This window comes from Cupriavidus sp. UYPR2.512 (assembly GCF_000379565.1).
Taxonomy (GTDB): Bacteria; Pseudomonadota; Gammaproteobacteria; order Burkholderiales; family Burkholderiaceae; genus Cupriavidus.
Window position 1 is genome coordinate 168676 of sequence record NZ_KB902964.1, and the last position, 55112, is coordinate 223787.

Genomic DNA, 55112 nt, shown 5'->3' on the forward strand with positions numbered 1-55112 from the left:
GCCTATCCGCTGGGCACCGACAACATGGGACGCGACCTGCTCTCGCGCATCATGGCCGGCACGCGCATCTCGCTGGTGGTGGCGTTGTACGCCATCCTGATCTCGGGCGGCATCGGCACCGCCGCCGGCATGCTGGCCGGCTACTTCGGCGGGCGCCTGGACGCACTCATCATGCGGCTGGTCGATATCCAGATGTCGATCCCCGCGCTGGCGCTGGCGCTGGTGCTGGCCGCGGTGCTGGGCCCGGGCTTCAACACCGTGGTGCTGGTGATCGTGGTGACCTACTGGACCTGGTACGCACGCATCGTGCGCGGCGAGGTGATGTCGCTCAAGCAGCGCGACTACGTGGCGCTGGCGCGCGTGGCCGGCTGCGGCACGCTCACCATCTTCCGCCGCCACCTGCTGCCCAACCTGCTCAATACCCTGCTGGTGCTGGCCACGCTGCAGGTGGGCCAGGTGATCATCTTCGAGGCCTCGCTCAGCTTTCTCGGCCTGGGCATCCAGCAACCCGACGTGTCGTGGGGGCTGATGCTGGCCGATGCGCGCAACTACATCACCAACGCGTGGTGGGCTATCACCATGCCCGGGCTGGCCATCATGGCCACCTGCCTGGCGTCCAACCTGCTGGGCGACTGGCTGCGCGACCACTTCGACCCGAAAAGGAGGCAGCTATGACCGGCCCCGACCATAAGGTGGCGCATGTGGCGCAACGCCCGTCACCGGCGCCCGCCGCCGCCCACGGCACCCCCATGCTGTCGGTGCAGGGGCTGACCACGCACCTCGAACTGCGCCGCGGCACGGTGCGCGCCGTGGACGGGGTCGACCTGCACGTGCATGAGGGCGAGACCCTGGGCGTGGTGGGTGAATCCGGTTCCGGCAAGTCCATGACCATCCTGTCCGTCCTGCGGCTGCTGCCGCGCCAGGGCGGCGTGCACCTGGGCGGCAAGGTGCTGCTCGATGGCGTGGACCTGCTGCAGCTGCCCGAAAAGACCATGAGCACGCAGTACCGCGGCCGCAAGATCGCCATGATCTCGCAGGATCCGCTGACCTCGCTGAACCCGGTCTTCACCGTCGGCGACCAGGTCGGCGCGCCGCTGCGCTACCACGGCCGCGCCGACAGCCGCGCGGCGCGGCGGCGCCAGGTGGTGCAGGTGCTGGACAGCGTGCGCATCCCCTCGCCCGAGACGCGGCTGGACGACTATCCGCACCAGTTCAGCGGCGGCATGCGCCAGCGCGTGGTGACCGGCATGGCCATTGCCAGCGCACCGCGCCTGCTGGTGGCGGACGAGCCCACCTCGGCACTGGACGTGACCATCCAGGTGCAGATCATGGCGCTGTTCCGCAAGATCCAGGCGCAGACCGGTGTCGGCATCATCCTGATCACGCACGACCTGGGCGTGGCGGCCAGCATCTGCCACCGGGTGGCGGTGATGTACGCCGGACGCATTGTCGAGACCGGCGATGTGCGCACGCTGTACCAGCGCCCCGCCCATCCCTACACGCAGGCCCTGCTCCAGGCCATTCCCCACTTCGGCGAAAAACGCGAGCGGCTCTACGCCATCCAGGGCAGCCCGCCAAGCCTGATCGACCCGCCGCACGGCTGCCGCTTCGCGGCGCGCTGCCCGCACCGCAAGCCGCTGTGCGATGACGCCTATCCCCCCGAGATCGAACTTGAATCCGGCCACAAAGTCAGTTGCTGGCTGGCTTCGGTTGGCTGAGCCACGGCAACACAGGAGGCGCCATGCTGCTCGAAGTCGAAAACCTGAAGAAGCATTTCCCCGCGCGCGGCGGCGGCACGGTGCGCGCCGTCGACGGCGTCAGCTTTGCCGTGGATGCCGGCCAGACCTATGCGCTGGTGGGCGAGTCCGGCTGCGGCAAGACCACCATCGCCAGGCAGCTGCTGCTGCTTGAGCGCCCCAGCGCCGGCACCATCCGCTTCGACGGCCAGGACGTGCTGGCGCTGGAGCGCAAGGGCATTCTGGCCTACCGGCGCCAGGTGCAGGCGGTGTTCCAGGATCCGTCCTCGTCGCTCAATCCGCGCCTGAAAGTGGGCATGCTGCTGGCCGAGCCGCTGCTTGCGCACGGCCAGGGCGGCGACCGCGCCGCGCTGCGCCGGCGGCTGCTGGAGCTGCTGGAGATCGTCGGCCTGCCGCCCGGCGCGCTGGACCTGTATCCGCACGAGTTCAGCGGCGGCCAGCGCCAGCGCATTGCCGTGGCGCGCGCACTGGCGCTGCAGCCACGGCTGATCGTGCTGGACGAGCCCACCTCGGCACTGGATGTCTCGATCCGGGCGCAGATCGTCAACCTGCTGTCCGATATTCAGCGCAGCTTCGGCCTGGCCTACGTGGTGATCGCCCATGACCTGGCGCTGGTTGAGCACTTCAGCTCGGCCGTGGGCGTGATGTACCTGGGCAATATGGCCGAAAGCGGGCCCAGCGCCACCGTGTTCAGCGCCCCGCGCCACCCCTACACGCAGGCACTGCTGGGCTCGGCGCCGCGGCCCGACCCCGACCACCAGCCGGCCGAGGGGTTGATCCTGGGCGATATCGGCTCGGCGCTGAACCCGCCAGCGGGCTGCAAGTTCCATCCGCGCTGCCCGCGGGCGGTGCCGGCCTGCGCCACCGAGATCCCCCTCATGCTGCGGCTGGACCCGGCCGCCGGCTCAGCTGCGCCGGCGCACGTGGCCGCCTGCCACCTGCTTCACTAAGAACCCGTTTCAGAATGAAAAAGGGGCGCGCGTCAGCCGCCCTGCATCTTCGACGGATCGTCGCTGCGCGAGGTCGTGGTGACGGTGCCGTCGCTGTTGAAATGCACGTTGAAGAAGGCCTTGTCGGTAGAGGTTTCCATCCAGCGGTAGCCCCACACCTCTTCCTTCTTCAGCGCAAATGCCTCCACCTTGGTGGGCTTGCCCAGCAGGCGGCGGATGTCGTCCTTGCTCATGCCGGCGCGCACGCGTGCGAAGTTCTCGGCTGACAGCACCTGCTCGATCTTCGCGACCTTGCCATCGGCGCTGATGGTGACCATCCAGGTGGTGGTGCCCTCTGGGCCGCGCGGGTATTCAAGCCGGCGCCCGCCGTCCGCTTCTTCCCAGACGATCTCCGACTTGCCGGCCTGGCGCCGCAGGTCTTCCTCGGTGGACTGGCCGGGGACGATGCCCTTGAACAGCTCGCTGTCGGGCTTGATCGCGTTCCAGGTGTTGCGGGCGGTGTCGCCCGCCTTCTTCATGGCTTCATCGACCTTCTGCTGGTCGCAGCCGAACAGCGCAAGCAAAGAGGCAAAGAGTCCCATGGCGGCAAGGCGTCGCGGCGACGCGAAAGTGGAGGGGTGCCCGTCAGCGGCGCACGGGTTCGGCGACGGCTGCCGAGGCTGCCTGTGCCGCGCTGTCGGGACTGGTTGGCTGGCTCTCATCCTGCTGGCTCCTTCTGCTGTCGCCGCGACCCGAGGTCCCGCTGAACAGGTTCGCCCAGCTGTCGAAGCGGCGGTTGAACAACACCGACAAACCGTTGATGGACCCGCCCTTTGCAATCAGCGACCAGCGCCGTGAGAACTGCCAGGTCAGCTTCACCACGTTCGAGGCCGATGTCAGGCTCTGCTCATAGCCGACCGACATACGGTCGGTAATGGCCTTGCCCATGCTGACCACCTGCTGGTCATTGAGACCCGCGGTACTGGGCCCGATCGAGAATTCGTCGATGCCGAAATGCTGCACGATCCCCTTGCCGGCCTTGCCGCCGATCATGCCCAACGCCGCGCCGCCCAGCGCGGCGCCACCCAGCTGGCGCTGCTGGCCGGCACCGGCGCTTTCCGCGCCGTAGCCGAACATCAGCCACGAGAGCTTATCCTCTTCCGGCACATTGGGTTCCGACACCAGCCGCACGCGCGGCAGCCGCACCGTGCCGGTCACCTCCACGCCCGCCTCCACTTCCTGGTTGCGGCGCATCGCGCGGATATTCATGTTCGGGTTGTCGAGCGGGCCATTGAAGTTGATGATGCCACGCTCGATGTCCAGCTTGCGCCCGAAGGCTTCATAAGTGCCGTCGGTCACGCGCACCGTGCCGGTGGCCTTCATCGGTGCCAGGGGTTCGCTCTTGACAGCCATCTGGCCGGCCAGCAACAGGTCCGCGCCCGCGCCCCGGAAGCGGAAGTTGTTGCCCAGGTCCACAGTCAGGTCGATCACCGGGCTGAACTTGCTTGCCGGCTTGGACTCCGGCGCCGGCGTGGCGGCAGTCTTCACGGCGCGCTGGTCCTTGCGCCGGATAACCACCACATCATCGCCCAGCACCGGCGCGCCGGCCTTGGGCAGGTCGAACAGGCCGCGGTCGACGCGGATCTTGCCGCGGATCACGACCTGCTTGTTCTCGTTGGCGATGCTGGCGTCGCCCGAGACCACCAGCGTGCGCTCGGGGCTGGCGAACAGCTGCAGCTTGTCGGCGACGATCTTGCCGGTCAGGTTGGGATCGGCCTCGCCCAGCTTGACGTTGCCGGTGGCCGTGAGCTTGCCGTCGCCGCCGTGGAACTCCACGTGCTTGAGCTCGACCGTGTTCTGGTCCAGCACCACGCGCACGGTGCCGTCGGTCAGGCGCAGGCCCAGGTCGTACAGCGTGACGGCGAGGTGGTCGCCGTCGACGGTGCCGGTCAGCAGCGGCGCGCCGACCGTGCCGCCCAGGCGCATCGCCGCGGCCAGTTTGCCGTCGAAGGCGTACTGCGGGCCTGTCAGCGCTTCCAGCGATTTCAGGCGCGGCACGTCGACGGTCACCGTGCCGCCCAGGGTCGAGGCCGGACCCACGGTCTGCAGCCCCTGCTCCTGCACCAGTCCGGCGGAGGCGTCCACCACCACCTTGCCGATGCGGCCCGACACCATGCCGCCGCGCAGCGCGATGCGGTTGCCGCCGGCCTCGGCGCGCAGGCTGGTCTCGCCCAGGCCGAGCGTGGTGAAGCCCCGGCCGGCGTTGACCGAGAGGTCGCCGCTGCGCCGGCGCAGTTCGGCGAACCCGGTCGCGATCTCGGCCAGCGCCAGGTTCCAGCGGCCGTCGATGACCAGGTCGGAGCGCACCGGCGGCTTCTCGCCGGTGATGGTTTCCATCAGTTCCAGCACACGGCCCACCTGCAGGCCGTCCAGGCTGCCCGCGCTGCGGATGCGGCCGTGGTCCCAGTCCAGGCTGTCGATCGCCAGCGTGGCGCGGTCCAGCAGCAGGCGCGCGGCGCCCAGGCGCACGCGCTGGTCGGCCACCAGCAGCTGCGTCGGCGCGGCCAGGCGCAGATTGACGGTGCTGCGCGCTTCCAGGGTGCGGATGGTGCCGTTCCAGCCGTCCTTGCCCTTCCACGCGCCCTGCCCCGCCAGCGCCAGCTGCAATGACCGCTGGTTCAGGCTGCCGGCCGCCTTGACGTCGAAGGTATGGTTGGCCTGGGTGCCGCTGAGCGTGGCATCGAGCGTGCTCAGGCTTGCCTGCGGGCCGCGGTAGTTGCGCGCGGCCAGTTGCACCGAGAGCGGACCGTCCAGCCCGCCGCGCACCTCGGCGCGGCCGCTGGCGCTGGCCACCTTGTGCGGGCCCACTTCCAGCGCCTGCGCGTTGTAGTCGGCCACCACTTCGGGCTTCTTCAGCGTGCCGGTGATGGTGGCGTCGAGCTTGAGCTTGCCGGCCACGCCAAACTTGAGCCGCTCCAGCTGCGGCGCATCGACCGCCAGCTTGAGCGCATCGCCGCGCGCGCCGAAGCTGCCGCGCAGGTTGGCCTGGTTGCCGGCCATGCTCAGCGAGGCCTCGCTCGGCAAGAGCCGCTCGCCCGCCAGGCGCACCTTGCCGCCGCCTGTCATTGGCAGGCCCGCGTATTCGCTCTCATGCACGGCAAAATCCAGCGCCACGCCAAGCTCCGGCGCGATCTCGCCGGTCGCGGTGAAATCCGCATTGATGCGGCCGGCGGCAACCTTGGCCAGGCGCGACGGATCGAACGAGGCCAGCTTGCCCTTGAAGCTGAACGGCTGCTTGTCCTTCAGGCCGAGCTTGCCTTCCGCGGTCAGCAAACCCGGGCCCACCGCGGCACGCAGCGTGGCCAGCGTGACCGCCTCGGCATCGAAGCTGGCATCGGCGAACAGCTTGAGCGGCCCGCCCGACAGGTCCAGCGCCACGCTTTGCCGGCCCGGCTCCATCCGCACCACCACCGGGCCGGAGAGGCTGGCGCTGGTCAGCGAGCCATGCAGCGCGGCCGGGTCCAGCCTGCGCACGTCCAGGTCGAAACCGCCACGGCCGCCGCGCAGCGAACCGCCGCCGGAGATCTCGGCCTTGCCCGCCAGCGCCACGCGCAGCTCCGAGACGGCCTGTGCCATCTCGCTCAGCTCGACATGGACGCGCACCGACTGCACCGGCAGCCGCTGCTTGTCCAGCGGACCGGCTTCCAGGTTGCGGATCTCGATGTCGCCGGCGACAGCCAGCGGTGCGGGCGCAGGCGCCGCCGCAGGGGCGGATGCGGAGACACCCGATGCCGCCGGGGGAGCCGATGCCGCCACGGCACTGGCCGCCTGCGCGCCGGCACCCGCGGCCGCGCCGTCCACCGGCCGCAGCTCGGCATGCACGGTCAGGTTGGCCTGTGGCGCCGACGGGCTGAACAGGCGCGGGTTGATGCGATCGCCATCGACCAGCAGGTGCGTGAACGGCACCTTGCCGAACGGCGTCAGGTCGACGCCGGCGCGCAGGTGGATGCGGTCGCCGCTGGCCTGCAGCTCGGCACGCAGCGCGTCCAGGTTGCCCTTGGCGGTGGCATTGACGGCAAAGGACTCATCCTGCCAGCTGCTTTCCAGCAAGGCTTCGGCGCTGAGCGCGAACGGGGCGCGTGCGCCCACCTGGGCGTTGGCAGCCAGCTTGCCGTACGGTGTTTCCAGCTTGTCCACGCTGACGCGGTGGCGCTGGCCGTCGCTGTGCAGCGCGCCGGCCAGGTTGCTGAACACCATCGGCTCGGCCGTGGGCGCCGTGCCTTGCAGCAGCGACAGCCGCTCAAGCGTCAGGGAATCGACATCGATGGCCAGCGGCAGTTCGAGCGACGTGGGCCTCTGCATCGGCTCGGTGCTCGGCTCCGACGGGCCGAGCTTCACTTCAGCCTTGCCGATGCGCAGCCACTGCACGTGCAGGCGCCGCGCCTGCCAGTTGAGCGCCCAGTTGCCATCCACGCGGTCCACCGTCACGCGCGTCTGACCGCTGGCGAACACCACGTCGCGCAGGCGCAGGCCGTGTGCCACGGTGCCGCCTTCCAGCCGGCCGCTGAGCATGCCGGCCGACAGCCGCGTGGCCAGCGTCCACAGGTGGCGGGTGCCGGTCTCGGTGCGCAGCGCCGCCACGCCCGCCGCCACCAGCGCCACCATCAACAGCAGCAGCAGGCCGACCAGCCAGGCCAGCACGCGCCACAGCCGCCGCCGCTTGCGCGGCGCGGGCGGGGTCGGAGTCCGGGCCGAATCGCCGCCGGGTACCGAAGGCAGATCGTGGGCGCTCATGCCGGCATCCGGGTCAGGCGGGAAAGACATGGGTGCCGCATCAGAACGCCACTCCCAGCGAGATATGCGGCCGGAACTGCTGCTGGATGCCGTAGCCCAGGTCCAGCTGCAGCGGGCCCACCGGCGTACGCCAGCGCACGCCGACGCCCACGCCGTTGTAGATGGTCACGCCGTGCAGGTTGTCGGCGGCAGTGCCGAGATCCCAGAACACCGCCACGCCCCAGTCCGGCTTGAACCAGTACTGGTACTCCAGGCTGCCAGTGCCCAGGTACTTGGCCGGCAAGATGCTGGAGCCGCTGGGCGTGCCGATCGACTGGTAGCTGTAGCCGCGGATCGAATCGGTGCCGCCGGCGCGAAAGCGCAGCGTGGCCGGGATCTGGCTGGAGCTGTCGCCGGTCAGGTCGGCACCGAGTTCCAGCCGTGCCACCACCAGGTCGCGCTTGCCCACCGGTATGTACTGGCGGATACGGCCGTACAGCCGCAGGAAGGTGGCATCGCTGAGGAAGCCCTTGGCGGCCACCCCGACCTGGGTGCTGATGACATTGCCGCGGCGCGGGAACACCGGGTTGTCGACATCACGCCGCGTCCACGCAAAGGCCGGCACCAGCGCCTTGCTGATCTGGGCGGCCTGGCCCTCCGGCAGCAGCTTGTCGTAGTAGAAATCCAGCGACGTCGTCACGTCGTACTTCTCGCGCGAGCGCGAGCGCTTCAGGCCCGCGCGCAGGCTGGTGGTGTCGGTGTTCTCGATGTCGATGGTGCGCTCGTAGCTGCTGTACACGCTGTTGCGGTAGTTGCCCGGGGACGGCGGCATCGCGGTCTCGGCGAACAGATAGGAGCGCTTCTGCTCCAGCCGCGCCTGCGAGTCGAAGGTCCAGGCGCGGTTGAACAGGTTGTAGTACGAATAGCGCCCTTCGATCTGCGCGCCGGTGTCGGTGGTAAAGCCCCCGCCGCTGTTGAGCCGGTGCGCCGGATATTCGCGCACGCGCACCAGCACCGGCGAGCTCACCACGCCGTCAGCCGCCTTGTCGGCGTCCGGCGGCGGTTCCAGGTCGACCTGCACGTTGGAGAAGTACGGCTGGTTCTGGATCGCGCGCTGCAGTTCCAGCAGCCGCTCCACGCGGTACGGCTCGCCCTCGCTCAGCGGGTTGACGTTGTAGATGATCTGTTCCGGATAGCGGCGCGTGCCGGTCACCTTCAGCGGCCCCAGCAGGTAGGCCGGGCCGCTGGCGTAATGCGCGGACAGGTCCGCGCGCTGGTCGTCCGGCTCCACGCGCGCCTGCGACGCGGCCAGGCGCGCGCCGTAGTAGTTGTGGCTCTGCAGCGTGACCAGCGCGTCTTCCTTGGCCTTGTCCCAGTCGCCCTGCCGGAACGGCTCACCCACCGGCAGTCCCCACTTGGCCTGCATCTCTGCCACCTGCTCGGGCGAGCGCGTGGCCGCCGGGCCCGTCACCTGGACGTCGACATTGCGGATCAGCGTGCGCGCGCCGGGGTCGACCATCACGTGAACCACGCGCTTGTCGCCCTCGCCTTCCACGCGGGTGGTGGTGGTCGGGTCGAAGTAGCCCTCGGTGGAGGTGAGCGCCCGCACCTGCTCGCCGACGGTCTCGACCATATAGTCGAGCTGGTCCGGCGAGAGGTCGGCGCGGTCCTTGTAGCGTGACAGGTCGAGATGCTCTTCCAGCATTTCGCGGATCGGCTTGGGTGCCTCGATTTCGACCTTGTACGCGGCCCAGGCCGGGGCGGCCGCCAGCGCCAGCACCGCGCCCAGCGCGGCCAGTACGCGAACGGCCACGCGCGCGCGGCCAGCGGAGTTAGCGGTAATAGCGGTGTCTTGCGGCATCGCCGATTGTCCACACATACAAAGTCGGTATTTGACCACACCCGGCCTTGCGCCCGGAACTTTCCGGTGCCTTGCACCCGGCCTGGATGCATTCCGGGGGGCCGATACTGTAAAATCGTGACCCACTGCACCTATCTGGCGCCCGCGCGGGCGCATCACGGTTGAACATGGCCATCTACGAATCCGAAATCACCCAGTTCCTGAAGCAGCTCAAGCAAGAGCGCCCGACGCTGGAGGCCGAACAGCGCGACGGCCGTGCCCTGCTGTGGGACAAGTCGCCGATCGACCTGGAAGAGCGCGCCCGCGCCGAAGCTTCGCGCGTGGCGCAGAAGCCATACGTCTACTCGCAGGACAACTGATTCCCGCCGCCCCCGCGAGCGCACGCCGCCCATGAGCACAGGCGACCAGGACAAGCTGCCGCTGCCCGTCGAGCTGCCGGCCGTGGTCCCGGCCGTTGCAGCCGGCCCTGCCGGCCCCGCCGACATGGTCGACGGGATGGCTTTCGCGCGCCTGTACGGCGAGCCGCTGTTCAAGCTGCCGCAGGACCTGTACATCCCGCCGGACGCGCTCGAAATCTTCCTGGAAGCCTTCGAGGGCCCGCTGGACCTGCTGCTGTACCTGATCCGCAAGCAGAACTTCAATGTCCTCGACATCCCGATGTCGCAGGTCACCCGGCAGTACCTGTCCTACATCGAGCAGATCCGCAAGACCAACCTTGAGCTGGCCGCCGAATACCTGCTGATGGCGGCCATGCTGATCGAGATCAAGTCGCGCATGCTGCTGCCGGTCAAGAAGGCCGACAGCGACGATGAGGCCGAGGACCCGCGCGCCGAGCTGGTGCGCCGCCTGCTGGAATATGAGCAGATGAAGCTGGCCGCGCAGCGCCTGGATACGGTGCCGCAGCTGGGCCGCGACTTCCTGCGCTCGCAGGTCTATATCGAGCAGAGCCTGGCGCCGCGCTTCCCCGAAGTGGAAACCGTGGACCTGCAGGCCGCCTGGGCCGATGTCCTCAAGCGCGCCAAGCTCAACCAGCACCACAAGATCTCGCGCGAGGAACTGTCGGTGCGCGAGCACATGAGCCAGATCCTGCGCCGGCTGCAGCACGCGCGTTTCATGGAATTCTCCGAGCTGTTCGAAGACGCGGTGCGCTCAGGCAAGGGCGTGCCGGTGGTGGTGGTGAACTTTATCGCCATGCTGGAGCTGTCGCGCGAAGCGCTGGTGGAGATCACCCAGGCCGAACCGTTCGCACCAATTTATGTGCGATTGGCGTACAGCCCGACCTGACCCACCCGCGGTGCGGGGTCCGGCCCCGCCCCACTTGTTCTACAATCCGCCGACAGCCGGCCCAACGGCCCACGGCGCAGGCCCCGACGGCAAGTGCCCGAAGGCCTCGCGCCCGACAGAAGGCCGAGACCGGTAGTCCATGTGCCGCCCATTGACGGACCGGCGCCCGGGTCACACCTATCACGACCAGCACACCAAGGCAGATGAAAGTCATTTCCTCCATCCAAGAGCTGCGCGACCAACTGCGCGGCCAGAACCGCGCTGCCTTCGTCCCCACCATGGGCAACCTGCACGAAGGCCACCTGTCGCTGATGCGCCTGGCGCGCCAGCACGGCGACCCGGTGGTGGCATCGATCTTCGTGAACCGCCTGCAGTTCGGCCCGAACGAGGATTTCGACAAGTACCCGCGCACGCTGCAGGACGATATCGAAAAACTGCAGAGGGAAGGCGTCTATGTGCTGTTCGCGCCGTCCGAGCGCGATATGTACCCCGAACCGCAAGAATACCGCGTCGAGCCGCCGCATGACCTGGGCGACATCCTGGAAGGCGAGTTCCGCCCCGGTTTCTTCAAGGGCGTGTGCACGGTGGTGATGAAGCTGTTCTCGTGCGCGCAGCCGCGCGTGGCGGTATTCGGCAAGAAGGACTACCAGCAGCTGATGATCGTGCGCCGCATGGTGCAGCAGTTTGCCCTGCCGATCGACATCATCCCCGCCGAGACCATCCGTGCCGAAGACGGCCTGGCGCTGTCGTCGCGCAACCGCTACCTGGGCCCCGACGAGCGCGCCGAGGCGCCGGTGCTGTACCGCACGCTGCATGACGTGCGCGACACCGTGCTGGGCAGCGACCGCGCCTCGGCCGACCTGCTTGCCGTCGAGGCGAATGCGAAGGAATCGCTGGCCAGGCGCGGCTGGAAGCCGGACTACGTGTCGATCCGCAAGCGCGTCGACCTGCAGGCGCCAACGCGCGAGGAATTCCTCGCCGGCGAGCCGCTGGTGATCCTGACGGCCGCCAAGCTGGGCGAGACCCGGTTGATCGACAATCTGGAGATCTGAGCGGCTGGTGTTGCCATGCGGTTGGCGCCTTATTGGCTTGGCGCTATGCGGTCGGTTTGTGGCTCTTGACTAGCGTGGGCTGTTTCGCCGGCGTAGCCGGCGAGTCACTTTTTGTCCGAGCGACAAAAAGTAACCAAAAAACGCGTCGCCTGAGCGGCTGGCAATCAATTCCTCGGCGTTGGCCCGTTCCCGCGGCGGTGCTTGCCGTTCGATGTAGTTGCCCGTTCGACCCTGCTACGCCATGTGAGTGTGGGACAGTGCCTGCGTTAACCCACTATTGAACGATCCCCATGCAGGGGCGTAGGCCGCCTGCTGCCAGCCGCATTGCGGGGACGCCTACGGCTGCTGCGCCGGCCCAAAATGCGCTGACGGTCATTGAGCGCTTGCGCGGAGCGCAGCCGAAGGCGTTGATGCGATATCGATGGAGAGCGCGGGCCACCGCCCGACTTGGGGATCGTTCAAAAACCGGTTATCGCAGGCACTGCCCCACACTCACATGGCGTAGCAGGGTCGAACCGCGACCACATCCAAACGGCAAGCACCGCCGCCCATACGACCAACGCCGCGTAATTGATTGCCAGCCGCATAGGCGACGCGTTTCTTGGTTACTTCTTGTCGCTTGGACAAGAAGTGACTCGCCGGCTACGCCGGCGAAACAGCCCACGCTAGCCAAGAGCAACAACCGACCGCACAGCGCCAAGCCCAAAAAACCACGCGCGCCCCAGAAATAGCCCTTCTCATGCCCGCCGCATACCCGCCCGCTGCTCAGCCTTCACCACATGCCGCTGATGCCCCCGCCGACGCTTCCACCAGATCAGCACGCCGGTCACGGCAAACGCCAGCGGCGCCAGCCCAAACAGCGTGATGAAGACCCGCCCCGGCAGCCCGAAGGCCTCGCCGGTATGCAGCGGGAACAGCCAGTTCAGCAGCGTGTCGCCCGCCGGCGCCTCCTGCGGATCACGCACGCCCAGCGGCTTGCCGCTCCAGGCATCAAGCCACAGCCGCGTGGCGCCGGTATCCTTGCGCACCTCGCCGGGCTGGCGCAGCCGTACCTCGAAGGCGTCGCCCGGCTTGCGTGGGAAGCTGATGCGGGTCACCTGCGCTTGCGGGTACCGGGCCTGCGCCGCCGCCATGATCTCGCCCGCGCCCAGCGACCGGGCCCCGGCCGGCGCCGGTGCCGAGACGTGCTTCGCCGGCGGCGTCACGGTCATCACGCCCGCCACCATCGGTGTCACCCACTTCGGCAGGTTCAGGTACCAGCCGGAAAAGGCGATGATGGCCAGCACCGGCGCGGCCAGGATGCCGCCCGCGCGATGCAGCGAATAGTTGAAGCGCGACCACGAACCGCCATGCGTGATGCGGAACGCCTGCACCACCGAGCGCAGCTTCAGCTTGGGCCACCACACCGCCACGCCCACCAGCGTGGTCAGCAACAGCAGCATGCCGGCCACGCCGGTGATGGTCTTGCCGGTGTCGCCCGACAGCAGGTAGCGATGCAGGTGGAACAGCGTCGGCAGCAACAGCCGGCGCGACAGGCCCGCCTCGCCCCAGACCCGCTCGCCCTTCACCGCAAGCGTGACCGGATCGACCATCACCTGGCGTGAGCGGCCCGGCACCACGCCGTCGGGCGCCTTGACCGGGTACCAGGCGATAAAGACGCCGTCGGCATGGGCCGGCAGCATCAGCAGGTTGGGCTTGCCATAGGGGGGCGCAGCCAGCCGCTCGGTCACTGCCTGGACCGTGGCCGGCGACACCGGCTCCGTCATCGGCGTGGACGCCACCAGCAGGTCAGGGTTGAGCCAGGCATCCAGTTCTTCGCGCCAGGCGATGGTCATGCCGGTCAGCCCCAACAGGACGAACAGCAGGCCAAGGCTCAGGCCGATATACAGGTGCAGTTTGACGAGGACGACGCGCAGGCGGCCGGTGACCATGTGGGGGCTGATGTACGTTGAGCGGACGCTGCCATGCGTGGAGTATGGCGCAAAAGCCACTTTCACGCAGAATGCAAATGCGAAAGATTCGCGATTCTAGCAGGGCCCTGCCCAGCGGCGTGCCGCATGCATCAGCGCCGCAGCGGCGCCAGCATCGCATCCAGGTCCAGGTGCGCGGTCATGGTGTCGGCAAGCCGCTCGATCGATGCTTCGCGCAGTGCATCGAGGTCCACCGCCTGGGCGCCGTCCAGCCCTGCCCAGCGCAGCAGCGCCTGGCAGCCGGCGGGCTCGTCGAACAGGCCGTGGACATAGGTGGCCAGCACCTGGCCGTCGGCCGAGCGCGCGCCGTCGGGCCGCACCGTGCCGTCGCCGCGGTCGAGCCACAGGGCCGGCTGCTCAAGCCCCGCGCCCGTGGTGACGCCAAGGTGGATCTCGTAGCCGCGCACCGGCGCATCGGCCTCCTCCAGCGCCAGCCGGCCACCGACCTGGCGCAGTTGCTTCTCTGCCGCCAGCGTGGTCTCGAAATCCAGCCAGCCCAGGCCCGCGCTGCTGCCGGCCCGGCCTTCGCGGCCATCGGGATCGTGCACCTGCCGCCCCAGCATCTGCATGCCGCCGCAGATCCCGATCAGCTTGCCGCCGTAGCGCAGGTGCCGGGCCAGCGCCGCGTCCCAGCCATTGGCCCGGATGAAGTCCAGGTCGCCGCGCACGTTCTTGCTGCCGGGCAGCACCACCAGATCCGCGGGCGGGATCGGCATGCCGGGCCCGACAAACTGCAGGTCCACCTGCGGGTGCGCGCGCAGCGCGTCGAAGTCGGTATGGTTGGCGATGCGCGGCAGCACCGGCACGATCACGCGCAGGCGCTGTGCCGGCGAGCCGGCCCCATCACCGCTATCCGCTTGCGCGCCGATGATGGCGTCCTCGGCATCCAGATGCAGGCCGTGCAGGTAGGGCAGCACGCCGAATACCGGCTTGCCGGTGCGCGCGACCAGCCAGTCCAGTCCCGGCTCCAGCAGGCCGATATCGCCGCGGAAGCGGTTGATGATGAAGCCGGTCACGCGCGCGCGTTCGCTCTCGGACAGGCAGTCGAGCGTGCCGACCAGGTGTGCAAACACGCCGCCGCGGTCGATGTCCGCCACCAGCACCACCGGGCAGTCGACGCGCTCGGCAAAGCCCATGTTGGCGATGTCGCGCTCGCGCAGGTTGACCTCGGCCGGGCTGCCGGCGCCCTCCACCAGCACCACGTCATAGGCCTGTGCCAGGCGCGTGTGCGAAGCCAGCACGGCCTTCATCGCCTCGGGCTTGTAGGCATGGTAGGCGCGCGCATCCAGGTCCAGCCGCGCGCGGCCGTGGATGATCACCTGCGCGCCGGTGTCGCTGCTGGGCTTGAGCAGCACCGGGTTCATGTCGGTATGCGGTGCCAGCCGCGCGGCCTGTGCCTGCAGCGCCTGCGCGCGGCCGATCTCGCCGCCGTCGGCGGTGACCGCGCTGTTCAGCGCCATGTTCTGCGGCTTGAATGGCACCACGTGCGCGCCGGCACGCGCCAGCACCCGGCACAGGCCGGCCACAATGGTGCTCTTGCCGGCATCGGAAGTCGTGCCCTGGACCATCAGCGTGCCGCGCAGGGCACCCGGCGGCAGGGATTGCGAGGAGTCAGTCTGCATTGGCGGATTATCGCACCGGTGCCTGCAACAAACCTCGCGCGTGCCCCGTGCGATGCCCGGATGCGGCGGCTACAATACGCGGATGGAAACCCCGGCCATTGCACCCGCCTCCGCCCCAGGCGCCGCCACCCAGCCGCGTGCCGCCGGCGGACACGGTAACCGCCAGCTCACCCTGGTGCTGGGCGGCGCGCGTTCCGGCAAGAGCCATTACGCCGAACAGCTCGCCACCGACCATGCCACCATCACCGGTGGCCCGGTCACCTACATCGCCACCGCGCACCAGGACCCGGCGCGCGCCGACCAGGAGCTCGAAGTCCGCATCGCCCTGCACCGCGCCCGCCGCCCCGCCGACTGGCGCCTGGTGGAAGAGCCAGTGCACCTGGCCGATGCGCTCTATGGCAATGCGCGCCACGACGGCTGCATCCTGGTGGATTGCATGACGCTGTGGATGAACAACCTGATCTTCCCCGACGCCCGCACGTATCCTGAGCATGGCGTGATCACGCCGCCGGATGCCTTCACCGAAGAAATCGAAGCGCTGCTCACCGCGCTGCCCACGCTGCCGGGCCATGTGATCCTGGTCTCGAACGAGATCGGCTTCGGCGTGATCCCGATGGGCGCCATCACCCGCTTCTATGTCGATGAACTGGGCCGCCTGAACCAGAAGCTGGCCGCCGCCGCCGACTGCGTGCGGCTGATGGTGGCAGGCATTCCGGTTGCGGTGAAGGGCGCCGATCCCGCATGCTGATGCTGGCCTGGCCGGCATGCGTGGCAGCGGCACTGACGGGCGTTCTGCTGGACCGCTGGCTGGGCGAGCCGCGCCGCTGGCATCCGCTGGTGGGCTTCGGCCGCATCGCTGCCGCATGTGAGCGGCGGCTCAACCCTCTCCCGCACCGCGGTGCGCCCTGGCGCCAGCGCCTTGCCGGTCTTGTCGGCTGGTGCGTGCTGGTGCTGGTGCCGGCAACGCTCGCATGGTGGCTGGTCGACGCTGCGGCCAGCCTGCATCCTGTTGCCGCCCTGGCGCTGCATGCGGTGGCGCTGTATGCCGCACTCGGCGCGCGCAGCCTGCACCAGCATATCGCCCCGATCGCCGCCGCCCTTGCCGCGGCAGACCTCCCCGCCGCGCGCACGCTGACCGCGCGCATCGTCTCGCGCGACACCACCGATGCCGATGCCGAAGCACTGGCGCGTGCCGCCTGCGAGTCGGCACTGGAAAACGGCAACGACGCGATCTTCGGAGCGCTGTTCTGGTTCCTGGTCGGCGGGGCGCCCGCCGTGATCGTGTTCCGCCTGGCCAATACGCTCGATGCGATGTGGGGCTACCGCACGCCGCGGCTGCTGTATTTCGGCTGGGCCGCGGCGCGCATCGACGACCTGCTCAACCTCGTGCCCGCGCGCCTGACCGCGCTGTCCTATGCGCTGCTCGGCGCCACCGCGCAGGCGCTGCATTGCTGGCGCACGCAGGCTCCGGCATGGTCGAGTCCCAATGCCGGTCCCGTGATGGCCGCGGGTGCCGGCGCGGTAGGCGTGCAGCTCGGCGGCCCGGCCCGCTATCACGGTGAGATCGAACAACGCCCGCCGCTGGGCGCCGGCCCCGCGCCGCAAGCCGCGCATGTGGTGGCCTGCCTGCGGCTGGTCGAGCGCGCCTTGTGGCTGTGGCTGGCGCTGGCAGGCGCCAGCGCGCTGGCCGTCCTTGCGGTTGCCACGCCGACATGAACACCGCCCTGCCCCCGATCCGCCATGGCGGCGACCTGCTTGCCGCGGTGCGCCGCTACGGCCGCCCCGCCGGCGACTGGCTCGACCTGTCCACCGGCATCAATCCCGACGGCTATCCGGTGCCGGCGCTGCCTGCGCAAGCGTGGCAGCGGCTGCCCCAGGATGACGACGGACTGGCCGAACTGGCCGCACAGGCCTGCGGCGCGCCGCGGGCCTTGCCCGTCGCCGGCTCGCAGGCCGCCATCCGCACGCTGCCGGGTCTGCTGCGCCCGGGCCGCGTGGGCATCGCCGCGCTCGGCTACAGCGAATACGCGCCGGCCTTCGCTGCCGCGGGCCATGCGGTGGCGCCGCTGGATGAAGCTGCTTTCGCGCAGGCGGCGCTGGCCGACCAGCTCGACCATCTCGTCATCGTGAATCCGAACAACCCGACTGGCCGCGTGCTGCCCGCCGCCACGCTGCTGCGCTGGCATGCCACGCTGGCGGCGCGCGGCGGCACGCTGCTGGTCGATGAAGCCTTTATCGACTGCCTGCCCGATGGCTCGGTGGCCGCGCATAGCGGCAAGGCCGGCCTGGTGGTGCTGCGCTCGATCGGCAAATTCTATGGCCTGGCCGGCATCCGCTGCGGCTTCGTGCTGGCGCAGCCGGCACTGCTGGACGCGCTGCGCGAGCGCCTGGGCCACTGGACCGTATCGGGTCCGGCACGCGAGGTCGCGCGGCACGCCCTGGCCGACCACGGCTGGCAGGACGCCACCCGCGCGCGGCTGCAAGCATGCGGGGCGAAGCTGGCCGCGCTGCTGGACCGCCATGGCCTGGCGCCGGTGATGCATCCGCTGTTCTGCTGGGTGCCGCATGACGACGCCGCACGGCTGCATCACGCGCTCGCGCAACAAGGCGTCTGGACCCGCTACTTCGACGCCGCCGGCGGCTGCCCGCCGAGCCTGCGCCTGGGCCTGCCGCCGGACCAGCCACACGCCTGGCAGCGGCTGGGCGCGGCACTGGCCGCAGTCACTGCCTGAACCACTTTCCCCGATGCCATGCTGAACCGCCTGACGCCCGTTATTGCTTGCACGCTGCTGCTGGCAGCCCTGCCCGCCGCCGCCGCGGTGTCTGCCGTCGACGACTCGGGTCAGACCGTGACGCTGGCGCAACCGGCGCGCCGCGTGATCTCGCTGGCGCCGCACGTGACCGAAATGATCTTCGCGGCCGGCGGCGGCGAGCGCATCGTCGGCACGGTCAGCTACAGCGACTACCCGCCGCAGGCGCGCGAGATCGCGCGCGTGGGCGACAACAAGGCGCTGGACCTGGAACGCATCGCCGCGCTCAAGCCCGACCTGATCGTGGTCTGGCGCCACGGCAATGCGCAGAAGCAGACCGACCGCCTGCGTGCGCTCGGCATCCCGCTCTTCTACAGCGAGCCGCGCAGGCTGGCTGCGATTCCTGAGAACATGGAGAAGCTCGGCACGCTGCTGGGCACCGAAGCCACCGCGCGGCGCGCTGCCGACGGCTTCCGCCAGCAGGTAGAGACACTGCGCAAGACCTACGCGGCACGCCCGCCGGTGACCGTCTTCTACCAGGTCTGGCAGCAGCCGCTGATGACGCTCAACGGCCAGCACCTGGTCAGCGACATGCTGGCGCTGTGCGGCGGGCGCAACCTGTTCGCGGCCGAGGCGCCGCTGGTGCCGACCGTGTCGGTCGAAGCGGTGATCGCGGGCAACCCGGAAGCGATGCTGACGGCGGGCATCGGCGCCACGCGCTCGGACCAGCCGCTGCCGGATTTCGAGATGTGGCGGCGCTGGAAACAGGTCACGGCGGTGGCGCGCAACAACCTGTTCGTGATCGACGGCGACCTGGTCAACCGCGCCGGTCCGCGCGTGGTGCAAGGCGCCGAGCTGATCTGCAAGGATCTCGACACGGCGCGCAAGCGCCGGCCCGCACGCTGATCAGGCGGCGCGGTTCCACCAGCCGAGCCGGACACCGCCCGGCCCCAGCGTGAAACCGCAACTGGCACCGAAGCCCAACTCCCAGTTGACCGTCGCCGCCAGCGGCACGCCCAGCCAGTGCGCGGCCAGCATGCGCATCGGGCCGGCATGGCCGACCACCCACAGACATTGCGCGCGATCTTTCGCCAGCGTTGCGGCCCAGCCGGCAACCCGCGCCAACGCCTGCGCCGGCGCTTCACCGCCATGCGGGCGCGCGTGCAGCAGGTCGGCCGCCCACTGGTCGAGCGCGGCGCGGTCGATCGCATCCCAGGCCACGCCCTCCCAGCTGCCGAAGTCGATCTCGCGCAGCCGGGGTTCGGTGTCGATGGCCGGCGCGCCGCCCGGCAACACCCGCCTCAGCGCCTGCGCGGTGCCGAGCGCGCGCGCCAGCGGACTGGCGACAATGCGATCCGGCGTGGGCAGGCCCGCGGCGATCCGTGCCGCCGCAGGCGTCAGCGGCGCCACCAGCGGCAGGTCGAGGCAGCCATAGCAGGTGCCCGCCGGCACCTGCGGCTGTGCATGGCGGATCAGGACCACATCCATGCCGCGGCCACCAGGTAGAGCAGGATCTCGGCGCACTGCTGGGCCATGCCCAGGCAGTCGCCGGTATAACCGCCGATGCGGCGCACGAAGTAACGGCCGAGCAGCAGGCGCAGCACCAGCAGCGCGACGACTGCTGCCGCGCAGAACCACGGCGACACCAGCCACAGCGGCACCAGCCCGCACAGCAGCGCGAACGCCAGCCCCGCGCCGGCCAGCTTCTGCGCCACCGGCTTGGCCTTGCCTTGCGCGCGCACGTAGGTCAGCGTGGCGAGGTAGCTGACCGCCATCGCGCGGCTGGCGGCGTGCGCGGCGACCAGCACCGCCGGCAGCACCATCAACCCGCCGCGCCCCGCAATCGCCACCAGCAACTGCCACTTGAGCAGCAACGCCACCACCAGCGCGATCGCACCGAACGCGCCGATGCGCGAGTCATGCATGATGCGCAGCACGTCCTCGCGCTGCCACGCGCCGCCGAAGGCATCGACGCAATCGGCCAGGCCGTCTTCATGGAAGGCGCCGGTCAGCAGCAGCGTGGCGGCCATGCCCAGCAGCACGGCCACGCCGGGCGGCCACCACAGCATTGCGCCCCAGGTGACCAGAGCGCCCACGCCGCCCACCAGCAGCCCGACCAGCGGGAAGTAGCGTGCGGCGGCGTGCAGGTAATGCGGTTCGAATCCGGCCCAGCGCGCCAGCCAGCCCGGCAGCGGCACGCGCGTGAAGTAGCCCAGCGCCGTCAGGAAATAGCGCAGCTCGCCGGCCACGCCGGCGGGGCTGCGTGGTTTGGGTACCGGTGCAGGCACCGGGTCGGGTACTGGTGCAGGCACCGGGTCGGACGGCACGCTCATGGCGAGGCGGTGCTGACGCCGGCGCCGCTGAAGGTCGCCATCTCGTTCAGGAACGCCGCCGCCGAGGCAAGCAACGGCCACGCCAGCGCGGCGCCGGTGCCCTCGCCCAGGCGCAGGTCCAGCGCCAGCAGCGGCGCGGCGCCGAACTGGTCCAGCAGAGCACGGTGGCCGCGCTCATGCGAGCAGTGCGTGAACACGCAGTACTGCAGCACGTCGGGGTCCAGGCGCTGCGCCACCAGCAGCGCGGCCGTGGCGATAAAGCCATCGACCAGGATCACCATGCGGCTCGCGGCGGCGGCCAGGAAGGCGCCTGCCATCATCGCGATCTCGAAGCCGCCGAAGGTGGCCAGCACGTCCAGCGGCGCCTGCACATCGGCATGCAGCGCCAGCGCGCGCTCCAGCACCGCGCGCTTGCGCGCGAGGCCGGCATCGTCCAGCCCGGTGCCGCGCCCGATGCAGTCTGCCAGCGGCAGGCCGGTCAGCCGCTGCATCAGGCAGGCGGCCGCTGAAGTATTGGCAATGCCCATCTCGCCGAAGCCGATCACGTTGCAGCCCTGCTGCGCATGGCGCAGCACGCGCGCCATGCCGGCCGTCATCGCCGCGGCGGCCTGCTCCGGTGTCATCGCCGGCTCGACCGCGAAGTTGCGGGTGCCGTCGGCAATGCGGCAATTGACCAGGCCCGGTGCCGCCGGCAGCGGCACGCGCACGCCCGCGTCGACGATCTCCAGCGCAATGCCGTGCTGGCGCGAGAACACATTGATCGCCGCGCCGCCAGCCAGGAAGTTCTGCACCATCTGCGCGGTGACCTCGGCCGGATAGGCGCTGACACCGGCGTCGGCCACGCCGTGGTCGGCGGCAAACACGATCACCGTCGGGCGCTGCAGCACCGGCCGCGCCGTGCCGAGGATCAGGCCCAGTTGCAAGGCCAGCGACTCCAGCCGGCCCAGTGCGCCGAGCGGCTTGGTCTTGTCGTCGATGGCGGCCTGCAGCACGGGGCGCAGGGCATCGTCGAGGGGAGTGATTTCGGGAAACTGCATGATGCTTTGACCTTGTATTCGAAAAGGATGCCACTACATTTCAACGCCGCGCTGCGCCTTGATGCCCTGCTGGAAGGCATGCTTGACCGGCGTCATGTCGGTGACGGTGTCGGCCGCCTCCACCAGCGCCGGCGGCGCGCCGCGGCCGGTGATGACCACGTGCTGCATCGGCGGGCGCGCGCGCAGGTCGGCAATGACCTGCTCCACATCAAGATAGTGCAGCTTGAGCGCGATGTTCAGTTCGTCGAACAGCACCAGGCCGATGCCGGGGTCGCGCAGCATGCCGCGCGCCACTTCCCAGGCAGCCTCGGCCTTGGCCACGTCGCGGGCACGGTCCTGCGTTTCCCAGGTATAGCCCTCGCCCATCACGTGGAAGGCGCACTCGTGCGGGAAGCGGCGCAGGAACATCTCTTCGCCGGTGGGCTGCGCACCCTTGATGAACTGGACCACGCCGGTGCGCATGCCGTGGCCGAGCGCGCGCACCACCATGCCGAAGCCCGAGCTGGACTTGCCCTTGCCATTGCCGGTGGTGATGACGATCACGCCGCGCTCATCCTGCGCGGCGGCAATCCTGGCGTCGACGACTTCTTTCTTGCGCTCCATGCGCGCCTTGTGGCGGGCATCGCGGTCCGGGTCTTCTGCAGGCGGGTTCTGGGTATCAGTCATGACGTGTGTCAGGTGTGGGTGGGGGCGCGCCGTCGGGAATCAGCGCAGTATGCGCGCCGTCGGTGACGCTGACGATGGCGGTGCGAAGCGCGCGCGAGCAGTGTTCAGGGGTCAGCACCTGGGCGGCGGTGCCATGCAGCGTAGTGCCGTCTTCGGCCATCAGCAGGGCATGGGTGGCGTAGCGCCGCGCCAGCGTCAGGTCGTGCAGGATCACCACGATGGCGTGGCGCCCGGCCCGCGCCAACGCGGCCAGCTGTTCCAGCACCAGGATCTGGTGGCGCAGGTCCAGGTGCGAGACCGGTTCGTCCAGCAGCAGCAGTGGCGCCTGCTGCGCCAGCGCCGCGGCCAGCGAGGCGCGCTGGCGCTCGCCGCCGGACAGGGTCAGCACATCGCGCGCGGCCAGTGCTTCAATATCCATCGCGCGGATCACTTCATGCACGATGCGGTCGTCCTCGCGCCCGGTCCAGCCCCAGCCGGACAGGTGCGGATGCCGCCCCACGCGCACGGCATCCTGCACCGACATCGAGAAGGTGTCATGCACGGCCTGCGGCAGGTAGGCGCGCTGGCGCGCCAGCACCGCCGGCGCGATCTGCGCCGCCGCGGTGCCGTCGATCTCTGCGCTGCCGCCATCGGCGTGGCGCAGGCCGGCCAGCACCGTCATCAGCGTGGACTTGCCGGCACCGTTGGGGCCGGCAATGCACCACAGCTGCCCCGGGCCGATGGTCATCGTCAGGCGATCCACCAGCACGCGCTGGCCGGCGCGCAGCCGCACATCGCGCAGCGCAAGCTGCGGACAGGCGGTAAGCGGATGGGACCAGTGCGGGCCTTGGCTCATCGCGGCCTGCGCAGCAGCAGGTAGAGGAAGGTCGGCACCCCCAGCAGCCCGGTGATCACGCCCACCGGCAGCTGCGCCGGCGCAACCACGGTGCGTGCGATCAGGTCGGCGGCCATCAGCAGCGCGCCGCCCAGCAGCGTGGCGGCCGGCAGCAGCAGGCGCTGGTCATTGCCCCACGCCAGCCGCACCAGGTGCGGCACCACCAGCCCGACAAAGCCGATCGAGCCGGCCGTGGTGATGGCCGCGGCAATGCACAGCGACGCCAGCAGGAAGGTCGCCAGCCGCACGCGGCCCACGCGCACGCCCAGCGACTGCGCCACGGTCTCGCCCAGCAGCATCACGTTGAGTGCGCGCGCCATCGGCATGGCCAGCAGCAGCGCCACAACCAGCATGGCCAGCGCGCCGCCGTAGCTGGCGGTGCCGCTCAGGTCGCCGGTCAGCCAGAACAGCATGCCGCGCAGGCGCGACTCCGGCGCAATGGAAAGGACCAGGGTAATGACCGCGCCCCAGCCTGCGGCCAGGATCACGCCGGTCAGCAACAGCCGGGCGCCCGCCTCGCGGTGGCCGCCCTGCACCTGCGGATGCAGCAGGTCGCGCCGCGCCAGCGACGCCACCAGCACCATCGCCGCCAGTGCACCGGCGGCGGCGGCGGCCTGCACGCCCCACCACGGCGCCAGCAGCAGCATGGCCAGCAGCGCGGCAGTGGAGGCGCCGCCCGATACGCCCAGCACATAGGGCTCGGCCAGCGGGTTGCGCAGCAGCACCTGCATCAGCGCGCCGGACAGGGCCAGCAGCCCGCCGCAGGCAAACGCCGCTGCCGCGCGCGGCAGCCGCAGTTCGCGCACGATCGCCGCGGCGGTGCCGGTGTCGGTACCGCTGAACGCAAGCCAGAGCTCGCGCGCATCGAGCGACACGCTGCCCAGCGCCAGCGACAACACGAACGCCAGCAGCGCCGCGAGCGCCAGCACCAGCCAGATCGCCAGGGCGCGCCGGAACTCAGACATGGCGCGCCCGTGCGCTCATCGCTGGCGCCAGCCCAGCGTGATGAAGCCCGCGCGCCCCTGCGTGTTGTAGGGGTAGGCGAGCTGGTAGTCCTTGTCGAACAGGTTTTCGACGCGGGCGGCGATAAACCATTGCTTGTCGATGTTGTAGCGGGCGTTCAGGTTGACGATACCGTATCCGCCCAGCTTGCGCGAGCCGGTATCCATGCGCGAGGACGACACCAGCCATTCGCCGCCGAAGCGCCAGTTGCCGAAGTCACGGCCCACGTCCAGCGCGGCATGGCGGCGCGCGCGGCGCAGCAGCTGGGTGTTGGTCTGCTCGTCGACCGGGTTCTGGAAGGTCACGCTGGCGCCGAAGTCGGTGCCATACACGGTGGCGCGCCACGAAGCCTCGATGCCCTGCACCTTGGCCTTGTTGACGTTCTGCGCCAGGAACATGCCGCTGGGCTGCAGGGCCGACACGATCAGGTCGTTGTAGCGCGTCTCGAATGCGGTCACGCGCAGCAAGCCGGCGCTGGCGGTGGCGTACTGCACGCCCGCCTCGACCGACTTGGCACGTTCCGGCTGCAGGTTCGGCTGGCCGAAGTTGGGGAAGTACAGCTCGTTGAAGGTCGGCGCGCGGAAGGCATTGCTGACGCTGGCGATCAGCTTGAGCGCATCGGTCACGTAGTAGCCGTAGCCGGCGCGGAAGCTGCCCTGGTTGCCGAAGTCGGAATAGTGGTCGTTGCGCGCGTTGAGCTGCAGCTGGTGCTTGCCGATGCGCCCGTCATAGCCGCCGAACACCGAAAACACATTGCGCGTGGGCGCGCCGTAGGCGCTGGAGTCGAGCTCCTGCTGCAGGTAGTCGGTGCCGAACAGCAGCGTGTGGTTGGCGGCCAGCGCATACTCGTTCTGCCAGTTGAACTGGCGGTTGCGGGTATTGAAGGTGCCGTTGGGATTGCCGTTGAGGAAGGTGTCGCTGCGGTCCTCGCTCTGCGACAGCTTGAAATGGGTGGACCAGTCCGCCCCCACCTTGCCGTTGACGAAGGCCGACAGCGTGTACAGCTCGCTGTTGGTCCGGTTGTCGTCGGTCGGGCGGCCGAAGGCGCTGTCGAACGACAGCTTGCTCTTCGAGTAATAGCCGGTGAGGCCCGCGTCCCAGTCCGGCGCGAAGCGGTGCTTGACCTGGCCCGACACGCTCTGGTTCTCGTACGGATTGTCGTTGGGATTGGCGCGCGGCGCCTGCTTCGTGTTGATTGACGAGAAGCCGTCGGTCTTGAACGCCGAGCCGGTCAGGTTGAACGAGGTATCGCCGACCTGGCCCCCATAGCCGACCGTGCCCTGGCGCGTGTTGTTGCTGCCGTATTCCACCTGCGCATTGGCTGCCGGCGCCTGGCCCGCGCCGCTCTTGGTGAAGATCTGCACCACGCCGCCGATGGCGTCCGAGCCGTACAGCGCCGACACATTGCCGCGCACCACCTCGATGCGCTCGATCTGGTCGGGCAGGATATTGGCCAGCTGCGCGGTGCCGCTGCTCGCGGCCGATATCCGCACGCCGTCGATCAGGATCAGCGTCTGGTTGGAGTTGGCGCCGCGCATGAACAGCGTGGTGTTGGTGCCCATGCCGCCGTTGGCCGAGAACTCCACGCCGGCCTGGTTGCGCAGCAGCGTGCGCAGGTCGGGCGCCTGCGAGTTGACGATGTCCTGCTGCGTGACCACCGTGGTATGAGGCAGCGCCTCGGTAATGGCTTGCGCGGTACGGGTGGAGGTGACCACTACCGGCGCGAGCTGAGTGGTGCGGCTGTCAGTGCCGCTGTCGGCCGCTTGCGCGAACGAAGTGGCCGGAACCAGGGTGAACGAGGCGATGGCCGCCAGGATGACGGGCACGGACGGACGCACCGCCGGGGTTGCCGGGCGGGTCGACCTGTGGAGCGATGAACGCATGATGCAGGACAGGATAGGAACGGCCGGGCCCGCTCCCCCGCGGACCATATGGCGATGAGGCGTGCCGCGCACGGGCGGCAGCCCGCGTTCAGGCCGGTATCCGGGCTGGCGACACTGGGCCGGCGCCTTCCCGAACCTGCGGTTCAGTGGCGTGTGGCCGGTCCTGCGGGGCATGTGGCCGGGAATGGGATCCGGCCTTGCCAGCGACGTTGCCGGCAGTCGGCTATGTCGGGGTCTGGCAGATGCGCACCGCGGTCGCTTACCGTTGCGGGGGCAGCACAGGTTGGCCTGTCCGGCGCGTCAGCCGGCCCGGCTCCCTGTTTCCCGTTGAACTGCCCTTTCGCCAGGGACGAAAAGGGCGAGCACCTAGAACGTGCGCGAGTCTAGGGCGTTTCGCCCCCCGCGTCAACGCGGCTGCCAGTAGTGTTTTGTCACAACTCTGGTGGCGTTTTAGGTGCAGAAGCCTGCAACTTCCACCCGGGTGGCCGGTCACAAACCCTTTCCTCCGCATTGTGCAAGCCGGCGCATCGGCTAGAATCGCGATACCTGACACTTCTCCCATCATGACAGGCCCTATGCTCACCGAACTCGAACAACTGGCCGCCAAGATCGGGCGCGTGCTGCACCATGCGGACACCCTGGCGGCGGAGAACCAGCGGCTGCGCGACGAGATCGCCCGGCTGGAGGGCGAAGCCGCGCAATTGCGCGGCGAGCGCGAGGCCATGGCTGCCGACCGCGAACTGCTCAATATCAAGATCGAGGAAGCGCAGCTGCGCATCCAGTCCATCCTTGACAAGCTGCCGACTGCCAGCGACACGCGCCAGCTCGACCTGCTGGGCGAAGAGGCTGCGGCGCAGGGCGCCGAGCCGCACAAGGCCCCCGGAGAACACGCATGAGCAACAAGCAAGTCGAAGTCAATATCGCCGGCCAGCCCTACCGCTTTGCCATCGCGCCCGAGAACGAGGCCGCGCTGCTGGAGGCCGTGGCCCTGGTCGACACGCAAATGAACAAGCTGCGCAACGGCATCGCGGCCAAGGGCGTGGAGCGTGTGGCGGTCATGGCCGCCATCAGCATCGCCTCGGACCTGCTGTCGATGCAGCGCAAGCAGCAGGCCGAGGGCACGATCCCGGTCGATGCCATCCGCGCGCGCATCCGCGAACTCAACGACCGCGCCGACGAAGCCCTGCGGCAGTATGCGCACGTGGGCACCGGTACGCGCGGCTGAGCGATGACGGTGGGATGTGCCGCGGATGCCGCGCTGTCGCGCAAAATGTAACGATACGCGCGAGTGGACTTGGTATGCCCTGCAACGCGGTGTATAGTGTAGCCAGACTGCACGAGGCACCACAGATGTGCAGCGACAGGCCAGGTTATCGCGCCCGGCCGCCGTTCTCATCCCATCCTAGTCAGAAACGGCAAACGTCTGACATCCTGCACGCGGATCCGGTTTTCCGGGCACGACGATGCGCCTGGAGAGTCAGACGTTTGACAGTTTCCCTGCCTGGTTCGTGAGGGTCATAAACTCCTTGAACCGATATGCATTGCATGGTGCGGGATCATGTCGCGTGGGCGAGCGCGTCGTCGCATTCATAGTCTGGGCCTGGCCTGGACTCCCTGAGTGGATGATGTACCCGAAATGCGACTTCCGCAGCCACTCTGAACCTCACTTGGGTTCAGGATGCCGACCTAGCGGCCAAGGCGGGGACCCCCTAAAAAGGCGGTGGTTTTCTGAACCATCGCCTTTTTTCTTGCCTGCGCGTCCGCGTGCGCACCCTGTGCACGCGGCACCCTGATCTGCCTTCCATTCCTGAGCTGCGCCGTGAGCCCGAACCAGAACCAACGCGCCCGCCAGTACTGGCTGATGAAATCAGAACCGGATGAAGCCAGCATCGACGACCTGGCCCGGGAAGGCACGCTGCCCTGGACCGGCGTGCGCAACTACCAGGCGCGCAACTTCATGCGCGACACCATGCGGATCGGCGACGGCGTGCTGTTCTACCACTCGTCGTGCCCGGAGCCCGGCATTGCCGGCCTGGCCGAGGTCTGCTCCGCGCCCTACCCCGACCCCACCCAGTTCGACCGCAAGAGCCCGTACCACGACGCCGCGTCCAGGGCCGACGCGCCGCGCTGGCTGCTGGTCGACGTGCGCTTCGAGCGCAAGAGCGCGCTGATCCCGCTGGCCGCATTGCGCGAGCATGAGGAACTGGCCGACATGGTGGTGCTACGTCGCGGCAACCGGCTGTCGATCACGCCGGTGACGCCGGCCGAATGGCGCTTCATCACCGGCAAGCTGATGCGCTGAACCCTGCCCGGCCGGCCCGGGCAAGGCTGATTATCACAACCCTTAAGAAACGATGCAGTTCGACAACCTGCCGGTGCTGGTTCCTGCCCTGCTTGCACTGGGCGCTTTCACCGGCTTCTGCGCCGGGCTGCTCGGCGTGGGCGGCGGCATGATGATGGTGCCCTTCCTGACGCTGCTGTTCACCAGCCTGGGCTTTGCCGACGAGGCCATCGTCCATATGGCGATCGCCACCTCGATGGGCACCATCCTGTTCACCTCATTGTCGTCCGTGCGCGCGCACCACCAGCGCGGCGCGGTGCGCTGGCCGATCGTGCTGGCGCTGGCGCCGGGCATCGTGCTCGGCGGCATGATCGGCGGCGGCAAGGTGTTCGCGGCGCTCAAGACCAGCTGGCTGTCGCTGGCCTTTGCCGGCTTCGTCGGGTTTTCCGCGCTGCAGATGCTGCGCAACCGTCGCCCCAAGCCGGGCCGGCAGCTGCCCGGCTTTGCCGGGATGGCGGGCACGGGCGGCGTGATCGGCTTCCTGTCCAGCCTGGTTGGCGCGGGCGGCGCCTTTGTCTCGGTGCCGTTCATGACCTGGTGCAACGTGCCGATCCACAACGCAGTGGCCACCTCGGCCGCGCTCGGCTTCCCGATCGCCGCGGCCAGCGTGGCCGGCTATGTCTGGAGCGGCTGGCAGATGCCGGGGCTGCCGGCAGGATCGCTCGGCTATCTCTACCTGCCGGCCCTGCTGGTGATCGCCGCGGCCAGCGTGATGACCGCGCCGCTGGGCGCGCGCACCGCGCACCGGATGGATGTGGGCCAGTTGCGCAAGGTCTTTGCCGCGCTGCTGCTGTGCCTGGCAAGCTATATGTTGTGGAAGGCCTGGCAGGCATTCTGACCCGGACGGGGGAGGCGCGCCCGCGCCGGCTTCGCAACAATCGTTTGCAATGTCGCGGAACGATCGGGCACCCGGGCACGTCTTATCCCCATCACGTTTGAACGGGAGAACAACATGAAACAATGGCTTGCCGCCACCCTGCTGGGCACCACCGCCATCGTCGCCTCGGCGCACGGTGGCCCCGCTGAAACGCCGTCGGGCGTGCTGTCGCTGAGCGCGCAGGCCGTCACCGAAGTGCCGACCGATATCGTGCACCTGACGCTTGCCGCGGAGCAGGAAGGCGCTGAACCGGCAGCGATTTCCTCGGCCCTGTCGACCCGCACGCAGGCCGTCATCACGCAGGCGCGCCGCGTCCAGGGCGTGACCGCCGAGTCGGGCGGCTTCACCATCCACCCGAACACCGACCGCAACGGCCGCATCAGCACCTGGCGCGGGCGTTCCGAAGTCATCCTGAAGTCGCGCGATTTCTCGGCCGTGTCCAAGCTCGCGGGCGAGCTGGCCAGCCAGATGCAGGTGCAGAACATCGCCTTCTCGCTGTCGCGCGAAGCGCGCGAGGCCGCTGAAGCCAAGCTAGCCGAGCAGGCCATCGCCTCGTTCCGCAGCAAGGCGCAGTCGACCACCAGGCTGTTCGGCTACAACAGCTACACCATCCGCGAAGTCAGCCTGAATGAAACCGGCGTGGTGCCGCCGATGCCGCGCATGTACGGTGCTGCCAAGGCCATGATGGCCGACGCTGCGGTGCCGGTGCCGGTTGAGGGCGGCAAGACCCAGGTGACGGTGTCGGTCAACGGCTCCGTGCAGATGCTGAAGTAAGACAGCCGCGCCCTGCACCATCGCGCAGGGCGCTTGCCATCACGGCGCTCAGAGCGCCGCGAACTGCTCGCGCAGCACGTTCTTCTGCACCTTGCCCATGGTATTGCGCGGCAACTCGTCCACCACGTGCACGCGCTTGGGCACCTTGAAGTTGGCGATGCGGCCCTTGAGCGTGCCGATCAGCGCCGCCTCGTCGATGTCCGCACCCGGCTTGCGCACCACCACCGCCACCACCGCCTCGCCGAAATCCGCGTGCGGCACGCCGATCACGGCGCTCTCGGCCACGCCCGGCATCTCGTCGATAAAGCTCTCGATTTCCTTCGGGTAGACGTTGTAGCCGCCCGAGATGATCAGGTCCTTGCTGCGCCCGACGATGGTCAGGTAGTTGTCCGGCACCGCGCGCTCGCCGGCCTGGCTGACCATGGCGCCGCCGAAGCGGCCGACGTCGCCGGTCTTGAACCAGCCGTCCTCCGTGAACTCTTCCTTGGTCTTCTCCGGCATGCGCCAGTAGCCCTTGAACACGTTCGGGCCCTGGACCTCGACATTGCCGATCACGCCCGGCGCGCACGGCTGGCCCTCGCCATCGACCACGCGCACCGACACGCCTGGCAGCGCCATGCCGACGGTGCCACCGATGCGCTCGCCCAGCGCGCAATCGTACGGGTTGGAAACCAGCATAACGGTCTCGCTCATGCCGTAGCGTTCCAGGATGGTATGGCCGGTGCGCTCGCGGAAGGCATCGAAGGTCTCCAGCAGCAGCGGCGCCGAGCCGGATACGAACAGCCGCATGCGGCGGCAGGTGTCGTCGTCGAAGCGCGGCTCCTGCAGCATGCGCACATAGTAGGTCGGCACACCCATCATCACCGTGCAGCGCGGCAGGAATTTCAGCACCTGCGCCATGTCCAGCCTCGGCGCCCAGATCATCTTGGCACCGGCCAGCAGCGCGCCGTGCGAAGCCACGAACAGGCCATGCACGTGGAAGATCGGCAGCATGTGCAGCAGCACGTCGTCGCTGCGCCAGCCCCAGAATTCATGCAGCGTCTGCGCATTCGAGGCCAGGTTGCGGTGCGTCAGCATCGCGCCCTTGCTGCGGCCGGTGGTGCCAGAGGTGTAGAGAATGGCGGCAAGGTCGTCATCCTGGCGTGCGACCGTCTCGAAGGCATCTGACTTGCCCGCGGCACGCGACAGCAGCGAGCCGCTGCGGTCATCGTCCAGCGTAAAGACGTGGTTGACGCCGTGGCGGAACGCCACCTTGGACACCCAGCCAAAATTCTTGCTGCTGCACACCACCACCGACGGCTCGGCATTGCCGACGAAGTAGTCGATCTCTGCTTCCTGGTAAGCGGTGTTCAGCGGCAGGTAGACGTAGCCGGCGCGCAGCGTGGCCAGGTACAGGAACAGCGCTTCGGGGGACTTCTCCACCTGCACCGCGACGCGTGCGCCTTCGGGCAGGTGCAGCGAGGCCAGCAGGTTGGCCAGCTTGGCGGTGGCGCGGTCGAGGTCGTCCCAGCTGTAGTACAGCCCATCATGCGTCTCGATGCAGCAGGCGGTGCGGTCGGCGGGGAAGCGGGATTCGAACAGGGCGAACAGGTTGGCGTTCATGTCGGGGATCGAACGAAAAGCTAAGGAAAACGAAGAAAGCAATCACGCGCGGAGGCAGTCCTGGCGGCGTGCCCTACTCTCCACGGAACTGTGGTGGCCGGCGCGCGAGGAAGGCGGCCACCCCTTCCGCGTGGTCCGCACCTTCGGCATAGGCGAAATGCGCCTCCAGCTCGGCCGGCGACAGCGGTGCCGGCAGCGGCGCCAGACGTCGGATGGTGGCCTTGTTGATGCGGGCGGCAACGGGCGCGCCGGCGGCAATGCGGCGCACCGTGGCATCGACCTCCGCGGCCAGCGCGCCGGGCTCGACCACGCGGGTCAGCAGCCCTTTGTCGCGCGCCTCGGCAGCGTCGAAGACCCGGCCTTCCAGCAGGATCTCCAGCGCGGCGGCGCGGCCCGCCAGCGCCAGCAAGCCCTGCAGCTCGCCGGGCGCCATCGGGAAGCCCAGGCGGTTGATCGGCACGCCGAAGCGGCTGTCCGAGGCGGCAAGGCGCAGGTCGCAGTGGCAGGCGATTTCCAGCCCGCCGCCCACGCATACGCCTTCGATCATCGCCACGGTGGGGTGCGTGCATTGCGCCACCGCCGCCAGTGCCGGCGCGATGGTGACCATGTGGTAGCGGCGCACAGCGGCCTCGTCGCCGCGCTCTGCCGGGAACTCGGCAATGTCGGCGCCGGCGGCAAAGTTGCCGTCGGCACCGCGCACCACCACGCAGCGCAGCGAGGTATCGGCGGACAGGCGTGCAAAGCCCGCCGCCAGCTCGCGCCACATCTGCGCCGAAATGGCGTTGAGCTTGCCCGCGTGCGACAGCGTCACGGTGGCGGTGGTGCCCTGTGTGGCAAACAATACGGTGCCGCTCATCGCCGCGCCCCCTTGCATCGGATCAGCGTTGACATGGCGCCCCGTCAGTCGATCTTGGCGCCGGACTGCTGCACCACCTGCGCCCAGCGGCGAATCTCGGCGTGCTGGAACTGCGCGAACTGTTCCTGCGTAAACGCCGGCGTGTCGGAGCCGTTGTTAAGCCAGACCTGCTTGAGCTCCGGCGAGTTCAGCGCCTTCTCGGTCTCTGCATACAGGCGATCGACAATCTCCTTGGGCGTGCCCTTGGGCACCCACATCGCATACCAGGTCGACACGTCATAGTTGGGCACGCCCGCCTCGGCCGCGGTCGGCACGTTGGGGAACGCCGCCGAGCGCTTGCTCGAAGCCACCGCCAGCGCCTTGATGCGGCCCGCGCGGATATGCTGCGCCGACGAGCCCAGGCCATCGAACATCAGGTCGACCTGGCCCGCGATCAGGTCGGACAGCGCCGGGCCCGCACCCTTGTACGGAATGTGGGTGATGAAGGTCTTGGTCTGGAGCTTGAACAGCTCGCCCGCCAGGTGGTGCGACGAGCCGTTGCCGGCCGAACCGTAGTTCAGCTTGCCGGGATTGGCCTTGGCGTAGGCAATCAGCTCCTGCAGCGTGTTGGCCTTGACGCGGTTGGGATTGACCACCACCACTTGCGGCGGCTGCGCGATCACCGTGACCGGGATGAAGTCCTTCTCGATGTCGTAGTCCAGCTTCTTGTAGAACGACGGCGCAATCGCGTGGTGCGCGCCGCCGATGAACACCGTGTAGCCGTCCGGCGCGGCCTTGGCCGCAATGCTGGCGCCGACCGTGCCGCCGGCGCCGCCGCGGTTGTCGATCACGAACTGCTTGCCGAGCTGCTTGGACAACTGCGCGGTCAGCGGCCGCGCAAAGGCGTCGGTGCCGCCGCCGGCGGGGAACGGCACGATCACGGTGACGGGCTTGGACGGCCAGGTGTCGGCATGCGCGGCGGGTGAGGCGAGCATTGCGACGGCGCCGAGGCCGGCCAGGCCCAGGGCCATGCCCGTTGCCCGCGCGCACGCGGCCAGGCTGAACTGACGACGATTCATTGGTTGTCTCCTCTCTCTTCTGCGGAAAGTCAATCTGATGGCCGCGCGACACCGCCGCGGCGTGAAATTACTGCTCAGGTCCCGATAAGAAAACGCGGCGCGCCAGGCACCGCGGGTGCGGGGGGGCGACCCCCCGTGACCAGACCAGGGTCACAGCAGCTTCCCGACGCTACGGCTGATGCGCGGGTTGCCGGCGCCCAGGCGTGCCAGATTGTCATCCAGCGCCTCGGGCACGTAAAGATAGTTGACCATCATCCCGCAGCTCTGGCTGCGGCCTTTGCGCGACAGGTCAGCACCCCAGTTCAGCCGCTCCACGCAAGCCCCGTTGCCCAGGTGGAAGCGCGCGACCGGGTCGGCGGGCATCGACTGGTTGCGTTCGCGCACCAGGAAATGCGCGGCCAGGGTCATGGCGGTATCGCGGATCACGGTATCGGCGGCGTCCGGCACCAGCATCTCCAGCCACCCGGCGCCGTCCGCGGGCGCCTTGCCGTGGCGCTCGCTCCAGCGCGCCAGGCGCTTGTCGCCCAGCAGCCGCGCGATGGCATCGCCATCCTGCTTGCGCAGCCAGTCGGCAAACCCGGGGATCGGCGAGAGCGTGGCGAACTGATTCACTTTTGGGAATTCACGCTGGACTTCCTCGATCACGCGCTTGAGCAGGAAGTTGCCGAAGCTCACGCCGCGCAGGCCCGCTTGCGTATTGCTGATCGAATAGAAGATGGCCCACTTGACGCGGCGCAGGTCTTCCAGCGGCGCGGCTTCATCCAGCAATGTATGGACATTGGCCGCCATCTCCGGCGCGAATGCCACCTCGACAAAGATCAGCGGCTCGCGCGGGATGCGCGGGTGGAAGAACGCATAGCAGCGGCGGTCGGAATCGAGGCGGTTGCGCAGGTCGGTCCACGAGGCGATCTCATGCACGGCCTCATAGCGGATCAGCTTTTCCAGCAGCGATGCCGGCGAATCCCAGGTGATCGGCTGCAGCTCCAGCAGGCCCACGTCGAACCAGTTGGAGAACAGCGCCTCGAGGTCGTCGTCAAGCGGGCGCAGGCCCGGCATGCGGCGCTGCCAGCGCAGCATGTCGGCGCGCAGCTGGATCAGGAAGTGCAGGCCGCAGGCGCTGTTGCCGCGCTGGCCATGCAGCGCGGCCAGCCGCTTGAAGAAGCGGATGCGCGCATTGGACAGGGCCTGGGCCAGGCCCGAAGGCCCGGCCGGCGCGCGCGCGGCGCGCGCGCCCTTGTCGTCGTCGGCCCCGGCGTCTTCGCTGCCCTTGCTGCCGCTGCTGCTGGCGACCTCGGCCAGCACCGCCAGCATACCGCGCCGGGTGGCGTCGCCGGCGGCTTCATACTCGGCCTGCCACGCCTGCGCGGCGGCATTGGCGGCGCCATCGGTCAGGCGCGCATCGAAGCAAAGCCGCAGCTGCTCGCGCTGGCGGCGCACCGCGCGCGGCGGCAGCGGCGCCTCACCGTCAGCCGGCGTGGCAGCGGCGGCCTTGGGGCTGGCCTTGGCGTCGCCCTCGCCCTTGCGTCCCCACCAGCGGCCCAGCCGCGACAGGAACCTGGAACCTGCCGGCTCGCTTTCGCCCAGCGGCGCACTGATCTTCTGGTCACCCGTGTCGAAGGAATTCATGCGGTACCTGCCTTGATGCATCGATCGGAACGTGGGAAAAACATCGGACTGGGGTTGCGGCGCCTCGGCTACTCTTCGCCGCCGGCCACGCGCAGCACCGGCGGCGCACGCACGGCCTGGGTCTCGGCCGCGCCGGCGGTGGCACCGGCATCCAGCGTCTTGAGCGCCGCGCGCTGGCGCAGCAGATGGGTCTTCATCATCGCCTCGGCGCCTTCGGGGTCGCGGGCCTTGAGCGCGGCGAACACCGACAGGTGCTCGGCGCAGGACTCCTGGATCCGGCCCGGCAGCTTCAGGCTCTTGTGGCGCGACAGCCGCAGCACTTTGCGCAGGTCGCTGATCAGGCCCGACAGCCAGCGGTTGCCGGCCAGCCGCTGGATCGATTCGTGGATCTGGAAGTTGGTTTCGTAGTAGGCGTCGATGTCGCCCGCCTGCGCGTAGCGCGCCAGGTCGGCATGCAGGCCGTCCAGCGCGTCCAGGTCAGCGCGCGTGGCGTTGCGCGCCGCCTCGTAGGCGCAGCGCCCTTCCAGCAGCGCCATCAGCGGGAAGATCTCGTCCAGGTCCTGCTCGGACAGTTCGTTGACGAAGCAGCCGCGGCGCGGCTCCAGCCGCACCAGGCCTTCAGCGGCCAGCACCTTGAGCGCCTCGCGCAGCGGCGTGCGCGAGATGCCCAGCGTTTCGGCCATTGCGCTCTCGTCGATCCATGCGCCGGGCACCAGCGTATGCGCATCGATCATGGCGCGCAGCCGGTCTGCCACTTCCAGGTACAACGCCTGCTGGATGATGCGCATGCTTCCCCCGGGTCGGATGGCGTGGCCGATGCGTCCCGGTCACAATCTGGCATCGGTCAGCGCAGATGCGCCCTGCTAGCCATAATTCATAATTATGGATTAGGGCGCGAACGATACAAGGAATTTCGATGTTGCACTGCAAACAAGCCGGAGCGGGCGTCTGGAGATTGACCGGTGAGGTGCGGTCTGTGGTGTGCGGCGTGGGGTGTGGTATGAGGTGCGGCGGGCGTTTCCATGCCTCCCCGCAAGGAAACGCCCGCGCCTGAAAATACTGCAGCACTGCTTTTCATCGTCGGCGGGTACTTTCAAAAGTATCCGCCGCGTGGGTCCATGGATTGCCGGCGCTGGCCCTGCGCCCCCCTTTGAAACGCGCTTGACGCGCGGATTTTCCCGTCGCCCTGGCTGTACGTGAAGTGCCGGCAAGTGCGGCCTGTCAGCCGTCACTCCCTCCCTGGCACTTCCGTTGGCGGCTGTGGCTTGCCGCTCATCTTTGTAACAATCAAGATAGCGATTTACGTGCCAGGTTGACTAAGTCCCTGATTTCATTGGCAACACGCATTCGAAAGTTGTTACAGAATACGTATAGTGTAACAGGATGTTTCTAGATTGTTACGAGGGTTTTCCCACATTTTTTATGCACTCGCCCGCCTGGCGCCAATGGCATATGCAGATTGTGCCGTGGCCGCTATTTATCGGTGCGAGAATGTGAGCGCATCGCCGCAAATGCCCGATCTAAAGTGGTTGCATTCCTGAAACTGCGGTCGAGGCCGCAATCCTGACCGTCGCTTTCCACACACTGGAGCTCCGCCATGCAAGCTGGCAGCGATTTCACCCTGGCCGGCGTCCCGGCAGACCAGACGCCGGCGCCCGCCGAGCCGCGCTACGCCGTGCCGCGGCCGCTGGGCCTGTCTTTTACCGGATCGGGTTCGGAGTACTTCCGTATCTGGATCGTCAATGCACTGCTGACCATCGTCACCTTCGGCATTTATTCGGCCTGGGCCAAGGTGCGCACGCTGCAGTATTTCTATCGCAACACGCGGCTCGACGGCGCGGGTTTTGACTACCACGGCAAACCGTCCGCGATCCTGAAGGGCCGCGCCATCGTGTTCGCGCTGGTGTTCGCCTTCCAGTTCGCCTCGACGTTCTCGCCGTTCCTTGCGCTGGCGATGCTGGTGGCGCTGCTGGCGGTGTTCCCCCTGTTGCTGGTGCGCTCGTTGCGTTTCCGCATGGCCAACTCCAGCTACCGCGGCCTGCGCTTCGCCTTCACCGGCGACGATGCCGATGCCTACAAGGTGTTCGTGCTGTGGCCGCTGGCCGCAGTGGCCACGCTGGGCCTGCTGGGGCCGCTGGCGCACCAGCGCTTCAAGCGCTACCAGCACAACCACACCCGCTTCGGCACCGCACCGTTTGCCTTCCACGCCGGCGCGGGCGCCTTCTACGGCGTCTACCTGCGTGCCTTCGGCATGATGGTCGCGCTGGTGGCGGCCGCGGCGCTGGCCGGCTTCGTGCTGGGCGCGACCGCGTCGGGCAAGGCGGGCATGGCGCTGTCGTTCGGCATCGGCGTGGGCGGTTTCTACCTGGCGCTGCTGGCCGTCAGCCCTTATGTGATGGCGCGCTTGCAGAATGTCGTGTGGAGCCACACCACGCTGGCGCCGCATGCGTTCCGCAGCGAGGTGGGCGCCGGCCGCATGGTCTTTATCTTCGTCACCAACCTGATCGCCATCGCGCTGACGCTGGGCCTGTACCTGCCGTTCGCGCGGGTGCGTTCGGCGCGCTACCGGCTCGAATGCGTAACCATGCTGGCGGCGGGCCCGCTCGACACCTTCGTGGCCGGCGAGGCGCAGCAAGTGGGTGCGCTGGGCGATGCGGCGGTAGACTGGTACGACATCGACATCGCGCTCTGAGCACGCCGTGCGCTGATTCAGCCCGCACCATGATCCCAGTCACCTTCTTCGATGGCCGCTCGTCGCGCGCGCATCCGGCCACGCTCGCGGTTGAGGCGCAGCAGGCCGTGCTGCGCGACGACTCCGGCGCCGAGCTGCGGCGCGCGCCGCTGGCGGACGTGCGCGTGTCCGAGCGCGTGCGCCGCGCGCCGCGGCTGGTCACCTTTGCCGACGGCGCCTTCTGCGAGATCACCGACCACGCCGCCTTCGACCACATGCTGGCCGCGACCGGCCATCGCGACAGCCTGGTGGCGCGCGCGCAGAACAGCTGGCGCCTGGCCGGCCTTGCCGTGGCTGCACTGCTGGCGGTGCTGGTGCTGGGCTATTACGTGCTGCTGCCGTGGGGTGCCGGCATGATGGCGCGCGCGGTGCCGCCCGAGGTGGAGGCCCATCTCGGCAAGCTGACGCTGGCGAGCCTGGACAACGGCATGGTCAAGCCGACGCAGCTGCCGCCCGCGGAGCAGCAACGCATCCGCTCGGCCTTCGCCGCGCTGAGGCGGCCGCGCGATGCCGGCCACGATTACCAGATCCTGTTCCGCCAGGGCGGCGAGATCGGCGCCAATGCGCTGGCGCTGCCGGGCGGCACCATCGTGGTCACCGACGAACTGGTCAGCCTGGCCGGCACCGGCCCCGGCATGATGGGCGTGCTGGCCCATGAAGCCGGCCATGTCGCCAACCGGCACGGCTTGCAGCAGGTGATCCAGGGGTCGGCGCTGGCGGCACTGGCGGCCTACCTGTTCGGGGACATCTCGACGGTGCTGGCCGGGGTGCCGGCCGCCATGCTGACGCTGCGCTATTCACGCGACCATGAGCGCGAGGCCGACGCCTTTGCGATCGAGGTCATGCAGCGCAACGGCCTGCCGCCCGCGGCGCTGGCCGATGTGCTGGTCAAGCTGGACAACCGGCGCGGTGCGGCGTCGGACGCCGAGCCGGAACGCGGCCAGGACTTCATGTCGACCCACCCGCAAACGCAGGCGCGCATCGACGCCTTGCGCCGCGCCGGCAAATAGCGCGGCGGAACTCAGGCCGCCGGCTGCGATGCGCCGGCGCCGGGCTGGCGCCGGTAGGCCCAGACCACCATGGCGATGCCGGCCAGGATCATCGGCAGGCTCAGCCACTGGCCCATCGACAGCTTCAGCGCCAGCAGGCCCAGGAAGTTGTCGGGCTCGCGCGCGAATTCCGCGGCAAAGCGGAAGGCACCATAGCCGATCAGGAATACCCCCGACACCGCGCCCATTGGCCGCGGCTTGCGCGCGAACAGCCACAGGATGATGAACAGCGCCACGCCTTCGCCGGCAAACTGGTACAGCTGCGACGGATGGCGCGGGATGTTGTCGCCCGCCTGCGGGAAGATCATGCCCCATGGCAGGTCGGTGGCGCGGCCCCACAGCTCGCCGTTGATGAAATTGCCGATGCGCCCGGCGGCCAGGCCACAGGGGATCATCGGCGCGATGAAATCGGTCACCTCCATCCAGTGGCGCCGGCGCAGTTTGCCGAACAGCCACATTGCCACGATCACGCCCAGGAAGCCGCCATGGAAGGCCATGCCGCCTTCCCACACCTTGAGGATCTCGAGCGGATGGGCCAGGTAGTACGACGGCTTGTAGAACAGCACATAGCCCAGCCGCCCGCCCAGGATCACGCCCAGCACGCCGAAGAACAGCATGTCGTCCAGGTCGCGCGTGGTCCAGCCCTTGGCCGCGATATGCGGCTGGCGGATACGCAGGCGCCCGAAGCCCAGGAACATGATGAAGCCGGCCAGGTACATCAGCCCGTACCAGCGGATGGCAAGCGGGCCCAGGTGGATGGCAACCGGGTCGAACTGGGGATGAATCAGCATGTTGGCGTGAATGGAGGTTGTAAAGGCGGTCGTGGCCTGCGTATTGTCAGTGGTCTCGGCGACATTGGTGAGGTGTCAGCGATGGGCGAGCCCGGCTGCGCCCGCTTCTTGCGCGAGCGCGGTCGCAATATCGATGAATGAGCGCAGCACCGGCGCCACGCCGGCGGACGCGCCGTCGCGCCAGACCAGCCCGGTCTCGATCTGCGGGCCGGCCTCGCGCAGCGCCAGGTAGGACACCCCGGTGCGGCGAAGGTTGCACAGCGACGCCGGCACCAGCGCCACGCCCATGCCCGCCGACACCAGGCTGACGATGGTCTGCATCTGGATGGCTTCCTGCGCGATCACGGGCGTCAGGCCCTCGCGCGCATAGTAGCCCGTAATGATGTCATAAAACGCCGGCGCGCTTCGGCGCGGGAAGATGATCAGCGGTTCATGGGCCGCCTCGCGCAGCGACACCGCGCGGTCGCCCGCCAGCACCCCGCCCGCCGGCCGCCAGCCGTCGGGCACGGCCAGCACCAGCGGTTCGCTCACCAGCGGCAGGTAGGCCAGCCCGTGCGGCATGGCCGGCAGCTGCGGGCGGATCACCAGACCGGCATCGATCGCCCCCTCCATCAACGCCTCGAGCTGCACGTCGCTGGTGGCCTCGCGCAGCTGCAGCTGCACCTCCGGGTGACGGGCGCGAAAGCGCCGCAGCAGGTCGGGCAGGATGCCGTAGTCGGCGGTGCTGACAAAGGCCAGCGACAGCGACCCCAGCTCCCCGCGCGCCAGCCGCTGCGCCAGCCCAGGCAGCGCCGCGGCGTCGGCCAGCACGCGCCGCACCTCGGGCAGCCACTGCTGGCCGGCCGGCGTCAGCGCCACCGAGCGCCGCGTGCGCATGAACAGCTGCACGCCGATTTCCTCTTCCAGCGCCTGGATCTGCTGCGACAAGGGCGGCTGCGTCATCGACAGGCGCCCCGCCGCGCGGCCGAAATGCAACTCTTCCGCCACGGTGACGAAGTAACGCAACTGACGCAGGTCCAAACGCACTCCTGATATGTTTTTCGACTCAATAAAGGTCAAATAATATATTTGACACTCCAAAACGCAAGCGTCATTCTTTGGCCCACAACATCGCCGCCGTGCGTTCGTGCATCCAGGCCTTCGGGCGCGGAGCGGCACTGAAGATCCCCCGGAGATTCCCCACCATGGCTTTCAACAAACGCTCGCAGAACATCACGCAAGGCGTGGCGCGTTCGCCCAACCGTTCGATGTACTACGCACTCGGCTACCAGAAGGAAGACTTCGACAAGCCGATGGTGGGCATCGCCAACGGCCACTCGACCATCACCCCCTGCAACGCCGGCCTGCAGCGCCTGGCCGATGCCGCCATCGACGCCGTCAAGGCATCCGGCGCCAACCCGCAGGTGTTCGGCACCCCGACCATCTCGGACGGCATGTCGATGGGCACCGAGGGCATGAAGTACTCGCTGATCTCGCGCGAGGTCATCGCCGACTGCATCGAGACCGCCGCGCAGGGCCAGTGGATGGACGGCGTGGTCGTGATCGGCGGCTGCGACAAGAACATGCCGGGAGGCATGATCGCGCTGGCGCGCACCAACGTGCCGGGCATCTACGTCTACGGCGGCACCATCAAGCCGGGCAACTGGAAGGGCAAGGACCTGACCATCGTGTCGTCGTTCGAGGCCGTGGGCGAATTCACCGCCGGGCGCATGAGCCAGGAAGATTTCGAAGGCGTGGAAAAGAATGCCTGCCCGTCGACCGGGTCGTGCGGCGGCATGTACACCGCCAACACCATGAGCTCGTCGTTCGAGGCGCTGGGCATGTCGCTCTTGTATTCGTCGACCATGGCCAACCCCGACCAGGAAAAGGTCGACAGCGCCGCCGAATCGGCCCGCGTGCTGGTGCAAGCTGTCAAGCAGGACATCAAGCCGCGCGACATCATCACGCGCAAGTCGATCGAGAACGCGGTGGCGCTGATCATGGCCACGGGCGGCTCGACCAACGCCGTGCTGCACTACCTGGCCATTGCCCACGCCGCCGAAGTGGAATGGACCATCGACGACTTCGAACGCATCCGCCGCAAGGTGCCGGTGATCTGCAACCTGAAGCCGTCGGGGCAGTACGTCGCGACCGACCTGCACAAGGCAGGCGGCATTCCGCAGGTCATGAAGCTCCTGCTGAAGGCCGGCATGCTGCACGGCGACTGCCTGACCATCACCGGCCGCACGCTGGCTGAAGAGCTGGAAAACGTGCCCGACACCCCGCGCGCCGACCAGGACGTGATCCTGCCGATCGAGAAGGCGCTGTACAAGGAGGGCCACCTGGCCATCCTGAAGGGCAACCTGGCCGAAGAAGGCGCGGTCGCCAAGATCACCGGCCTGAAGAACCCGGTCATCACCGGCCCGGCGCGCGTGTTCGAGGACGAGCAAAGCGCGATGGAAGCCATCCTGGCCGACAAGATCAACGCCGGCGACATCCTGGTGCTGCGCTACCTGGGCCCCAAGGGCGGCCCCGGCATGCCGGAAATGCTGGCCCCGACCTCGGCCATCATCGGCAAGGGTCTGGGCGAGTCGGTCGGCTTTATCACCGACGGGCGCTTCTCTGGCGGCACCTGGGGCATGGTGGTCGGCCACGTGGCGCCGGAAGCGTACGTGGGCGGCACCATCGCACTGGTGCAGGAAGGCGACTCGATCACCATCGATGCGCACAAGCTGCTGCTGCAGCTGAACGTGCCAGAAGAAGAACTGGCCAGGCGCCGCGCCGGCTGGAAGCAGCCGGCACCGCGCTATACCCGCGGCGTGCTGGCGAAGTTCTCGAAGCTGGCGTCGACGGCAAGCAAGGGCGCGGTCACCGACTGATTGCGGTTCGCCAGATGTCAAAAAGCCTGCGAGCGATCGCAGGCTTTTTTGTTTGCAGATGGGGTACAACATGGCCGCCGGTTTGCTCCCCTCTCCCGCTTGCGGGAGAGGGGGCACACAGTCAGCCCTAATCTTGCCCCGGCGTCTTCTCGATCTCCTCCAGCGTCGCATCCAGCCATTCCACCAGCCGCGCCTCCAGCGACTGCGTCAGCTCGCTGGCAAGTTGCGCGGTCAGCGGCGCCAGCCGCGACTGCAGCGTGGCTTCGGTATGGGCCGCCACAACCTGCGGCCATTCGGTGCGGAAGCGCATCATCACGCGCGTGAGCAACTCGGTGCGCACGGCGCGCAGGTCGTCCTCGCCGGGGGCGCCGGTATCGGCCGGCATCGCCGATGCCGGCGCGGCGCCCTCGTCCGCCACGGCGTCGCCGGTATCGCCGGTGTCGCCGACATGCATGACCAGGCCCGAATCGGCCATGCCGAAGGTATCGATCACGCCCTCCTGCGAAGCGGCGGCCGGCGCTGCTGCCCCTGCATCCGGCAATTCGAATACCTCGGTCAGCAGCGGGATGCTGTCGTTCGGATCGAGCCGCGGGATCACCCGCGAGGTGGTGCGTTCGCTCATGCGGCGTCTCCCTTGGGCTGGCCGATGTCGTGGTGCGTCAGCGGATAGCCGCGTTCGCGGTAGAAACGATAGCGCTGGCGGCCGGCCTCGCGCGCGGCATCGCCCGCGCCCACCACCTCGATCAGCCGTTCGAAGCTGGCAAACTGCGCCGGTGCCACGTCAGCCAGGTTGATCAGCAGCTGGTGGTGCGGCACGCCTTCGGTGGTGGCGGCCAGCAGGATCGGCGTGACCGCCGCATTGGGGCTGTCCAGCCCGCAATGCGGCAGGAAGTCCAGCGCGGAGAACGTCCACAGGCGCGCATCCAGGTCCGCCAGCTGCGCCGGCGCCCCGTGGATTACCACCTTCTGCCCGGCGCCGTAGGCCTTGCGGACCAGCCGGCAGACATAGCCGGGCACGTCCGGCACGTTGCTGTGGAAATCGATGCGCGTCATGGAACCTTGCTGCCTCTGTTGCTTGCCGCCGCTGCCATCAGGCCGCGCGGTCCATCAGGAACTGCGCCAGCAGCGGCACCGGGCGGCCGGTGGCCCCCTTGGCCGCGCCGCTCTTCCAGGCGGTGCCGGCAATATCCAGGTGGGCCCAGTCGTACTTCTCGGCAAAGCGCGACAGGAAACACGCCGCCGTCACACTGCCGGCCGGGCGGCCGCCGATATTGCCCATGTCGGCAAAGTTGGACTTGAGCTGGTCCTGGTACTCATCGTCCAGCGGCATGCGCCAGGCGGTGTCCATGGCGCGGCGGCCGGCCTGCAGCAGGGCATCGGCAAGCGCGTCGGAGCGCGCGTACAGGCCGCTGTTGACGTGGCCGAGCGCGATGATGCAGGCACCCGTCAGCGTGGCCACGTCGATCACCGCGGCCGGCTTGAAGCGCTCTACATAGGTCAGCGCGTCGCACAGGATCAGGCGGCCTTCGGCGTCGGTGTTCAGGATCTCGATGGTCTGGCCGGACATGCTGGTGACCACGTCGCCCGGCTTGGTGGCGATGCCGCTGGGCATGTTCTCGCAGGTCGGCACCACGGCGATGACGTTGAGCTTCAGGCCCATCTCGGCCACGGCCTGGATCGTGCCCAGCACCGAGGCGGCGCCGCACATGTCGTACTTCATCTCGTCCATGCCCTCGCCCGGCTTGAGCGAGATGCCGCCGGTATCGAAGGTGATGCCCTTGCCCACCAGCACCACCGGGGCCTGCTTGGCGCCGGCGCCGTCGTAGCGCAGCACGATGAACTGCGGCGGCTCTTCGCTGCCCTTGGTCACGGCCAGGAAGGCCCCCATGTTCAGGGCTTCGATCTGCTTGCGGCCCAGCACCTCGGCCTTGAGCTTGTGGCGCTTGGCAATGCCGCGGGCGGTATTGGCCAGGTAGGTCGGCGTGCAGATATTGGACGGCAGGTTGCCCAGGTCGCGCGTCAGCTCCATGCCGCTGGCAATGGCGGTGCCGCGCACCACGGCCTGGGTGGCGGCGCGGGCATCGCCGGTGTCAACCGCGATCACGACCTTGCGCAGCGAGGACTTGTCATTGCCGTTGGGCCTGGCGTTGGCGTTGGCATTGGCGCGCTTCAGGCCCGGATGGCGCTCCAGCAGGCGATAGCCGGCCTCGCGCACCAGCGTGATGGTGGTGATCACGCCCCAGGCGACATCGCGCTGCTGCGGCGCCTGCTGCGCCAGGCACCACAGGGCCGAGGCCGCACGCGTGGACGACAAGGCACGCACGGCGGTGCGGACCGCGTCGGCAAAGGCCTTGTCGCTGAAATCGGCTTCCTTGCCCAGGCCCACCAGCAGCACGCGCGCGGCGCCCACGCCGGCCACCTCATGCAGCATCAGCTGGGTGCCGCGCTTGCCCTCGAAGTCGCCCTGCTTGATCAGCCGCCCCACCAAGCCCTTGGTGGCCACATCCAGTGCCTTGGCCACGCCGGCCAGGTTCTGGCCTTCGAACAGGCCGACCACCAGGCAATCAGTCTTGGTCGCCAGGAAACCATTTTGGCCGGCTTTGCTCCAATCCAAGGCTTTTGTGCTAAATTCCATCGCGCTTCCTTCCAGGGGCTCGTTAGACACGAAAGCCTCCATTATCCGCGATTTTTATCCCGCGACCTGCCGCCGCTGATACGCCCCGGTCACGCTGACAGCATGCTGTGCTGCCAGCCAGCTGTTCTGCCAGGCACCTCGCACGGCACATCGCCCGCTCCGGCCGGCAGCCCGGAACCGAACCCGCATGATCCTTCAACAAGCCCTGCGACGCGAGCTTGCCTACACCGCCGGGGCGGTGTTCCTGGTGATGCTGACCTTCATGCTCACATCGCTCGTGATCCGCATCCTGGGGATGGCCGCCAACGGCAAGGCCAGCCCCAACGACGTGCTGATGCTGATCGGCCTGGCCACCATCGGCTACCTGTCGATCCTGCTGTCGGCCACGCTCTTCATTTCCACCCTGATCGTGCTGACGCGCTGGTACAAGGACTCGGAGATGGTGGTGTGGTTCTCGGCCGGCATCTCGCTGCGCGACCTGGTCAAGCCGGTGCTGCAGTTCGCGGCACCCTTCGTCGTGCTGGCGCTGCTGCTGGGCATGTTTGCCTGGCCCTGGGCCAACCAGCAGAGCGCGCTGTTCCGCGACCGCTTCGAGCAGCGCGGCGTGATGTCGATGATTGCCGCAGGGCGTTTTATCGAGCCGGCCAAGGCCAACTACGTGCTGTTCATCGAGGGCATGGATGCCGATATGAAGTATGCGCGCAATGTCTTCGTCGCCAACTCCGAGGCCGACAAGATCGGCGTGGCGCTGGCGCACCAGGGCAAGTTCGAGACCATGCCCAACGGCGACCGCCTGGTGGTGATGGAAAACGGCCGCCGCTACTCGGGCACGCCCGGCCAGATCGACTACCGCATCGTTGAATTTGGACGCTATGCGGTCAAGGTGGACAACAAGCCGCCTGAGTCCGAGGCCAGCCTGCCGCCCAAGAGCCGCGACACCATCGATCTGATCCGCAACCCCACGCGTGAAAACCTGGGCGAGCTACTGTGGCGCATCTCGCTGCCGATCCTGGCCTTCAATTTCGTGATGATCGCAATCCCGCTGGCCTATGTGAACCCGCGCCTGGGCCGCTACACGCCGCTGGTGTTCGCGGTGCTGATCTACCTGACCTACAGCAACCTGGTCAACCTGTCGCAGTCCTGGGTGCGCTCGGGCGCGATGCCCTTCTGGCTGGCGTGGTGGCCGATCCACCTGGTGGTCTTCCTGGGGGCGCTGCTGCTGTTCCGCTACCGCCAGAACCGCAGCCTGGGCGGCTGGCGCGCCGTGTTCGGCCTGCGCAGGCGCGATGCCGCAGCCACCGGAGGCCAGGCATGAGAATCCTGCGCGTCTATGAACGCTACTTCGGCCGGCTGGTCTACGGCGTGTTCGCCTTTATCCTGTTCGCGGTGCTGTCGCTGTTCGTGTTCTTCGACATGCTCAACGAGCTGGAGAACGTCAACAACCAGTACACCTCGCTGGTCGCGCTGTTCCACGTCCTGCTGCAGGCGCCCACGCGGGTGTATGAGGTGCTGCCGATCGCGGTGCTGATCAGCGCGATCTACGTGTTCTCTCAACTGGCCAGCCAGTCCGAGTACACTATCTTCCGCGTGGCCGGCCTGAACACGCGCCAGGCGCTGTTCTCGCTGTTCAAGCTGGCGGTGCCGCTGGCCATCGTGACCTTTATCTTCGGCGAGTTCATTGGCCCCCGCGCCGAGCAGTATGCGCAGAAGATCAAGCTCGAGGCAATCGGCGCAACCGTGTCGTCGGGCTTCCGTTCGGGCGTCTGGGTCAAGGACCGCGACAAGGATGCCGCCACCGGCGGCGGCGAGATCACCCGCTTCGTCAACGTCGCCGGGTTGCGGCCGGACCAGACTATCACCGGCATCACCATGTACGAGTTCGACCCGCAATACCGCCTGCGCGTGATCCGCGTGGCGCAGGAGGGGCGCTACCAGGGTGGCCAGTCCTGGGAACTGCAGGGCGTCAACGAGACCCGCTTCATCGAGCTGGCGCCCCCGGCGCAGGGGGCGAAGCCGGCACGCGATGCGCTGGCCCCGGACTTCCGCGCCGAGCAGGTCAAGTTCCCGCGCGTGACCATGCATTCCGAGCTGACGCCGCAGATCCTGTCGGTACTGCTGGTGACGCCGGAGCGGATGTCGACGCTGGACCTGTTCCGCTATATCCGCCACCTGCGCGACAACAAGCAGGACACGCAGCGCTATGAGATCGCCTTCTGGAAGAAGGTGATCTACCCGCTGACGCTGTTCGTGATGGTGGCGCTGGCCCTGCCCTTCGCCTACCTGCACGCCCGTGCCGGCGCCGTCGGCGTGAAGGTGTTCGGGGGCATCATGCTGGGGCTGTCGTTCCACTTGTCGAACACGCTGTTCTCGCACGTCGGCCTGCTGCATACCTGGCCGCCGATCATCTCGGCACTGGTGCCCGGCACGCTCTACCTGATGGTGGCGCTGCTGGCGCTGCGGTGGGTGGATCGGCACTGAGGGGCGGGCTGCCATGACCACACCCACCCGGGCCCTGGTCCTGTTCGCGCATGGCGCGCGCGATGCGCGCTGGCGCGAGCCGTTCGACCGCCTGCAGCAGAAGGTGGCCGCTGCCCTGCCCGGATGCGAGGTGCGGCTGGCGTTCCTGGAACTGATGACGCCCGCGCTGCCCGATGCGCTCGCCGACCTGGCAGCGCGCGGCGTGTCCGACGCCACCGTGGTGCCGGTGTTCCTGGGCCAGGGCGGCCACCTGCGGCGCGATCTGCCTGCCTTGCTCGACCAATGCCGGCAAGCGCATCCCGGGCTGCGCATCCATTGCGCGACGGCCGTGGGCGAGGCCGACCCGGTGCTGGATGCGATGGCGGCGTACTGCGTTGCCTCATTGCCCGCAAGCGGCCAGCCCTGAGCAGAAACGCGGTCCTCCATGACAAAAGCCCTGTACCGGCATGCCGGCACAGGGCTTTTTTCTGGTAATGCGGAGCGCGATCAGGCAGCGCGCGGCGCCTGCACGACGGTTTCGCCCACGCCTTCGCGCGGCGTTTCGGTAGCCCGCGCAGCCAGCGCCGCCCCGATCATCAGCAGGCTCGGCTGCACCGGATCGATCCAGGCAGCAGCCTCGCCCGCTGCCATCCGACCCAGCGTGAATTCACGACTACGCTGCCGCGGCGTGCTGGCGGCCTCGACCACCCATGCCGGCGTGGACGCGGGCTTGCCATGCGCGATCAGCTGCGCGGCAATCGATGCTGCCTGGTCACGGCCCATGTAGTAGACCAGCGTATCGGCCTTGACCGCGGCTTCAATATCAGCCGAGCCCTCACCGTCCGCAGCCTTCGCCTGCGTGGCAAACGCCACGCTGCGCGACACACCCCGCTTGGTCAGCGGCTTGCCGATCGCCGAAGCGGCGGCCAGCGCCGCCGTGATCCCGGGCACCACTTCATACTCGATGCCAGCGGCTTCCAGCGCCTGCAGTTCCTCGTCGGCGCGGCCGAACAGCATCGGGTCGCCGCCCTTCAGGCGCACCACGCGCTCGTACTTGCCGGCCAGATCGACGATCTGGCGGTTGATGAACAGCTGCGCGGTGGAGCGCTGCCCGCAGCGCTTGCCCACCTCGACCAGCTCGGCCTGCGGACACCAGGCCAGCATCTCCGGCGCTACCAGTGCATCGTGCAGCACTACCTGGGCTTCGCCCAAAAGCCGTGCACCACGCACCGTAATGAGGTCTGCCGCACCGGGGCCAGCCCCAATGAGGGTCACCTTGCCGTAAGTCTTCTGCGCCTGCTTGTCCATCTGTTGCCCCTTCCTGTTCGTTACCGATCAGGAGAACGCACGGATCATGCCCGCGGCCACCGTGTGGTTGGTCGCTTCGTCGATCAGCACGAAGGCGCCCGTGGCCGGGTTGTCGCCATAGGCATCGCACACGATCGGCTTTTGCAACGAGATCTGCACCGAACCGATGTCGTTCAGGCGAATATCGTGGCGGCCGGTCTCGTGCGACAGCGTGTGCACGTCCAGCACGCGGTCCACCGCCGACACGCGTGCGAACACGCTGGCGGTAGTGTGCTTGAGCACATACTTGCGCGCCGGGTTCAGCGATTCGTCGTCGAACCAGCACAGGTCGGCCTGCAGCTTCTTGGCCGGAGCCGTGGCGGCCTCGGCGGCGACGAACATGTCACCGCGTGATACATCGACGTCCTCGGACAGGCGCACGGTGACCGTGTCGCCGACATTGGCGGATTCTGCGGCGCCGTTGGGCGTCAGCACTTCGGCCACCACGGCATCGCGGTTGGCTGGCAGCACGCGCAGCTTCTGGCCCACGCGCACGGTGCCGGCCTCGATGCGGCCGGCATAGCCGCGGAAGTCGTCCGACTGCGAACCGTCCTGGCGGATCACCAGCTGCACCGGGAAGCGCAGCGCGGCGTCATCCTCGGGCGCGGCTTCTTCCACCGGCAGCTCTTCCAGCAGCGGCAGCAGCGGCTCGCCCTGGTACCAGGGCATGGCATCGCTCTCGTGCACGATGTTGTCGCCGCGCAGCGCCGACACCGGCACGTAGCGCACGTCCTTCAGGCCCAGTTGATCGGCCAGTTCCGAGTACGCGGTGCGGATCTCGTTGAAGCGCTGTTCGCTGTAGTCGACCAGGTCCATCTTGTTGACGGCGACGATCACGTGCCGGATCTCCAGCAGCTTCAGGATCGCCGAGTGGCGCTTGGTCTGCGCCAGCAGCTCGGCACGGCCGTCGGTGACCGTGACACGCGTGGCATCGACCAGCACGATGGCCGCGTCCGCGGTCGAGGCGCCGGTGACCATGTTGCGGGTGTACTGCTCGTGGCCCGGCGTATCCGCGATGATGAACTTGCGGCGCGCGGTCGAGAAGTAGCGGTAGGCCACGTCGATGGTGATGCCCTGCTCGCGCTCGGCTTCCAGGCCGTCGGTCAGCAGCGAGAAATCGATCTGCTCGCCGGCGGTGCGCTTGTTCTTGGCGTTGGCCAGCGCGGTCAGCTGGTCGGACAGCACGGCCTTGCTGTCGTATAGCAGGCGGCCGATCAGCGTGCTCTTGCCGTCGTCGACGGAGCCGGCGGTGATGAAGCGCAGCAGGCCTTGATGAGTTGCTTGGTGAGTCATGTTGAATTCCTTTGCTGCGTCCGGGATCAGAAGTAGCCTTCTTTCTTCCGGCGTTCCATCGAGGCTTCGCTGGTCTGGTCGTCCATGCGGGTGGCACCGCGCTCGGTGATCTCGGTCACAGCGGTCTCGGCGATGATCGCTTCCGGCGAATCGGCAACGCTGGCCACCGGGCAGGTGCAGCTGATGTCGCCCACGGTACGGAAGCGCACCGACAGCACCTCGCTGACGTCGCCATCCTGCTTGGGCGTGATCGGGGTGACCGGCACCAGCAAGCCGTTCTTGCGCACCACTTCGCGCTGGTGCGCGTAGTAGATCGGCGGCAGCGCCAGGTTCTCGCGGGCGATGTACTGCCACACGTCCAGCTCGGTCCAGTTCGAGATCGGGAACACGCGCATCTGCTCGCCCTGCGCCATGCGGGCGTTGTACAGGCTCCACAGCTCGGGGCGCTGGGCCTTGGGGTCCCACTGGCCGAACTCGTCGCGGAACGAGAAGATGCGCTCCTTGGCGCGGGCCTTCTCTTCGTCGCGGCGGGCGCCGCCCATCAGCGCGTCGTACTGGTGCTCGCCGATGGTTTCCAGCAGCGTCACGGCCTGGGCCGCGTTGCGCGAATCGGTTTCCTTGCGCAGGCGCACGGTGCCGCGCTTGATCGAATCTTCCACATGGCCCACCACCAGGCGCGCGCCCAGCTCAGCCACGCGCTGGTCGCGGAAGGCGATCACTTCCGGATAGTTGTGGCCGGTGTCGATATGCACCAGCGGGAACGGCAGCTCGATCTTGCGCTCGCCCAGGCGGAACGCCTTCAGCGCCAGGTGCAGCATCACGATCGAGTCCTTGCCGCCCGAGAACAGCAGCGCCGGATTGCGGCACTCGGCCACCACCTCGCGGATGATGTAGATCGACTCCGCCTCCAGGCGGTCGAGATGGTCGTTCTGTACTTGCAACAGGTGTGCCACGCTGCTCGTTTGCGTCAGGCCTGCTTCTGCGATGTCGTTCATGATGCCCATTTTTTCCGGCCTCAATGCTTGATGTTCTGTTCGTGGAGCCCGCACTCTTTCGAGTCCTTGCTCTCCCACCACCAACGTCCCGCGCGCACATCCTCGCCCGCGCGCACCGCACGCGTACACGGCTCGCAGCCGATGCTGGGGTAGCCTTTGGCATGCAGGGCGTTGATGGGCACGTTGTGGCGCTTCAGGTAGGCCCACACCTCGGCCTCGCTCCAGTCCGCCAGCGGATTGAACTTGGGGATGCCGCGGGCTTCGTCCAGTTCCTCGAACGGCAGCTCGGCGCGCGTGACCGCCTGCTCGCGGCGCTGGCCGGTCAGCCAGGCGTCGGCGTGCGAGAGCGCGCGGTTGAGCGGCTCGACCTTGCGGATACCGCAGCATTCCTTGCGCAGGTCGACGCTGTCGTAGAAGCCGTTCAGCCCGTGCTTCTTCAGGTAGTTGTCGACGGCCTCGGCGTCCGGCGTGAACTGCTCGATGGTGTAGCCGTAATGCGCCTGCACCTGGTCCAGCACCGCCAGCGTCTCGGCGTGCAGGCGCCCTGTCTGCAGCGTGAACACGCGGATGCCGGCGCGCACGGCTTCGGTGCCGCGCAGGATGGCATCGGTCAGCACCATATCCTCGGCCGCCAGGCTCGAGGCAAAGCGCGCGCGGAAGAAGCGGCCGGCGATGCCCGCCAGGCGCTCGCCCAGCTCGCGCTCTTTCTGCTCCAGCGCGTCGATGCTGCCGGTGTATTCCGGCGCAACCCACCGCGCAGGCGGACGCAGCGCCGACGCCGCGCCAGCCCCCGTGTCAACCGCCACGGCGATCTCGCTCAGCACCGTGCTCATGCCGCTTCCTTCGATTGCGCGCCAACCTCTGCCCGCGCGCGGCGGAACAGCGGCAACGGCTCATCCACCGAAGCCTGGTAGGTCACGGTGAACTCGGTGAAGCCCTTGATGGCGTCGTCGATGTTCTTGTCGGCGCGCACCGCGAAGGCGTCGAAGCCGCAGCGCTTCATGAAGTTGAGCTGGTCGCGCAGCACGTCACCGACGGCGCGCAGCTGGCCCTTCCAGTGGTAACGGGTGCGCAGCAGGTAGGCCGTGGAAAAGCCGCGGCCGTCGCGGAACACCGGGAAGTCCACCGCCACCAGCGCCACGCGCGCGAAGTACGCCTCGGCATCGCCCGGCTCGTCTTCCGGGGCCAGCCACACGCCGGTGCGGGCCGCGTCGCGGCCGGCCAGCAGCGCTTCGTTGGCCTTCCATACCGACAGCGGGAACAGCACCGCGTCCTGGCTTTGCGCGGCCGCGGCGATCTGCTCGTCGGTCAGCGGCTGCTCGGCGGTGCCGCGCAGCACGGTCCAGGCGTCATCGACGATGACGGGGGCGACGGTAGCGCCGTCCTGTTGCAGTTGAATGATCTTTGCCATGTTCAGTCTCCGGTCCTCAGGCTTCAGCGCGCTCGCGCGGCTGCTTGTCGGCATAAACGCGCTCCTTGAACGGGGCGATGCCGATGCGGGACAGGGTTTCGATAAAGCGTTCGTCTTCGATGCGGTTGGCCACGAAGGTGTCGATGATGCGGCTCACCACCTCGGGCATTTCCTCGGCGCTGAACGACGGGCCGATCACCTTGCCCAGCGCGGTCTGGTTGCCCTGGGCGCCGCCCAGCGTGACCTGGTACCACTCCGAACCGTCCTTGTCGACGCCCAGCACGCCGATATTGCCGACGTGGTGGTGGCCGCAGGCGTTGATGCAACCCGAGATATTCAGCGAGATCTCGCCCAGGTCATAGACATAGTCGAGGTCGTCGAAGCGCTCCTGGATCGCCTGCGCGATGGGGATCGACTTGGCGTTGGCCAGCGAGCAGAAATCGCCGCCCGGGCAGGCGATGATGTCGGTCAGCAGACCGATGTTGGGCGTGGCCAGGCCGGCCTTCCTGGCCAGGCCCCACAGCTTGAACAGGTCCTGCTTCTTCACGTCCGGCAGGATCAGATTCTGCTCGTGCGCGACGCGCAGCTCGCCGAAGCCGAACTGGTCGGCCAGGTCGGCCACGGCTTCGATCTGCGCGTCGGTGGCGTCCCCCGGGGGCGAGGCCACGCCCGGCTTGGTCGACAGCGTCACCGCGGCGTAGCCCGGCACCTTGTGGCCGTGCACGTTGCGGCTGACCCAGCGGGCAAAGGCCTTGTCTTCCAGCAGGTGGTTCTCGTACGACGCATCGGTGTCGGCCAGCTTTTCATAGGCGGGCGGCGTGAAGTACTGCGCCACGCGATCGAACTCGGCCTGCGTCAGCGTGGCCGGGCCGTCCTTGCTGTGCTGCCACTCTTCCTCGACTTCCTGCGCGAACTTCTCGGCGCCGATGGCCTTCACCAGGATCTTGATGCGCGCCTTGTACTTGTTGTCGCGGCGGCCGTAGCGGTTGTACACGCGGATGGCCGACTCGACGTAGGACAGCATGTGCTGCCACGGCAGGTCTTCCTTGATGATCGTGCCCAGGATCGGCGTGCGGCCCAGGCCGCCGCCGGCCAGGATGCGCAGGCACGTTTCGCCTTCGGCGTTCTTGTAGGCGTAGATGCCGATATCGTGCATCTGCACCACGGCGCGGTCGTCGGCCGAAGCGGAGATGGCGATCTTGAACTTGCGCGGCAGGAAGGCGAATTCCGGCTGGAAGGTGCTCCACTGGCGCAGCAGCTCGGCCAGCACGCGCGGGTCCACCGACTCGTCCGGCGCCACGCCGGCGAAGTGGTCGGTGGTGATATTGCGCACGCAGTTGCCCGAGGTCTGGATGGCGTGCATCTCGACGCTGGCCAGCTCGGCCAGCACGTCGGGCACGCGCTCCAGTTCCATCCAGTTGTACTGGATGTTCTGGCGCGTGGAGAAGTGGCCATAGCCGCGGTCGTATTCGCGCGCGATATGGCCCAGCTTGCGCATCTGCTTCGACGACAGCAGGCCGTACGGAATCGCCACGCGCAGCATGTAGGCGTGGCGCTGCATGTACAGGCCGTTCTGCAGGCGCAGCGGCAGGAATTCTTCCTCGGTCAGCTCGTCGGACAGGCGGCGGCGCACCTGGTCACGGAACTGGGCGACGCGCTCGGCGACGATGCGCTGGTCATATTGGTCGTACTGATACATGGCGGGGTCCGTTCAGTATTCGTTGAATTCAGGAAACGAGCTTGATGGCGACCAGCGTCAGCGTGGTCGCCAGTGCGGCACGCACCAGCCGTTCGGGCAGCGCCCGCGACAGTTGCGCGCCCAGCCAGATGCCGGGGATCGAACCCACCAGCAGCGCCAGCAGCAAATTCCAGTCGACCGTGCCGAGCCACACATGGCCCAGCCCGGCAAGCGCCGTCAGCGGGACGGCGTAGGCAATGTCGGTGCCGGCCACTTCTGCCGGCTTCATATGGGGATACAGCAGCAGGATCAGCGTGGCGCCAACCGCGCCGGCGCCGATCGACGACACCGTCACCAGCACGCCGATCACGGCGCCGACCACGATGGTGGCAATGACCTGGGCGCGGCCGTGCAGCTGGAAGCGCGGATTGCGTTCCAGCCAGGCCAGCATCTGCTTGCGGAACAGCAGCGACAATACGGTCAGCAGCACCGACACGCCGATGGTCAGGCGGATCGCATGCAACCACTGGGCGCTGAGCTCGCCGGCGCGCTTCAGCACCAGGATGGCGGCCACTGCCGCCGGCAGGCTGCCGAGGCACAGGCGCCGCACCACCTGCCACTGCACATGGCCGTGGGCGCGGTGCGCGATGGTGCCGAAGCCCTTGGTGATGGCCGCAAACGCCAGGTCGGTGCCGACCGCGGTGGCCGGCGAGAAGCCGAACAGCAACGTCAGCAGCGGCGTCATCAACGAGCCCCCACCCACCCCGGTCAGGCCGACGAGGACGCCTACAAACAGACCGGAAACGGTATAGGCAACAGACATGGGGGACTCGGTGGAGCCTGGCCCGTGGATCTCGCATCACAAAGTCGCTGCTGCGAGAAGACGCACTGAGGGCTGGCCATTCATTAACAAAGTTCGAGAATCGTAATAAACTGGCCT

The 55112-nt window shown here is 68.3% G+C and carries 50 protein-coding genes, 1 other RNA gene and 1 riboswitch (1 of these 52 running past the window's edge); of the genes, 22 read left to right on the forward strand and 29 right to left on the reverse strand.

Annotation, left to right across the window (positions count from 1 at the left end):
• The 3 genes in view from A3A5_RS0114550 to A3A5_RS0114560 are tightly spaced (at most 23 nt apart) and all read left to right on the forward strand, a layout consistent with a single transcriptional unit that may run on beyond the window.
• Nucleotides 1-675, forward strand: the 3' portion of a protein-coding gene (locus A3A5_RS0114550) for an ABC transporter permease (RefSeq protein WP_018311296.1). It extends 219 nt beyond the left edge of the window; only the last 675 of its 894 coding nucleotides appear in the window; its start codon lies beyond the left edge, outside the window; the stop codon is at nucleotides 673-675.
• The gene (locus tag A3A5_RS0114555) at nucleotides 672-1718 is read left to right on the forward strand and encodes an ABC transporter ATP-binding protein (RefSeq protein ID WP_018311297.1); all 1047 of its coding nucleotides are present in this window, start codon (nucleotides 672-674) and stop codon (nucleotides 1716-1718) included. Before A3A5_RS0114550 ends, A3A5_RS0114555 begins: the two co-directional genes overlap by 4 nt.
• Before the next feature lie 23 nt (nucleotides 1719-1741).
• Nucleotides 1742-2707 (forward strand): ABC transporter ATP-binding protein, encoded by a 966-nt coding sequence (locus A3A5_RS0114560; RefSeq protein WP_018311298.1) that lies wholly within the window; start codon nucleotides 1742-1744, stop codon nucleotides 2705-2707.
• A gap of 32 nt (nucleotides 2708-2739) precedes the next feature.
• On the opposite strand, the gene bamE is transcribed toward A3A5_RS0114560, so the two are convergent.
• From bamE to A3A5_RS0114575, 3 genes are read right to left on the reverse strand one after another with little or no spacing between them, the layout of a single operon-like run.
• Nucleotides 2740-3288, reverse strand: a complete 549-nt coding sequence (gene bamE, locus A3A5_RS0114565; protein ID WP_018311299.1) for an outer membrane protein assembly factor BamE — start codon at nucleotides 3286-3288, stop codon at nucleotides 2740-2742.
• A gap of 43 nt (nucleotides 3289-3331) precedes the next feature.
• On the reverse strand, nucleotides 3332-7480 hold the full coding sequence (locus A3A5_RS0114570; protein WP_026200788.1) for a translocation/assembly module TamB domain-containing protein: 4149 nt from the start codon (nucleotides 7478-7480) through the stop codon (nucleotides 3332-3334).
• 40 nt (nucleotides 7481-7520) lie between these two features.
• A complete protein-coding gene (locus A3A5_RS0114575; protein WP_018311301.1) occupies nucleotides 7521-9320 on the reverse strand; it encodes an autotransporter assembly complex family protein in 1800 nt (599 codons plus the stop codon).
• Between the two features lie 167 nt (nucleotides 9321-9487).
• Between A3A5_RS0114575 and A3A5_RS0114580 the strand changes: the two genes are divergently transcribed.
• From A3A5_RS0114580 to panC, 3 genes are all read left to right on the forward strand, one after another.
• On the forward strand, nucleotides 9488-9679 hold the full coding sequence (locus A3A5_RS0114580) for a DUF3460 family protein (protein ID WP_013957793.1): 192 nt from the start codon (nucleotides 9488-9490) through the stop codon (nucleotides 9677-9679).
• 31 nt (nucleotides 9680-9710) lie between these two features.
• A complete protein-coding gene (locus tag A3A5_RS0114585; protein ID WP_018311302.1) occupies nucleotides 9711-10604 on the forward strand; it encodes a ScpA family protein in 894 nt (297 codons plus the stop codon).
• A gap of 203 nt (nucleotides 10605-10807) precedes the next feature.
• On the forward strand, nucleotides 10808-11656 hold the full coding sequence (gene panC / locus A3A5_RS0114590) for a pantoate--beta-alanine ligase (RefSeq protein ID WP_018311303.1): 849 nt from the start codon (nucleotides 10808-10810) through the stop codon (nucleotides 11654-11656).
• Between the two features lie 737 nt (nucleotides 11657-12393).
• Here the strand turns inward: panC and A3A5_RS0114595 are convergent.
• On the reverse strand, nucleotides 12394-13587 hold the full coding sequence (locus A3A5_RS0114595; RefSeq protein WP_018311304.1) for a PepSY domain-containing protein: 1194 nt from the start codon (nucleotides 13585-13587) through the stop codon (nucleotides 12394-12396).
• Between the two features lie 131 nt (nucleotides 13588-13718).
• Entirely contained in the window at nucleotides 13719-15248 is a 1530-nt protein-coding gene (locus A3A5_RS0114600; RefSeq protein ID WP_018311305.1) for a cobyric acid synthase, read from the reverse strand.
• 52 nt (nucleotides 15249-15300) lie between these two features.
• On the opposite strand from A3A5_RS0114600, the gene cobU reads away from it, so the two are divergent.
• From cobU to A3A5_RS0114620, 4 genes are read left to right on the forward strand one after another with little or no spacing between them, the layout of a single operon-like run.
• Entirely contained in the window at nucleotides 15301-15996 is a 696-nt protein-coding gene (cobU, locus tag A3A5_RS0114605) for a bifunctional adenosylcobinamide kinase/adenosylcobinamide-phosphate guanylyltransferase (RefSeq protein ID WP_018311306.1), read from the forward strand.
• Nucleotides 15990-16964 (forward strand): adenosylcobinamide-phosphate synthase CbiB, encoded by a 975-nt coding sequence (gene cbiB, locus A3A5_RS0114610; RefSeq protein ID WP_018311307.1) that lies wholly within the window; start codon nucleotides 15990-15992, stop codon nucleotides 16962-16964. Before cobU ends, cbiB begins: the two co-directional genes overlap by 7 nt.
• On the forward strand, nucleotides 16961-17980 hold the full coding sequence (gene cobD / locus A3A5_RS0114615) for a threonine-phosphate decarboxylase CobD (RefSeq protein ID WP_018311308.1): 1020 nt from the start codon (nucleotides 16961-16963) through the stop codon (nucleotides 17978-17980). The genes cbiB and cobD overlap by 4 nt, the downstream gene beginning before the upstream one ends.
• Before the next feature lie 18 nt (nucleotides 17981-17998).
• Entirely contained in the window at nucleotides 17999-18904 is a 906-nt protein-coding gene (locus tag A3A5_RS0114620) for a cobalamin-binding protein (protein WP_018311309.1), read from the forward strand.
• Here A3A5_RS0114620 and A3A5_RS0114625 read toward each other — a convergent pair whose 3' ends face one another.
• The 7 genes from A3A5_RS0114625 to A3A5_RS0114655 are packed head-to-tail and all read right to left on the reverse strand — an operon-like array spanning nucleotide 18905 to nucleotide 25793.
• Complete coding sequence (locus A3A5_RS0114625; protein WP_018311310.1) at nucleotides 18905-19486, reverse strand: histidine phosphatase family protein; 582 nt, start codon at nucleotides 19484-19486, stop codon at nucleotides 18905-18907. It abuts the gene before it with no gap.
• Nucleotides 19471-20331 carry an adenosylcobinamide-GDP ribazoletransferase gene (locus A3A5_RS0114630; protein WP_232431350.1) on the reverse strand — a complete coding sequence of 287 codons (861 nt, stop codon included), beginning with the start codon at nucleotides 20329-20331 and terminating at the stop codon, nucleotides 19471-19473. The genes A3A5_RS0114625 and A3A5_RS0114630 overlap by 16 nt, the downstream gene beginning before the upstream one ends.
• Nucleotides 20328-21368, reverse strand: coding sequence for a nicotinate-nucleotide--dimethylbenzimidazole phosphoribosyltransferase (gene cobT, locus A3A5_RS0114635; protein WP_018311312.1), 1041 nt, complete (start codon nucleotides 21366-21368; stop codon nucleotides 20328-20330). Before cobT ends, A3A5_RS0114630 begins: the two co-directional genes overlap by 4 nt.
• 33 nt (nucleotides 21369-21401) lie before the next feature.
• A complete protein-coding gene (cobO, locus tag A3A5_RS0114640) occupies nucleotides 21402-22034 on the reverse strand; it encodes a cob(I)yrinic acid a,c-diamide adenosyltransferase (RefSeq protein ID WP_018311313.1) in 633 nt (210 codons plus the stop codon).
• Nucleotides 22027-22869, reverse strand: coding sequence for an ABC transporter ATP-binding protein (locus A3A5_RS0114645; protein ID WP_018311314.1), 843 nt, complete (start codon nucleotides 22867-22869; stop codon nucleotides 22027-22029). Before A3A5_RS0114645 ends, cobO begins: the two co-directional genes overlap by 8 nt.
• Nucleotides 22866-23873 carry an iron ABC transporter permease gene (locus tag A3A5_RS0114650; protein WP_018311315.1) on the reverse strand — a complete coding sequence of 336 codons (1008 nt, stop codon included), beginning with the start codon at nucleotides 23871-23873 and terminating at the stop codon, nucleotides 22866-22868. Before A3A5_RS0114650 ends, A3A5_RS0114645 begins: the two co-directional genes overlap by 4 nt.
• Nucleotides 23874-23888: 15 nt before the next feature.
• Nucleotides 23889-25793, reverse strand: coding sequence for a TonB-dependent receptor domain-containing protein (locus A3A5_RS0114655; RefSeq protein ID WP_026200789.1), 1905 nt, complete (start codon nucleotides 25791-25793; stop codon nucleotides 23889-23891).
• A gap of 73 nt (nucleotides 25794-25866) precedes the next feature.
• A riboswitch (cobalamin riboswitch) is annotated at nucleotides 25867-26178 on the reverse strand.
• A 190-nt stretch (nucleotides 26179-26368) separates the two neighbouring features.
• Between A3A5_RS0114655 and A3A5_RS0114660 the strand changes: the two genes are divergently transcribed.
• From A3A5_RS0114660 to A3A5_RS0114680, 6 genes are all read left to right on the forward strand, one after another.
• Nucleotides 26369-26689 (forward strand): hypothetical protein, encoded by a 321-nt coding sequence (locus A3A5_RS0114660; RefSeq protein ID WP_018311317.1) that lies wholly within the window; start codon nucleotides 26369-26371, stop codon nucleotides 26687-26689.
• Nucleotides 26686-27018, forward strand: a complete 333-nt coding sequence (locus A3A5_RS0114665; protein WP_018311318.1) for a cell division protein ZapA — start codon at nucleotides 26686-26688, stop codon at nucleotides 27016-27018. The genes A3A5_RS0114660 and A3A5_RS0114665 overlap by 4 nt, the downstream gene beginning before the upstream one ends.
• A 266-nt stretch (nucleotides 27019-27284) precedes the next feature.
• A non-coding RNA gene (gene ssrS / locus A3A5_RS40545) (6S RNA) lies at nucleotides 27285-27502 on the forward strand.
• A gap of 110 nt (nucleotides 27503-27612) precedes the next feature.
• Nucleotides 27613-28095, forward strand: coding sequence for an EVE domain-containing protein (locus tag A3A5_RS0114670; RefSeq protein ID WP_018311319.1), 483 nt, complete (start codon nucleotides 27613-27615; stop codon nucleotides 28093-28095).
• A gap of 52 nt (nucleotides 28096-28147) precedes the next feature.
• Nucleotides 28148-28972 (forward strand): sulfite exporter TauE/SafE family protein, encoded by an 825-nt coding sequence (locus A3A5_RS0114675; protein ID WP_018311320.1) that lies wholly within the window; start codon nucleotides 28148-28150, stop codon nucleotides 28970-28972.
• A 114-nt stretch (nucleotides 28973-29086) separates the two neighbouring features.
• Nucleotides 29087-29785 carry an SIMPL domain-containing protein gene (locus A3A5_RS0114680; RefSeq protein ID WP_018311321.1) on the forward strand — a complete coding sequence of 233 codons (699 nt, stop codon included), beginning with the start codon at nucleotides 29087-29089 and terminating at the stop codon, nucleotides 29783-29785.
• Between the two features lie 48 nt (nucleotides 29786-29833).
• On the opposite strand, the gene A3A5_RS0114685 is transcribed toward A3A5_RS0114680, so the two are convergent.
• The 5 genes from A3A5_RS0114685 to A3A5_RS0114705 all read right to left on the reverse strand — a co-directional run bounded on the left by A3A5_RS0114685 (nucleotide 29834) and on the right by A3A5_RS0114705 (nucleotide 35715).
• Nucleotides 29834-31387, reverse strand: coding sequence for a malonyl-CoA synthase (locus A3A5_RS0114685; RefSeq protein WP_018311322.1), 1554 nt, complete (start codon nucleotides 31385-31387; stop codon nucleotides 29834-29836).
• A gap of 73 nt (nucleotides 31388-31460) precedes the next feature.
• Nucleotides 31461-32243: an enoyl-CoA hydratase/isomerase family protein gene (locus A3A5_RS0114690; protein WP_018311323.1), complete on the reverse strand. Its 783-nt coding sequence runs from the start codon at nucleotides 32241-32243 to the stop codon at nucleotides 31461-31463.
• Nucleotides 32244-32287: 44 nt separating this feature from the next.
• Complete coding sequence (locus tag A3A5_RS0114695; protein ID WP_018311324.1) at nucleotides 32288-33301, reverse strand: tripartite tricarboxylate transporter substrate binding protein; 1014 nt, start codon at nucleotides 33299-33301, stop codon at nucleotides 32288-32290.
• Between the two features lie 150 nt (nucleotides 33302-33451).
• Nucleotides 33452-34927: a malonyl-CoA decarboxylase domain-containing protein gene (locus A3A5_RS0114700; RefSeq protein ID WP_018311325.1), complete on the reverse strand. Its 1476-nt coding sequence runs from the start codon at nucleotides 34925-34927 to the stop codon at nucleotides 33452-33454.
• Nucleotides 34928-34995: 68 nt separating this feature from the next.
• The gene (locus A3A5_RS0114705) at nucleotides 34996-35715 is read right to left on the reverse strand and encodes a GntR family transcriptional regulator (protein ID WP_018311326.1); all 720 of its coding nucleotides are present in this window, start codon (nucleotides 35713-35715) and stop codon (nucleotides 34996-34998) included.
• An 809-nt stretch (nucleotides 35716-36524) separates the two neighbouring features.
• Between A3A5_RS0114705 and A3A5_RS0114710 the strand changes: the two genes are divergently transcribed.
• Nucleotides 36525-37619 carry a YjgN family protein gene (locus A3A5_RS0114710; protein ID WP_018311327.1) on the forward strand — a complete coding sequence of 365 codons (1095 nt, stop codon included), beginning with the start codon at nucleotides 36525-36527 and terminating at the stop codon, nucleotides 37617-37619.
• Between the two features lie 29 nt (nucleotides 37620-37648).
• On the forward strand, nucleotides 37649-38668 hold the full coding sequence (locus A3A5_RS0114715) for a M48 family metallopeptidase (RefSeq protein WP_018311328.1): 1020 nt from the start codon (nucleotides 37649-37651) through the stop codon (nucleotides 38666-38668).
• 11 nt (nucleotides 38669-38679) lie between these two features.
• Here the strand turns inward: A3A5_RS0114715 and lgt are convergent, their stop codons facing one another.
• The gene (gene lgt / locus A3A5_RS0114720; protein ID WP_013957819.1) at nucleotides 38680-39498 is read right to left on the reverse strand and encodes a prolipoprotein diacylglyceryl transferase; all 819 of its coding nucleotides are present in this window, start codon (nucleotides 39496-39498) and stop codon (nucleotides 38680-38682) included.
• A 75-nt stretch (nucleotides 39499-39573) separates the two neighbouring features.
• Nucleotides 39574-40518, reverse strand: a complete 945-nt coding sequence (locus A3A5_RS0114725; RefSeq protein ID WP_018311329.1) for a LysR family transcriptional regulator — start codon at nucleotides 40516-40518, stop codon at nucleotides 39574-39576.
• Between the two features lie 164 nt (nucleotides 40519-40682).
• Here A3A5_RS0114725 and ilvD point away from each other — a divergent pair, with 164 nt between their 5' ends.
• Entirely contained in the window at nucleotides 40683-42356 is a 1674-nt protein-coding gene (ilvD, locus tag A3A5_RS0114735) for a dihydroxy-acid dehydratase (RefSeq protein WP_018311331.1), read from the forward strand.
• A 127-nt stretch (nucleotides 42357-42483) separates the two neighbouring features.
• On the opposite strand, the gene A3A5_RS0114740 is transcribed toward ilvD, so the two are convergent.
• Genes A3A5_RS0114740 through A3A5_RS0114750 form a run of 3 tightly spaced genes read right to left on the reverse strand, consistent with a single transcriptional unit; the run spans nucleotide 42484 to nucleotide 44991 of the window.
• Nucleotides 42484-42978: a hypothetical protein gene (locus A3A5_RS0114740; RefSeq protein WP_018311332.1), complete on the reverse strand. Its 495-nt coding sequence runs from the start codon at nucleotides 42976-42978 to the stop codon at nucleotides 42484-42486.
• The gene (locus tag A3A5_RS0114745) at nucleotides 42975-43409 is read right to left on the reverse strand and encodes a DNA polymerase III subunit chi (protein ID WP_018311333.1); all 435 of its coding nucleotides are present in this window, start codon (nucleotides 43407-43409) and stop codon (nucleotides 42975-42977) included. The genes A3A5_RS0114740 and A3A5_RS0114745 overlap by 4 nt, the downstream gene beginning before the upstream one ends.
• A 37-nt stretch (nucleotides 43410-43446) precedes the next feature.
• Nucleotides 43447-44991, reverse strand: a complete 1545-nt coding sequence (locus tag A3A5_RS0114750; RefSeq protein ID WP_018311334.1) for a leucyl aminopeptidase — start codon at nucleotides 44989-44991, stop codon at nucleotides 43447-43449.
• A 187-nt stretch (nucleotides 44992-45178) separates the two neighbouring features.
• Between A3A5_RS0114750 and lptF the strand changes: the two genes are divergently transcribed.
• Genes lptF through A3A5_RS0114765 form a run of 3 tightly spaced genes read left to right on the forward strand, consistent with a single transcriptional unit; the run spans nucleotide 45179 to nucleotide 47875 of the window.
• A complete protein-coding gene (lptF, locus tag A3A5_RS0114755) occupies nucleotides 45179-46306 on the forward strand; it encodes an LPS export ABC transporter permease LptF (RefSeq protein ID WP_018311335.1) in 1128 nt (375 codons plus the stop codon).
• Nucleotides 46303-47469 (forward strand): LPS export ABC transporter permease LptG, encoded by a 1167-nt coding sequence (lptG, locus tag A3A5_RS0114760; protein ID WP_018311336.1) that lies wholly within the window; start codon nucleotides 46303-46305, stop codon nucleotides 47467-47469. Before lptF ends, lptG begins: the two co-directional genes overlap by 4 nt.
• 13 nt (nucleotides 47470-47482) lie before the next feature.
• A complete protein-coding gene (locus tag A3A5_RS0114765; RefSeq protein ID WP_018311337.1) occupies nucleotides 47483-47875 on the forward strand; it encodes a sirohydrochlorin chelatase in 393 nt (130 codons plus the stop codon).
• An 80-nt stretch (nucleotides 47876-47955) separates the two neighbouring features.
• Here A3A5_RS0114765 and cobA read toward each other — a convergent pair whose 3' ends face one another.
• From cobA to A3A5_RS0114800, 7 genes are read right to left on the reverse strand one after another with little or no spacing between them, the layout of a single operon-like run.
• Nucleotides 47956-48756, reverse strand: a complete 801-nt coding sequence (gene cobA, locus A3A5_RS0114770; RefSeq protein WP_018311338.1) for a uroporphyrinogen-III C-methyltransferase — start codon at nucleotides 48754-48756, stop codon at nucleotides 47956-47958.
• 27 nt (nucleotides 48757-48783) lie between these two features.
• Nucleotides 48784-50088, reverse strand: coding sequence for a sulfate adenylyltransferase subunit 1 (locus A3A5_RS0114775; RefSeq protein WP_018311339.1), 1305 nt, complete (start codon nucleotides 50086-50088; stop codon nucleotides 48784-48786).
• 26 nt (nucleotides 50089-50114) lie between these two features.
• Nucleotides 50115-51092 (reverse strand): sulfate adenylyltransferase subunit CysD, encoded by a 978-nt coding sequence (cysD, locus tag A3A5_RS0114780; protein WP_018311340.1) that lies wholly within the window; start codon nucleotides 51090-51092, stop codon nucleotides 50115-50117.
• 11 nt (nucleotides 51093-51103) lie between these two features.
• Complete coding sequence (locus tag A3A5_RS0114785) at nucleotides 51104-51916, reverse strand: phosphoadenylyl-sulfate reductase (RefSeq protein WP_018311341.1); 813 nt, start codon at nucleotides 51914-51916, stop codon at nucleotides 51104-51106.
• On the reverse strand, nucleotides 51913-52494 hold the full coding sequence (locus A3A5_RS0114790) for a DUF934 domain-containing protein (protein ID WP_018311342.1): 582 nt from the start codon (nucleotides 52492-52494) through the stop codon (nucleotides 51913-51915). The genes A3A5_RS0114785 and A3A5_RS0114790 overlap by 4 nt, the downstream gene beginning before the upstream one ends.
• A gap of 16 nt (nucleotides 52495-52510) precedes the next feature.
• The gene (locus tag A3A5_RS0114795) at nucleotides 52511-54193 is read right to left on the reverse strand and encodes a nitrite/sulfite reductase (protein ID WP_018311343.1); all 1683 of its coding nucleotides are present in this window, start codon (nucleotides 54191-54193) and stop codon (nucleotides 52511-52513) included.
• 28 nt (nucleotides 54194-54221) lie between these two features.
• Complete coding sequence (locus A3A5_RS0114800) at nucleotides 54222-54995, reverse strand: sulfite exporter TauE/SafE family protein (RefSeq protein WP_026200790.1); 774 nt, start codon at nucleotides 54993-54995, stop codon at nucleotides 54222-54224.
• Nucleotides 54996-55112 lie beyond the last annotated feature (117 nt).

Excerpts from the sequence above, each read along its gene's own strand:
- A3A5_RS0114690 (WP_018311323.1), bottom strand. The coding sequence starts at position 32,243 with ATGAGCGGCACCGTATTGTTTGCCACACAGGGCACCACCGCCACCGTG.
- ilvD (WP_018311331.1), top strand. The coding sequence starts at position 40,683 with ATGGCTTTCAACAAACGCTCGCAGAACATCACGCAAGGCGTGGCGCGT.
- A3A5_RS0114750 (WP_018311334.1), bottom strand. The coding sequence starts at position 44,991 with ATGGAATTTAGCACAAAAGCCTTGGATTGGAGCAAAGCCGGCCAAAAT.
- A3A5_RS0114645 (WP_018311314.1), bottom strand. The coding sequence starts at position 22,869 with ATGAGCCAAGGCCCGCACTGGTCCCATCCGCTTACCGCCTGTCCGCAG.
- A3A5_RS0114785 (WP_018311341.1), bottom strand. The coding sequence starts at position 51,916 with ATGAGCACGGTGCTGAGCGAGATCGCCGTGGCGGTTGACACGGGGGCT.
- lptG (WP_018311336.1), top strand. The coding sequence starts at position 46,303 with ATGAGAATCCTGCGCGTCTATGAACGCTACTTCGGCCGGCTGGTCTAC.
- A3A5_RS0114705 (WP_018311326.1), bottom strand. The coding sequence starts at position 35,715 with ATGCGCATCATCCAGCAGGCGTTGTACCTGGAAGTGGCAGACCGGCTG.
- A3A5_RS0114695 (WP_018311324.1), bottom strand. The coding sequence starts at position 33,301 with ATGAATCGTCGTCAGTTCAGCCTGGCCGCGTGCGCGCGGGCAACGGGC.
- A3A5_RS0114715 (WP_018311328.1), top strand. The coding sequence starts at position 37,649 with ATGATCCCAGTCACCTTCTTCGATGGCCGCTCGTCGCGCGCGCATCCG.
- A3A5_RS0114675 (WP_018311320.1), top strand. The coding sequence starts at position 28,148 with ATGCAGTTCGACAACCTGCCGGTGCTGGTTCCTGCCCTGCTTGCACTG.
- lptF (WP_018311335.1), top strand. The coding sequence starts at position 45,179 with ATGATCCTTCAACAAGCCCTGCGACGCGAGCTTGCCTACACCGCCGGG.
- A3A5_RS0114625 (WP_018311310.1), bottom strand. The coding sequence starts at position 19,486 with ATGGATGTGGTCCTGATCCGCCATGCACAGCCGCAGGTGCCGGCGGGC.
- bamE (WP_018311299.1), bottom strand. The coding sequence starts at position 3,288 with ATGGGACTCTTTGCCTCTTTGCTTGCGCTGTTCGGCTGCGACCAGCAG.
- A3A5_RS0114790 (WP_018311342.1), bottom strand. The coding sequence starts at position 52,494 with ATGGCAAAGATCATTCAACTGCAACAGGACGGCGCTACCGTCGCCCCC.
- cobA (WP_018311338.1), bottom strand. The coding sequence starts at position 48,756 with ATGGACAAGCAGGCGCAGAAGACTTACGGCAAGGTGACCCTCATTGGG.
- A3A5_RS0114620 (WP_018311309.1), top strand. The coding sequence starts at position 17,999 with ATGCTGAACCGCCTGACGCCCGTTATTGCTTGCACGCTGCTGCTGGCA.
- A3A5_RS0114700 (WP_018311325.1), bottom strand. The coding sequence starts at position 34,927 with ATGAATTCCTTCGACACGGGTGACCAGAAGATCAGTGCGCCGCTGGGC.
- A3A5_RS0114585 (WP_018311302.1), top strand. The coding sequence starts at position 9,711 with ATGAGCACAGGCGACCAGGACAAGCTGCCGCTGCCCGTCGAGCTGCCG.
- A3A5_RS0114600 (WP_018311305.1), bottom strand. The coding sequence starts at position 15,248 with ATGCAGACTGACTCCTCGCAATCCCTGCCGCCGGGTGCCCTGCGCGGC.
- cobT (WP_018311312.1), bottom strand. The coding sequence starts at position 21,368 with ATGCAGTTTCCCGAAATCACTCCCCTCGACGATGCCCTGCGCCCCGTG.
- A3A5_RS0114650 (WP_018311315.1), bottom strand. The coding sequence starts at position 23,873 with ATGTCTGAGTTCCGGCGCGCCCTGGCGATCTGGCTGGTGCTGGCGCTC.
- lgt (WP_013957819.1), bottom strand. The coding sequence starts at position 39,498 with ATGCTGATTCATCCCCAGTTCGACCCGGTTGCCATCCACCTGGGCCCG.
- A3A5_RS0114595 (WP_018311304.1), bottom strand. The coding sequence starts at position 13,587 with ATGGTCACCGGCCGCCTGCGCGTCGTCCTCGTCAAACTGCACCTGTAT.
- cysD (WP_018311340.1), bottom strand. The coding sequence starts at position 51,092 with ATGGGCATCATGAACGACATCGCAGAAGCAGGCCTGACGCAAACGAGC.
- cobO (WP_018311313.1), bottom strand. The coding sequence starts at position 22,034 with ATGACTGATACCCAGAACCCGCCTGCAGAAGACCCGGACCGCGATGCC.
- A3A5_RS0114660 (WP_018311317.1), top strand. The coding sequence starts at position 26,369 with ATGCTCACCGAACTCGAACAACTGGCCGCCAAGATCGGGCGCGTGCTG.
- A3A5_RS0114745 (WP_018311333.1), bottom strand. The coding sequence starts at position 43,409 with ATGACGCGCATCGATTTCCACAGCAACGTGCCGGACGTGCCCGGCTAT.
- A3A5_RS0114765 (WP_018311337.1), top strand. The coding sequence starts at position 47,483 with ATGACCACACCCACCCGGGCCCTGGTCCTGTTCGCGCATGGCGCGCGC.
- A3A5_RS0114775 (WP_018311339.1), bottom strand. The coding sequence starts at position 50,088 with ATGACTCACCAAGCAACTCATCAAGGCCTGCTGCGCTTCATCACCGCC.
- A3A5_RS0114555 (WP_018311297.1), top strand. The coding sequence starts at position 672 with ATGACCGGCCCCGACCATAAGGTGGCGCATGTGGCGCAACGCCCGTCA.
- A3A5_RS0114630 (WP_232431350.1), bottom strand. The coding sequence starts at position 20,331 with ATGAGCGTGCCGTCCGACCCGGTGCCTGCACCAGTACCCGACCCGGTG.
- cobU (WP_018311306.1), top strand. The coding sequence starts at position 15,301 with ATGCCCGGATGCGGCGGCTACAATACGCGGATGGAAACCCCGGCCATT.
- A3A5_RS0114685 (WP_018311322.1), bottom strand. The coding sequence starts at position 31,387 with ATGAACGCCAACCTGTTCGCCCTGTTCGAATCCCGCTTCCCCGCCGAC.
- A3A5_RS0114580 (WP_013957793.1), top strand. The coding sequence starts at position 9,488 with ATGGCCATCTACGAATCCGAAATCACCCAGTTCCTGAAGCAGCTCAAG.
- A3A5_RS0114560 (WP_018311298.1), top strand. The coding sequence starts at position 1,742 with ATGCTGCTCGAAGTCGAAAACCTGAAGAAGCATTTCCCCGCGCGCGGC.
- A3A5_RS0114665 (WP_018311318.1), top strand. The coding sequence starts at position 26,686 with ATGAGCAACAAGCAAGTCGAAGTCAATATCGCCGGCCAGCCCTACCGC.
- A3A5_RS0114740 (WP_018311332.1), bottom strand. The coding sequence starts at position 42,978 with ATGAGCGAACGCACCACCTCGCGGGTGATCCCGCGGCTCGATCCGAAC.
- A3A5_RS0114795 (WP_018311343.1), bottom strand. The coding sequence starts at position 54,193 with ATGTATCAGTACGACCAATATGACCAGCGCATCGTCGCCGAGCGCGTC.
- A3A5_RS0114710 (WP_018311327.1), top strand. The coding sequence starts at position 36,525 with ATGCAAGCTGGCAGCGATTTCACCCTGGCCGGCGTCCCGGCAGACCAG.
- cbiB (WP_018311307.1), top strand. The coding sequence starts at position 15,990 with ATGCTGATGCTGGCCTGGCCGGCATGCGTGGCAGCGGCACTGACGGGC.
- A3A5_RS0114655 (WP_026200789.1), bottom strand. The coding sequence starts at position 25,793 with ATGCGTTCATCGCTCCACAGGTCGACCCGCCCGGCAACCCCGGCGGTG.
- A3A5_RS0114570 (WP_026200788.1), bottom strand. The coding sequence starts at position 7,480 with ATGAGCGCCCACGATCTGCCTTCGGTACCCGGCGGCGATTCGGCCCGG.
- cobD (WP_018311308.1), top strand. The coding sequence starts at position 16,961 with ATGAACACCGCCCTGCCCCCGATCCGCCATGGCGGCGACCTGCTTGCC.
- A3A5_RS0114800 (WP_026200790.1), bottom strand. The coding sequence starts at position 54,995 with ATGTCTGTTGCCTATACCGTTTCCGGTCTGTTTGTAGGCGTCCTCGTC.
- A3A5_RS0114575 (WP_018311301.1), bottom strand. The coding sequence starts at position 9,320 with ATGCCGCAAGACACCGCTATTACCGCTAACTCCGCTGGCCGCGCGCGC.
- A3A5_RS0114680 (WP_018311321.1), top strand. The coding sequence starts at position 29,087 with ATGAAACAATGGCTTGCCGCCACCCTGCTGGGCACCACCGCCATCGTC.
- panC (WP_018311303.1), top strand. The coding sequence starts at position 10,808 with ATGAAAGTCATTTCCTCCATCCAAGAGCTGCGCGACCAACTGCGCGGC.